We start from the raw sequence: 57,671 nt of genomic DNA on the forward strand, positions 1-57,671 counted from the left end.
GGTTTTGATGGATATCTGACAAGTTAGCGTCTTGCAAGCAAGATAAGCTTTTGAATACGGCTTTGAGTAAAGAGACAATCGACAAACATCGATGGCGGACTTGAAACCCTGAGGTTTTTGCAAGCGCTATTAGGTGCTTTTCTGAGATGAGGGCTTTTAATTGATTTGAAACTTGGTTAATCTGCATGTGAACTCTGTTTTTAGTCATTTTTTATTGGCGTAACTATTTGATCATTAACAGAGTTCAACTTCAAGTTTCTTAAGATCCAACCTATGAATAAATGTTAACCCTACCTATTACGTTATTGATAATAGTGGTTTTCTTGGTCGAGTGGCTAGAGCAATACGAAATATAGATGCACAAATTAAAGCAGCTGTAGAAAAATAAGGTGTTAATTAATCATGATTAAAAATATTAGCAAGCAAACTTTATTCTTTATTTTATTGTTTAATTTTATAACTTTTGTTTCAGCTTGCGAATCGGAACTGATAGCTCAAAAGTGTGAAGTAAATGCTATTTACTCATTTGAAGTTTATAGAAAATTGCTTAAAGAAGGTGGTATTACTATTAACTCTTTCAATTTAAAATATCTTAAAACTGAATTGAAAGAAAATGATATACCTGACGATAAAATTATCAATAATTTAAGTAAATATACTTATATATTAGACCAGCGACAGTCTTTGATTACAGAAATTCATAGTTATTATGTTACTTGTGAAAAAAGTAATGCCCGAATTATAATTAGGTATCTGTCGGAGTTAGATCAAACGCTGAAGTTTTTTTCTGTCAGTATGATCGATAACAAAATTACAAATATTAGTGAAGTTGAAGGTTTAAACTTTAAAGGTAAAGAATTTACTAAGTGGAAATGATATTTTGATAATTAGAAAAATAAGTAAAGATAATAAATGGGGTCATAGCGTTTGTAAAAGCGCTTTGATATTGATTTTATAAACAAAAATGACACCCATTCTAAAGTTTGTATTTTTTATATTTTGCACTAACTTTGAATCAAAAAAATAAAGATGACACCCTTCTTAAAGGTTTCATTCGCAGCCTGTACAAAAACGATTAGAAAGCGCAACAGAAGGCAAGCAACCAAAAAAACTATTGCGTTTTGCCGGTATGCCACGTCAAATCATGCCAAAAGGGTTGCCGTTTGAACTTAAATCCTACCTTGAATTGGTTGAATTAACAGGGCGTGCATACGAGAAGGCAAGCGCGGGTATATTGAAAGCACACATTTACATTTACTAGGAAGGGTCAATATTTCCCTGAACACTGGTTAAAACTGACCACGCAATTTACGCGCGTATGTCATGGCGCAGTAGGTAGAGTGTCATCGCACACACGTTACTGCGAAAATTTAAACAGAAAACGGCGAACGAACATCAGCAATTGCGAAAAGTTACTAGCGTTGTGTTCACACACTTTTAAATCTTAAAATTGCTCTTCAAGAGAAAAGCGTATGTGCCTGTAATGTGGGAGCCTAAATTTTTGAATTTAGCCAAATTCAGAACTTAAGTTTTGAAACTATGTTTAAATCGTGATTATGTCGAAAATGTTTACTTACTAATGATGTCAAGCGGTGTGTTTGTTGTTTTTTTTCAATAAATAATTAAGATGGGTGTCAACTTAAGTTTTCCAGCACCAGGCAAATTTCTGCCGATTTCAGTTAAAGTAAGCTTATTACCCGAAATTAATGCACTGCTACAGCTTAGTAATGTTTTTACTCTGTCGTTATTGAATGACGCTAATGAATTTTTAAAATACTTATGGCAAACTGATGTTTCAGGCATAGCAATTGAGACTTATGTGGGTTGTGGTGATTTACATAAGATCATAAATTGCTGTGCCTGTCACGTTTTGGGGATTCGTCAGCCTAATGGGAGTCCAGAAGTCTTATTGATCATGCGAGTTATAATTATGATGCTTGGAGAAACTTATGAAAAGTAAAAGTACTTTAGGACTAGGTTTAGTGGCACTAGTCTTAATTTTGCTCACTTCATGCATGTCGTTTTCCGATGAAGACCGAATGAAAGAAATTGCGCTTATTAAGTTAGAGTTAAATTCGACTGATAAACACACAACAATTATCATGTTGGGGGCTGATTGTTTTTGTGCTAGTGAGTCAATTACTTACGATATTCGGGTGAACGAACGCGTTTACACTGTTAGGCCACGTTACGCCACACTTGTAGATGAACACTTACCAAAAAGGGTCTCTTTCTTCATTGATTGGAAGGAAGATCCCGGTGCCCGAAATTTCAATGCGAAATGGGTATCATTTGAAGTTAAAACCGACTCAAAGCCTATAGTGTTTTTATATTTTTCAGATGGTAAGATTGAGCAGTTGGAATTTGAAGATGGCTTCAATGAGTTTGCAAAAATTAGATTAATCCGTCGAGCACTTGATAAAGATTAAAAAAGGAACATCCCTAAATTGGATTAATTTATAAAAACAAAGAAAAAATAAAGATGACACCGAAAACTTTAAGATGATACCCATCTTAAAGGTTTCATTGGCAGCCTGTACAAAAACGATTAGAAAGCGCAACAGAAGGCAAGCAACCAAAAAAACTATTGCGTTTTGCCGGTATGCCACGTCAAATCATGCCAAAAGGGTTACCGTTTGAACTTAAATCCTACCTTGAATTGGTTGAATTAACAGGGAGTTGTATTCGAGAAGGAAGACGCGGGTATATTCAAAGCACACATTTACCTTTACTAGAAAGAGTAAATATCTCCCCAGAAAACTGGTTAAAACTGACCACGCAATTTTCGCGCGTATGTCATGGCGCAGTAGGTAGAGTGTCATCGCACACACGTTATTGCAAAAATTTAAACAGAAAACGGCGAACGAACATCAGCAACTGCAAAAAGTTACTAGGGTAGTGTTCACACACTTTTAAATCTTAAAATTGCTCTTCAAGAGAAAAGCATATGTGCCTATAATGTAGGAGCCTAAATTTTTGAATTTAGCCAAATTCAGCACTTAAGTTTTTAACTTAAGTTTTAAGTTAATAGTGAAGGAAGAACATTATGGAAAATGAATGGGGAAGCATTTAAGAGCCCAGAAAAACATAATCAAAGTACTTTATGCATCAACATAACAATAATAGAAGGAGGTGGTTCATGCAATTGGTAACGAATAAACTAAATTTGACGATCTTTATAGGGTTACTCCTTTTCTCCAAACCAGGAGAAACTAACAGTTTGGTCAATGAATCGAAAATACAAGAGGATGTACCGCATGTGCCTTTTATGAAATTAGTTGTTTTCCCTGAAATGTATGACAAAAAAAAAATAAAAATAACGGGTTTACTTTTACGTAGTCATAGAGAAAATCCAGTTTTTTTAAAGTATGGTGAAGATGCAGCTCGCTCAGGCCGAGCTGAAGAAACTATTCTTCTCTTCAATTTACCCAAAGAAATAACACTCAATGATATAGATGGAGTATATTATACAGTTAAAGGCATCTTTGATAGTGGTTGCATAAAAGATAAACCACCAAACACTCGTTGGAGGATTGAATACTTAGGTTGTATTCATAAGGTGGAGCAGTTAAAGGCCTCAACTAATGGAGATTATAAATACCAGCGTGAGCTGCCTTTATTTCCAATTCCACCACCTAAGAAATAACAGGGGTCACCCATTATAAATTTCCGGTTAAGTAGATAGCTGTTTTTTCTTGATTTTTTATTAAAAAACAAAGTGTTGTTATTTTTAAGCTCACTTTAAATATGACTTCGCATCTAGTTATGACGTCGATTGGTGTGAATATACTCCATGGCTTTAATAAAAAAATAATATTAATTTGAGCGGTTTAATTAAGTGTTATTGATGCTTAATATTTTGCTTTGTGAAAATAGTTTTTAATCGAAATCCTTTATATAATAAATGTTTGCAATTGAGAATATAAAACCATCCACTTTATAAAAACCAGCTTTTAAAGGTCTCAAAGACGCTTTTATCTGGCGTCTCTAGGTTTTTAAAAAGTGCCTGTACGGCATTATTACGGACTTTACAGATCCCTGAACGCGTGCTCGTTTGTGCGGCAACAGGCCAATTTTTAATGCAAATAGCTTGATAAAAATCAGGGTAAGCGTGTTTTATTGGTTGTTCGGTTAAATCGTACGCCACATCGAGCACTGCCAATTGCACTTTTGCAGGCAGTTGTGCAAAATTTAATTCAGCATGTTGTTCTTTAAATTCAATGATAAGTTGCTTGATTTTATTTTTCAACAAGATGATTGATTCATTATGGGATAAATAACATTCGCCGAAGGGCTCGTAAAAATTCACGGCATAGCCCTTTGGTAAACGAATTATACGTGCAAACTCGGTGGCCTTATCGATATTGCTTACTGCTTTTTTAGTGCGTTTGTCTTTAAGGGGAAGCCTAATATAGTCAGATTTTGAGCTGATATGAAAACCTATACCTATATAAGCTCGGCCATTTTTATCGAGATATAAGTATGAGATGTCTGGTAGATAACGGATAAAGTGTTGCTCAACACGTTCCATTTCTAAGGTTTGTTGCTTTTTCATGGATGCTCACATAAACCATAAAGTAAGTGTAATTATAGGAAAGTTAAAAAATAATTGTTAATAGATGAATTAGAATTGTGACTTCATACGTTATATTTCTTAGGTAGCGTGTATTTTAGGGTAAGGCATCAATAATCCTAATTGTGTACGGCCTTATGATTTTCATAACTTTTTCGGCGAAATAATGTGATAACAGGTGACCACCAAGGTCGCAATTTCTTATTTACTTTTTAATTATTGCTTTAGGCATATGTTGTGATTTGTCTTTGTATCTATGCATGGGCTAAAGCAGGACATTTATCCTGTGCCAATATTTTAACCCTGCTAGACTTACTCGGTTTGCTGTTTCAATGATTGAAAACAACCCTCCCCATGGATTGGGCCAGTAGTGTGGGTAATTTGAATGGATAAGGGAACACGCACGTGATTGCACTTTTATTTGATATTGTAGGTATGACTGGGACTTTTTTAGTAGTTGGTGCATTTTTTATGTTGCAACTAGGTAAAGCGGTGCCAACAGGCTTGTTGTACAATATGATGAATTTAACGGGGGCTATATTATTATTGATAAGTCTTTGTTATAACTTTAATTTAGCAAGTTTTGTGATAGAAATATTTTGGATTGCAGCATCATTAATCGGTTTATATAAATATTTAAAAGCGAAACGTAATACTGCAACAGCTTAAATCTACGAAAATTTATAGAAATAATTATCGCGCCGTCGCGCATTTGTATTAATATTGTAAATACTACATTTTTACAGTGTAGTTAATTTATTATGAAATATAGGTGTAAAGCGGCGTAATGACTTTAAAGCAATCAGCATGTATTTTTTTGTGTATTTACACAATTCCATTATCAGCAACTGAGTCAGACGATTTATTTGCACTTAGCTTTGAAGATCTACTTGAAGTTCAAGTCGATATTGCCTCAAAAACTTCCGAAACACTTACCTCAGCCCCATCAACTATTACCGTTTTTAATCGTCAAAAAATCGCTTTATTAGGCATACATAATGCTTTTGAGCTGATGAATTTTGTACCGGGTATGCAATCGACTCGTGGAGATTGGGTTGGAGCTGTGCCTAAAGATCATGCCCGTGGTGTATATTTAGATAGTGGTAATATATTGGTAATGATCAATGGCGAGCGCTTGAATGAGTCATCGTTTGGTAAAGCTTCAGTTTATATGCCCTATATTCCTGTTGAAATCATTGATAAAGTTGAATTTATCCGAGGACCTGGATCTGCATTATATGGCAGTAATGCATTTTTGGGTGTGATGAATATTGTTACTAAAACGCATCACAATGAAATGTCTATCGCTATAGGTAATGCGGGGCAAGTAGGTGCTACTTCGTCGCTTAATCATCAATTTAATGCCAATACCCATGTTTATGCAAATATGGCTTACTACCATAAAGAAGGCGAGCGTTATGAGCAAGGTGTTAAAGACCCTCTTGAGTCTGCCTATCTTGAGGTAGGTATAAACATCGATAAGTTGTCACTAAGTGGGCGTTATAATTTTACTGAATTAAATAAGTTTCTTAATTTAGGTGGCTATTCTAACGATAATCAACACCGTAGCGAAAATCACTTTCTATCTTTAGGGTATGATTGGCTAGATTCTGATTCGAGCTCTGTATCTTCAAAGGTGTCGTATACTCATCACGAAATTCAAAGTGCAGGGCTAATAGCATCAGCCAACGCGTTACTTAATGCTAATCATGATTTTTTTATTGGCCCTGATTGGCACACAACTGATTTGAAAATAAATATAGACGCAAGCCATACATTTTATAACGGCTGGTCATTGAATTCAGGTGTTGAATATAGCCATGCAGAGCAGCTTAAAGCTGATGTGCGTACAAATTATTTTGATTCAAGCCGTGGTGAAATTATTGTCGAAGATCCGTTCTATCAAGGTGGAATAATAACAGTCAATGACTTTGCTCCTTTTACTGATCTCAAATCCAGCTTTGAGACAAAAAGCGTTTATGGGCAGCTTAAAATTCCTTATTCAGAACAACTAACCTTGTTTGTAGGTACTAGGTATGATGATGTTAAAGATTTAGACAGTAAATTATCACCACGTATATCAGTTATTTATCAACCGGCTTTAGCGCATACTTTAAAGTTGCAATACGGCGAGTCATTTCGTACTCCTGTGACTAATGAGCTATATTCGAATGATGACGTTACTATGGGTAATCCAAACTTACAGTCTGAGTATGTTAAAACGACAGAGTTAGTATGGCGTTATAAACATCTGGATTGGCATTTAAACTCAGTACTGTTTTATAACCAGTTACATGATTTTATTAATATAGTGCCACATACAATTCACGACAACATGTTTACTTTTGAAAACCAATTAGATGACATTAACCGAGGCATAGAACTTGATAGCCGTGTGCAGATAAACAGTGATTTTTCTGTTGAAGCTACTTATACCCATTATTTTGATGTACCAATGAGGCCAACATTTAAACGCTTTGCAAGTGTGATTGCGAATTACCAATATGATCAATGGATGTTAAGTTTAAATAGTGTTTGGCGTGACCAAGTTCAGGCACACACTACAGATCATATCTTTGATCAATCAGCGTATTTTCTCATTGGTGGGGCTGTAAGTTGGCAGCTTAGTGCAAAAACTCAAATCAGCTTAAAAGCGCATAATCTCTTAGATAAACACTACGATGTATATGATCCGCGAGTGAGTAATGGTGCAGTTGCTGGTGTCGGCAGTGAATACTCGTTACACTATCAAGTCAAATTTTAAGTTTTTGAGGCGCTAAGCTGCGCATTATGGTTGCTCATGTTGTACTTTTCCAGAAAGATTACGCTTGCTATTGTTGTGCTCATTATAGTGTTATTACTAAGTTTTTTATTTGGGCGTCAATATGATTTAGGCAATGCAAAGCGCCAAGCCGAAGTGCAAGTTGGGCAACTCAGTCACTACCTTGATACTGAGCTGTCTCGGTTTGCAACAATTCCTTATCTAGCCACAGACAATCAATTATTAACCACGTTTATTAGTAATGAAAATCAATCCGCACAACAGGTTAATAACTATTTAGCAGATATACAACAAGCCAGTGGCGCATCTGATGTGTATGTACTCAATCGTGAAGGAGATGTGATCGCATCAAGTAATTGGCAACTTGATTACACGTATATAGGTAATAATTTTGCGTTCAGGCCTTACTTTTATCGAGCGTTAGCGGGTGATAAAATTGCCTATTTTGCTTTGGGCTTACGTTCAAATGAGCGGGGTATATATTTTTCAGAGCCTATTTACCTTAATCAGCAAGTTATTGGTGTTGTAACACTTAAGGTAAACGTCTCTAAATTTGAGACTGATCGTCAATTACTCAATACATCGCATGCGAGTCATTTTTATTTAACACTGGATGATAAAATTATCGCTATGTCGGATAAACAATCATGGCGACTTAATACCTTTGATTCTTTATCTAATATACAGCTGCAACAGTTACAGACAAGTAGACGTTATTTGGCTCACACTCCCACAGCCATTGATTTAGCGCAAACAACAAGCCAAGGCATCACATTATTGTCTATTGGGCAGCGCCAAACACGTCGTCAGTTTGTACCAGCAAGTGCCTCAATCGATCGGATCAAAGCAGATATGACGGTGTTAGTGGATGTTTCATCGGTCAATCTTGATCAACTCCCGCGGTTATTTTGGCTGGCGGTTATTTACATCAGTACCTTGCTTATTTTTTATAGTCTAATGGCGAGGTTTGCCGGTTATAAAAAGTTACTTTATTCGCGGCACAGTCTTGAGCAAGAAGTGATAGAGCGTACACATGCTTTAGAAAATGCTCAAACAGCATTACTGCAAGCGGCTAAGCTTGCCACTATTGGCCAGCTTAGCGCGGGTATTAACCATGAAATTAATCAACCATTGAGTGCTATGAGCACATACCTTGTTAGTGCTAAACGTTTAATTACCAAGGGGGATATAGAGCAAGCGGCAAAGAATATTGTCATCGTACAATCTTTGATAGATCGCGTGCATAAAATAGTAGGCCAATTAAAGCATTTTAGTAAGCCAGCCCAAACCCAGTTACGAGCACAAAGCTTAAATCAATTACTCCGAAATGCGATGGTTATTGCTTCCGCACAGTTAAAACACGATGATGTAACGGTTCAAGAAATCGTTATAACTGATGATATTAAAGTATGGGTTGATGAAATTAAATTTGAGCAAGTATTAGTTAATGTTATCACTAATGCAAGCCAAGCAATGCTACAAAGTCTAAAGCGTGAGTTAAGCTTTGAGATTGAACAATTTGACGATCGCGTTAAATTATCAATTTTAGATACGGGGCCGGGCATAGAGTTACATGCGTTAGGCACTATTTTTGAACCGTTTTATAGCACTAAATCGACAAACGGCTTGGGTTTAGGTTTATCTATTTCTAAGCAGATCATTAATTCATTTAATGGCTGTTTAAGTGCGCACAATCGTCCTACCGGCGGTGCCCAATTTATAATTACATTAACAAGTACCCAAGGAGAGCAATGAATACTTTAGCTATTGACTGCAAGCAAATCATTGTAATAGATGATGAAGCGATGATCCGTGACTCATTAAATCAACTGCTAACACTCGAAGGGTATCAGGTACAATGTTTTAGTGAACCTGTGAGTGCATTATCAAAATTAAGCCGTCGTTTTAATGGCATTGTGCTCAGTGATATTAATATGCCAAAAATGGATGGCTTGGCTTTTTTAGAGCAAGTTAAGGCATTCGATAGCGAACTGCCCGTTATATTCCTAACAGGATTTGCTGATGTGTCTGTAGCTGTTAAAGCAATGCAGTTGGGGGCTTACGATTTATTTGAAAAACCACTGACAGAGCAATTGTTAGACTGTATCGCAAGAGCAAGTGATAAACGTGCGCTGGTAATGGAAAACCGTGCATTAAAATTAGCAGTAGAAAAAACATCTGCTCCGGGTGTACGTATTTTGGGTGAAACCGTGCAGATGCAGCAAATGATGCATTTACTCAATACCGTTATTGATACGCCAGCGGATGTGATGATTGAAGGCGAAACGGGTACGGGGAAAGAGTTAGTAGCGCGATATTTACACGATCAAAGCAACCGTTCTCGCTGTAATTTTGTTGCTATAAATTGCGGTGCAGTACCAGAGCAACTTATTGAAAGCGAATTATTTGGCGCGGCCAGTGGTGCTTACACTGGCGCAACGCAAAGCCGCCAAGGAAAATTCGAGTTTGCACAAGGTGGTACTGTTTTTTTAGATGAAATTGAAAGTACGCCAACGTCACTGCAAATAAAATTACTACGCGTGCTCGAAGAGCGAAAAGTAACACCTGTTGGCAGTAATAGCGCTATTGATTTAGATGTACGTATTGTGGCAGCGACGAAGGTTGATTTATTGTCACTGGTAGATAAAGGGGAGTTTCGCGCTGATTTATACTACCGCCTTAATTTAGTTAAAGTGAGCATCCCAGCACTGCGTGATAGAAAAGCCGATATTCCCTTGTTATTTAAACATTTTAGCTCTATTGCCGCTACGCGCTTTCATAAGCCACCTGCGCCGCTAAGTAGCGATATGCAGCAAAAGCTAATGAATTACCCATGGCCTGGAAATGTACGAGAGCTGAGAAACCAAGCTGAACGTGCTGTGCTACTTGGGGTAGAGCTTGCCTTTGCAAATACAAATAATAATAACCCAGAGCAATTATCTCAAGATTTGAGTTTAGCTGAGAAAGTCAGTTTTTATGAGCAATCATTAATAGAAGAAGCCCTTGAACGTCATCAAGGAAGCATAAAAGAGACCATGCAGACTTTGCAAATTGCGCGTAAAACCTTATACGACAAAATGAACAAATATGCACTTAATCGAGATATGTTTACTGATTAATGTGTGGAAACAGTGACAAATATGTTTTTGGAGTGTGCGGTTTTCCACACTAATAATTGATTTTAAAATTCGCTTTTCACTTTAAGTTTTTGATTATGTTTATTTATTTAAAATTTAGACTGATTGGCAGTAAACTTGCCTTTATTGTTAGGAACAACAAATGATCCTAACAATAAGGGCACATAATGATAATAATAGATAAAAAATCAATCCCTGTATTTGCAGCCACAGGGCTTGTTTTAGCTTGCTGTGGACAACCTGTAAATGCTGCGCAGTACTCTATTTATGGCAAAGCTGAAGTGCAAATTGCTAACACAGACAAAGGTACAATGCGTTATGCAAAGGAAGGGACACATATTGATGCCCCGTTTTCGCGTATTGGTGTCAAAGGTGAACATGGCTTAACAGATTCTCTTAAAGTTATATTTAAGTATGAAGTACAAGTTAAAGGTTTTGAGCATGACGATACAAGTGATCCATTTACAGCTCGTAATACTTACTTAGGCCTTGCAGGGGACTTTGGTGAGATAGTCATTGGACGTAATGACACTCGGTTTAAGTACTCTGAAGGTAAAGTTGATAACTTTAATGAAACACAAGCTGATATTGCACAGTTATTACCAGGCCAAGATCGATTAGGCGATACAATCACTTACAGCTCAAAATCATTTGCAGGTGCGCAATTATCACTGACTTATGCACCACAAGATGACAGTTCAAACAACGAAGCTGGCTTTGCAGCGACATTGATTTACGGTGATCGAGGTTTAAAAAATAAAAACTATTATGTAGCAATCAGTCATGTTGACTCATTAAATAACATAAATGCGAGCCGGCTAGTGGCTGCGTGGAAACAAAGCGATTTGCAACTTGGTGCTATTTATCAGCGAAGTGAATCTGTTGATGGTACTAAATCGGGCAATGGTTACGTTTTAAGTGCGAGTTATAAATTAGATAAATGGCAACCCAAAGTGCAATTTGCCAGTGATGACTCAACCATTCGTCATAGTACAAAGGGCACACAGTGGACCGCTGGGGTTGACTATTTATTTGATAAACAGACCACAGCTTATTTATTGTATACCGATCTGGATTTACAGCAGCAAACAGACAATAGCTTAGCCCTTGGCTTAAAGTATAAATTTTAAAGGGGTCATTTATGAGTACACAAATTATTGAGAGTAAATCTGAAAAAAGCCCGATGCTACAAATGGTGATGCTTTTATTAGGCCCTGCGGTTATGTTATTTACCTGTTTAATGGATCCGCCATCAGGCATGAGCACAGCGGCTTTTCGTACAGCAGGATTAGCATTTTGGATGGCATCGTGGTGGGTGAGTGAGGTTGTGCCAATTCCTGCTACAGCGTTATTGCCGCTGGTTTTTTCACCGCTTGCGGACATTGCCGCAATAAAAACTGTGGCAGCACCTTATGCGCACCCATTGATATTTTTATTCTTAGGGGGATTTTTAATCTCAATTGCGATGGAACGTTGGGGTCTACATAAGCGCATTGCTCTGCGTACAATGTTGTATGCTGGCTCAAAACCCAGTTTACAGATCTTGGCTATGATGCTAGTAACTGCTTTTTTATCAATGTGGATGTCTAATACCGCAACAGCAGTGATGATGTTACCAATTGCACTTTCCATTACACATTTAGTTCAAAAATCGAACCCAAATAATAATGGCTTTGGTAAAGCACTGCTTTTAGCAATTGCTTACGGCGCAAGTATCGGCGGGATTGCAACACTAATTGGTACACCACCGAACGCATTAATGGCCGCTTATTTATCTGATAGTTACCAAATTGAAATTGGCTTTGCACAATGGATGATAGTGGGCGTGCCTTTATCGTTAACTATGCTGATCATTTGTTGGGTATGGTTAACTAAATTTGCATATAAAGTAGATAAAACAGATGAGAAAAAGATAAAAGTTGATACTAAGTCACTCTTTAGTGCGCAGTTGAAAGATTTAGGTCTTATGCAACGAGCTGAAAAAGGCGTGTTATGTGTATTTGCTTTTGCGGCGATATGCTGGATATTTAGACCGTTAATTGCGGATTTTTCTGGCTTAAAAATATCTGACACAGGCATCGCAATTGCAGCTGCTTTATTGTTGTTTGTATTACCTGCAAATAAAGGCAGTAACGAGCGCATTTTAGATTGGCCAAGTGCCGCAGGCGTTCCATGGGGAGTGTTATTATTGTTCGGGGGTGGATTAACCCTTGCGGCGCAAATAAAGTCATCAGGTTTAGCTGAATACATAGCACACATGATTGAAGGCGCAAGTGCAATCCCACTTGTATTGAGCGTCTTAGCAATTGCGACATTAATTACCTTTTTAACTGAGATCACTAGTAATACAGCAACAGCCGCTGGATTCTTACCTTTACTTGGTCCTGTTGCTGAATCAGTTACAGGCACACCTTTAGTATGGGTGATCCCTGCAGCAATTGCGTGCAGTTGCGCATTTATGATGCCGGTTGCAACACCGCCAAACGCGATAGTGTTTGGCTCAGGGCAAATACAAATAGGGGATATGATTAAAGCCGGTTTTGTACTAAACCTTATTGCTATTATCTTGATCACTTTAGTGACGATGACTATTGCGGCCTCCGTCTTTAACTTTTAATAACTAAACGAGTTACCCAACTCAAGAGTGCTGTTAAAATTTTAATAGCACTCTTTTTACGTGGTAAAACATTAAGCCATATAATTCTAGTGCGAAACACGTATCTTGAGGTTGCTTGGGTATAGGTATATATTAGTTATACTTTTATCACATACTCAGAGTACGCTTTTGTCTGCTAATACCCAAATTCCTTGTATTGATGTTGTACTATCAGCCCAACTTAATGATATGCAGCAACGTTTTAACGCTACCCCTTATTTACCAATTGCCAAAAGAATCGTGTTACTTAAGCAGTTAAAACGAGTGTTAATTACCTGCGAAAATGAATTGATAGCGGCTACGTCAAAAGATTTTGGTTATCGAACTGAGTTTGATACCGTGTTGGGGGATATTTTACCTACTGTTAAAACCATCTCGCACACTATCTCGCATTTACCAAAGTGGGCGAAAGACTCCCCTCGTAAAGCTGGGCTGAGCTTAGCACCTTCAAAAATTGCAGTAAGCTATCAGGCCAAAGGAGTTGTAGGAATAATATCGCCATGGAATTACCCGATTCAACTTGCAATCGTGCCGGTGATCACTGCGATTGCTGCGGGTAATCGTGTGCTGTTAAAAGTGAGTGAATTTACCCCGCATACAAACCAAGTACTCAAACAAATTTTTACTGATGAACTTGCAGAGCATTGTGCTGTTATAGAGGGGGATACAACTCTTAGCCAGCAATTTTCGGGGCTACCATTCGCACATTTATTTTTTACTGGTTCAACAGCCGTTGGTCGTCATGTTATGACTGCGGCGAGTAAAAACCTCACGCCCGTTACGTTAGAGTTGGGTGGAAAATCGCCTGTTATCATTACCGAAAATGTTGATATTTTAAAAGCTGCGAAAGCTATTTTATTTGGTAAAATGGCCAATGCTGGGCAGATCTGTGTTGCTCCAGACTACATTTTAGTTCCTGAAAAACTTGAGGAGCAGCTGGTACAAACTTTATGTTCTTTATATAAAAAACATTTTCCGCTGGGTGTTGAGGGCAAAAATTTAACGTCAATTATCAGTGAACAGCATTTTTCTCGATTAACTAACCTGCTCGATGATGCACAACAACGCGGTGCGCAAGTTGTTATGCCGCTTGATGATAATCAATCGGATGAGCAAAAACACCGCCTTGGTCTGCATATAGTGACACACGTTAATGATGATATGTTATTGATGCAAGAAGAGCTTTTTGGTCCAGTATTACCAATTATGAGTTATCAAAGTTTACCTCAAGCACTCAATTATGTTAATCAGCATCCACATCCACTGGCATTGTATGTTATGGGGCAAGATCAGCAGGTAAATCAGCTCGTTCAGGATTCAACACACAGTGGCACTTTTGCTGTTAATGATACACTAATGCAAGTTACTGCGGACGATGCACCTTTTGGTGGTTTGGGGCCTTCAGGAATGGGTAACTATCATGGTGTTGAAGGGTTTTTAACATTTAGCCATGCGCGAAACACATTAAAAACGGGTAGTTTCAACCCAAAGTTAAGTCTATTATTGTCTCAAAATAAGGCATTAATTAAAGTGCTAAAATGGTTGTATTTACGCCCATAAAGAGCGTAAATATAACCATGACTAAGTTATTAGGCGTTTAATATATCTTTTATTAAAACTTGCTAATCTAGGGCGTGTTGACCTTTGTGGATTGAAATTTGTTCAACCTAGGGGCAATTTAATCGCGGCGCGAGGTTTGTAACCTAGCGGGCTAAGTAAAAACCGAGCAAAGCTTCCGCGTCCTGCTCACGCCCCTTACCTACATCCGTGTAGGTAACAAAGAGTCAATCGCCCCTAGAAAGAACCCTTTGGGCAGCGCATGTTTGGCATTTATACTGCGTTATCGCCTATTTATGGGGAACAACCACACTACATAGGCGCTGCCTTGCCTAAATACCAAACAGACTGCTGCAAAATCAATCACGAAAGGTCAACACGCCCTAGGGGCTATACCGTTTTCTACTCTTGCAACTTACTTACCCGATGCAGTAATAAAGGGCTAAAACCACCTAGCTAAAACTTAAAACATACGTCCTTCGCCAGCATAGAGTCCAGCCAGAATTCGCTCGTAAAGTACATCGGCTTTCTCTTTTGCCTCGGTAACTTCAGCGGGGAGCATTTTACGCTCATCAAGTTTTCGGCTATGGCTTGCATTTAAATTACCATTATACTCAGCAATGGTATTCCAAATATACGATTTTTCAATGTTCTTTTGTACGCCTAGGCCTTCAAAATACATTAGCGCCATATTAAATTGCGCAAGTGTGTAGTTGTTTCCAGCTGCTTTCTCATACCATCGCATGGCTTGTTTATAATCTTGGCTTACGCCTTCGCCATTAGCATACATTACACCAAGGTTAAATTGAGCTGCAGGCATATTTTTTGCTGCTGCTTGTTTAAAAAGAGTCACAGACATTTGCTTATCAAGTTTTACACCTTTACCTTCTTGGTAAAGAACCGCAAGAGCAAACATTGAATCTACATGTTGCTTTTTGACTCCTTCTTGATAAAGCGCAGCCGCTTTATGGTAGTTACGAACGACGCCGTGACCGTTTTCGTAGAGCTTACCTAATTCGTATATACCAGGTGCAAAGCCTTTATCAGCAAGATAGTTAAACTCTTTTAGCGCTTCTTCAAATTGCCCTTCGTTGGCCGCGCGTATCCCATCTTCAAGTCCTGCATGGGCAACACCATTAAAGCCAAGTGCAGCGACCATTAACAATACATTAAACTTAGGTTGCCACATGGCAATATCTCCATTGAGTTTATAACTCTTTAATTTTAGTCCTAACAATAGCAATTGCCTAGCTTGGTTCTAAAAATGATAACGAATAGATATAAGATACAGATATTACAGAAAATTTAAAGAAATAAAAAAAGCCCCTTAGGGGCTTTTTGGGTTCATATCAACCGTCACCGATATGAGCAATGTAGCAAGTAAGTGTGATCTTAAAGTTGTATTACTTGGGTCGAGTAAGCAATACTGCTGAAGCGTCACTATCTTCATCAACAAAGTTGTACTAAAGGGGTCCAGCATCCTTACTGGATATTCTTCCCTAGGGCACTGAGGTCGGTACATTCCATTCACACTAAGCGAAGTATTAATGTGTGGGTTACTCTGTGTTGATGCGAACGATTATTACTTAGTTTAACGTGTCAGTCAACAGTTAAATGATAACTATTTACATTTAATTTGTTTTATTTTGAATTGCTCCATTTACACCGGCGAATAAGTTGATTACCGTAGGGTTATTCGTACTCTAATAAAAACTAAAATGTTTATAAAAAATATACGTTTAAACTATAAGCTTGGATTGATTGGGTTAATGCTGCTTAGTTTAGCTGGGTGTTCAGCATCTTTTACCTATAACAATATTGGTTGGTTATCCACATTTTGGATTGATGATTATGTTGATTTAGACAAGCAGCAAAGTAAAACGGTTAAATCGTTAATCAAAGAAATGCGAGATTGGCACCGAAAAACACAGCTACCGTTATACAAAAAAGATCTTATTACATTACAAGAGATACTGTCAGGAACACCATCGCAGAAAATACTTGTTGCGCACTTTCAAAATACTAAACAACACTGGCAAATTTTAGTAGAGCATATAAGCATGCCTTTAATTGAAGTTGCCAAAACACTTGATAGTAAACAACGTGCACAGTTTATAGCTGCAATTAGCGACAAAATGAATGAAGAGCAGCAAGAATTTGCAGATCAAACAGCAAAGGAGCGTTCTGAAGAGCGTTTAAAAGATCAATTAGCAACTTATGCTGATTGGCTGGGAAAGTTATCGGCAGAACAAACGCAGCTAATTACAGTGGCTAATAGTGAATTTCAATCAACATTTATATTATGGCAACGCTATAAACAAACGCGGTTAGATGCTTTGAGCAGTGCATTTAACTCCGATAAACTCGATAATGATGATTTTACGCGAGAGCTTGGCCGTATTATTAAAAACAGGCACGCATTTATGAGTGAAGAGTTAATTATGCACGATCAACAAAATTTAGCGCGTTATGCGGCATTATTAGTTGATTTAAGGCAAACCTTGTCGGATAAACAGATTAAGCATGCACGTAAGGAGTTTACACAAATGGTTGATGAAATAGACGATTTGATAAATGATTGATATTTTAAGGGATCCAGCCAGATGAAAATACGTAGAATTTCATGGCAGCAAACAATCCCTCTTCGCCACCGTGTTTTATGGCCAAATAAACCTTTAGAGTATTGTCATATACCAGAGGATGACGATGGTTTACATTTTGGGGTATTCGTTGATGATTTATTAGTGTGTGTAGCATCCGTATATTTAACATTAAATAAAGCACGTTTACGCAAGTTTGCCACTGATCCGCAATATCAAAATCAGGGGATAGGATCACAATTGCTTACATTTATCATTACGTTTTTAAAAGGTGGCACTGTTGATTACTTTTGGTGTGATGCCAGAGAGTCTGCTTTAGAGTTTTATAAACGGTTTGATATGCATGTGTGCAGTGAGCGCTTTTTCAAAGGGGAGGTAGCCTACTATAAAATGGAAGTTGCACTTTAGTAACTTTTAGTTCGTCTGAGCGTTATTAGTAGAGGTTAAATGCAGTGATTGGCCTTCTACACTTGAGATATAACCATTTATGTTTAAAATAATAGCCAGTCTCTTCTTAAATTAAGTTTATAAATGGATATTGCGGCTCTTAATAGCACGCTTGCTTTACGTAGTAGAGTTCTTAAGTGGATGTGCCTGTGTCTAGGTGTTCTGTCAGGGATATTTGCGGTATTTAATCTATTAATAAATGACTTTTTAATATTAGGCGCTTTGGAAGTTGTTTTTTCTGTGTATTGTTTTGGTATTTATTTTTATATAACTAAACATGTATTTAAACTTTGGCAGCCTGTCAGTATTTGCACTTTTGTGTCGTTATTAGTTGTGCTGGGTAGTTACTTATCAAGTGTATATAACGCACTTTTTGTTTGGACCCTCGTTTTACCCGTTCTGTATTACTTATTATTGGGAAAGTTGTGGGGCTTTGGTTTGTCAATGTCACTGGCTCTGTTGCAAGCCATCGCATTAATAACAAAAGAAAGTGTGGCTCCATATTCCCCATCGAATCTAGGTTTAAATCTCGCATTTAGCTATGTTACTATTTGGGTTATTGCGCATGTATTTGAAACAAGCCGAGCTAGTTTTTCTAAGCGTTTGGAAGATTTAGCAATGTTAGATCCACTTACAGGCGCTGGGAACCGCTTAGCAATGAATCAATATTTTGAGATTGAACTTAGTGATAAAGAAAATCTTTATACGATGGTAATGGATTTAGATTTTTTTAAGAAAGTAAACGACGAGTTTGGCCATGCAATTGGTGACAGTGTGCTGATTGAAGTAACTAAAATTATCAAATCTCAGTTAACTAAAGAAGGTGCTGTTTTTCGTATTGGTGGTGAAGAGTTTGCCATCTTTGTTGCCCACTCATCGGCGTCTGAGGCGGCAAACATTGCAGAAAATATTAGACATACTATAGAGAATAATAAGCTTATTATTGCAGAGCAATTAGTGTCAATTACAGCAAGTATTGGCGTTATCGCTTACAGTGGCAATGAAACCTTAAAGCAAACAATAAAAGCAGCAGATGATAGGCTCTATCAAGCTAAAAATAACGGACGTAACCAAGTTGTTTTTAATGACCCACCACAGGGAAAGCAACTAAATCAAGCCTCTTAATGACGCGACTATTTAATTTCCTTGATACATTAACTCAAACTCTGGAATATTTTGTTCCCACAGAGGCAAGTCTTTTCCTAAATGCTCACGTATTGCATCAAAAAATAGCCGAGTACGAACTGGTAAATCGCGATGTGGATAAACGGCATACATTGCACTGTATTCGGCAAGTTTTAAATGTGTAAGCATAGGCACTAATCGTCCTTCCTTAATTTCATTGCCGATAATAAACGCGGGTGCAAGAACATAAGTTGTTCCAGAAAGGGTTTTATCTAAAAGTACTTCTGCATCATTCGCTCTAAATACGCTTTTAATTTTTTGCTCTTGTGGCAAACCAAACTCATCAACATACTTCACGCCCTCAACGCGCAATGAAGTGCTTGAATAGCTGGCTGCGGGTAAATCAATTAAATCTTCAATTTTTTCAGGCAATCCATACGTTCTAATAAACTCTGGTGATGCCAAAAGTAGTAATCGATTACGGGCAATTTTACGAGCAATTAAGGATGAATCTTTGGGCTCTCCCACCCTAAATGCTAAATCAAACCCTTCAGAGACAATATCGACAAGCCTATCATCTAAGCGTAACTCAACCTCAACCTGCGGAAAGCGTTTTTGAAAATCATTGATCACTGGTTGTAAATAACGCCTTCCAATAATGGTTGAGGATGTGATTTTTAACACGCCGCGCGGTTCTTGGTGATAGTTCTCAGCAAGGCGTACGGTTTCACCTAATAGTTCGCGTAGCTCACTGGCTTTTTTGACCATTTCAGCGCCAGCTGCAGTAAGTGAAAATGAACGAGTGGTTCGATTTAATAAACGAACACCTAAGTCATCCTCAAGACGGCTAATTTGTTTTGAGATCACAGAACGATCAATATTACGGGTTTCAGCTGCTTTAGCAAAAGAGCCACGCTCAACCACTTCTAACAACATTAATAAACGACTCGTAGTATCCATATTTTGCTCATTCAAATTTAATTGGTGCCATATTGGCATTAATGAGTTTTGAAATCTATAGTTTTTGTCCGCAGGTTTGTTCCGTACCATGGATAAATATACTAAAAGGAGCGTCGTCATGAACAAACACTTAATAGCTACTGCAATTTTAGGGGCATCACTTGCTCTGAGCGGATGTGCGGAAGAACCAAGCCAACAAACCAGTCAACAACAGCACTTACAGCCAATTGATGTTGCACAAGTAATTATCAAACCAGTACAAAATTGGCACACTTTCACGACACGACTTGAAGCACCTGAAGAGGTTGCTCTTATGCCACGAGTTGCAGGGGTTATTGATCACATTGCGTTTAAAGAAGGCGATAACGTTAAACAAGGCGATTTACTGTTTAAATTAGATGCTCGTCCATATGCGGCAGTTGTTACCAGCCTTGAAGCACAAGTACAAAGTGCAAAAGCGGCTTTATCTCAAGCTCAAAGCGAAGCAAAAAGAGCGGTAAGGTTAACGCAGCGAAAAGCTATTTCTACCGAGCAAGCTGAATCTCGTACTTCGATGTTACATCAACGAGAAGCTCAGTTAGCAGCATTAAAGGCGCAGCTAGTTTCAGCCAAACTGGATTTAGAATTTACAGATATACGCTCACCGATTGATGGCGTTATCTCCTTAGCAAATATTACCAAAGGTAATAACGTACTGGCTGGGCAAACGGTTTTAACGTCAATCGTGTCAAATCAAACGATGTACGCGTACTTTGATGTAGACGAGCGTACATGGAATAGCGCTTTTAATGATGTAACAGCCAATGATAAACAACAAGTTGTAATGCAAAAGGTCGGTCAACGTGCATTTGCTCACATTGGGTATATTGATTTTATTGATAATCAAATAAACGCAGCAACGGGTACATTACGTGTACGTGCACGCTTTGATGAAAACGAAGCGCTACGCGCGGGGTCATTTGCGCGTATTAAATTAGCCGCCAGCGATGTCACAGAGCAGGTAATCGTGCCAGATAGAGCGATAGGTACCGATTTGAAAAATCGTTTTGTATTGACTGTTGGTGACAATAATATTCTTGAATATAAGCTTGTTACGGTTGGTGAGCGCTACGGTCGTTTTCGCACTATCACATCAGGCTTAAAAACAGGCGATGTGATAGCTGTTAATGGGCCTGCACGTGTGGGACCAGGTATGCCCATTGCGCCAAATCAAATAACGTTAGATACCGAAGGTGTGGCGTTTACGCTCTCGCCAACAGCGCAGCATATTTTAATGGCTAAGAAGTAGGGTAATTTATGAAATTTTCACACTTTTTTATCCAACGGCCAATCTTTGCGGCCATGCTGTCATTAATTATTTTAATTGCTGGTGGTATTTCGTTATTTCAATTACCAGTGAGTGAATACCCTGAAGTTGTGCCTCCAACGGTTGTTGTTACAGCTAACTACCCGGGTGCAAATCCAACGGTAATCGCACAAACTGTTGCCACGCCATTAGAGCAAGAAATTAATGGCGCTGAAAACATGCTGTATATGTTTTCACAAGCGACCAGTGATGGCCGCATGACGTTAACTGTTACGTTTGCGCTCGGTACTGATTTAGATCGTGCTCAAGTGCAAGTGCAAAACCGCGTTAACAGTGCATTGCCACGTTTACCGCAAGAAGTGCAACGCTTAGGCGTTGTGGCTGAAAAGTCATCCCCAGATCTAACCATGGTGGTACATTTGTATTCACCTGAAAAAACCCACGACACCGCTTACCTATCTAATTATGCGGATTTGTATATAAAAGACCAAATTGCACGTTTAAGTGGAGTGGGAGATGTACAGCTTTTTGGTGCTGGGCAATACTCTATGCGCGTATGGTTAAACCCTGATGCACTTGCAGCACGCGAATTAACGGCAATGGATGTGGTAAGCGCACTTCGCGCACAAAATCAACAAGTTGCTGCGGGTAGTTTAGGTGCACAGCCAACCTCAAACGACAGCCAATTTCAGGTGCTACTTAATGTTAAAGGACGTTTAAACAGCATTGAAGAGTTTGAACAGGTGATTATCAAAGTCGGTGAACAAGGCCAACTTACACGCTTAAATGATGTTGCCCGTATTGATTTAGGCCAAAATACGTACTCGTTGCGTGCGGAGCTCAATAATCAACCCGCTTTAGCAATGCCGATATTTCAGCGCCCGGGTTCGAACGCGATAGAGCTTTCAGATCAGGTGCGTGAAACGATGGCACGTTTATCAAACGATTTTCCAAGTGGGGTTGAGTACGACATCGTTTATGATCCTACTGTATTTGTACGTGGATCAATTGATGCTGTAATTACCACGTTACTAGAGGCAATTGCACTTGTTGTTATTGTGGTGGTGTTATTTTTACAAACATGGCGCGCTTCGATAATACCTCTAATTGCTGTGCCAGTATCTTTAATTGGTACGTTTGCTGTGATGCAATGGTTAGGTGTTTCGATAAATACCTTATCGTTATTTGGTTTAGTATTAGCAATCGGTATTGTTGTTGATGATGCCATCGTTGTGGTCGAAAACGTTGAGCGAAACATTGAGCAAGGTCTATCCCCTTTAGAGGCTACCCGTGTAGCAATGAGTGAAGTGACAGGGCCAATTATCGCGATTGCGTTAGTGCTGTGTGCAGTGTTTATTCCAACGGCATTTATTTCTGGGCTTTCAGGTCAATTTTATAAACAGTTTGCGCTAACAATTACGATTTCTACGGTTATATCTGCATTTAACTCACTAACACTGTCGCCAGCATTAGCAGCGTTATTGTTAAAAAGTCACGACGCAAAGCCAGATGCATTGACACGTTTACTTAATCGTTTATTTGGCCGCTGGTTGTTTGCCCCGTTCAATCGAGTGTTCGATCGCGGTGCTAAAGGGTATCAAAAGCTTGTTAAAAAAATGATGCGAATGAGTATGGTGGTAATGGTTGTTTATGTTGCTCTACTCGGCGGTACGTTCAAACTTTTTGATGCTGTCCCGGGTGGCTTTATTCCTGCACAGGATAAACAGTACCTAGTAGCAATTGCTCAATTACCTGACGCAGCAAGCTTAGATCGTACGCAAGATGTAGTAAGACAAATGCAAGAAATAGCGCTGCAAGTCCCCGGTGTTGCTGACACAGTTGCGTTTCCAGGCTTGTCAGTTAATGGCTTTACCAATAGTCCTAACAGCGCCATTGTCTTTACTCCATTAGATGCGTTTAGTGAGCGTACTGATCCAAGTCAGTCTGCGATGGCTATTGCCGCGCAACTTAATCAGCGCTTTAGTGCTATTGATGAGGCCTTTGTTGCTGTTTTCCCGCCGCCGCCAATTCAAGGTTTAGGCACTACAGGTGGTTTTAAACTGCAAATTGAAGATCGTGGTAATAAAGGGTTCGAAACCTTATTTAATAGCTTGCAAACAGTAATTGGAAAGGCACAACAAGATCCTGCTTTAATGGGGTTGTACTCAAGCTTTAGGATTCAGGTTCCGCAAATGGATATTGATATCGACCGTGAACAAGCGCTGATCCAAGGCATCCCATTAGATGAAGTATTTAATGCACTACAAGTATATCTTGGCTCTATGTATGTTAATGACTTTAATATGTTTGGCCGTACTTACCAAGTTAATGCCCAAGCTGATATAGATTATCGCCTTGATCCAGAACAGGTATTAAACCTTAAAGTACGAAATAACCGAGGTAACATGGTACCGCTTGGTTCAGTATTAACGGTAACGCCAACCACAGGTCCTGATCGCGTTATGCATTATAATGGTTACCCAAGTGCAGAGCTTAACGGCAGTCCAGCACCGGGTTATAGCTCAGATCAAGCACAACAGGCTATTGAACTCATTCTGGCTGATAATTTACCCAGTGGCATAGAGTATGAGTGGACAGAAGTGACTTTTCAGCAGATTTTGGCGGGTAATACCATGGTGTATGTCTTCCCATTGGTGGTGTTATTAGTGTTTATGGTATTAGCAGCGCAATATGAAAGCTTACGTTTACCGCTGGCGATTATCTTAATTGTGCCTATGACAATATTCTCAGCATTAATGGGTGTATGGCTAGTGGGCTCTGATAATAATATTTTCACGCAAATTGCATTAATCGTCTTGGTCGCACTCGCGTCTAAAAATGCGATATTGATGGTGGAGTTTGCGCGCGATAAAAATAACCATGGATTAAGTCATTTTGATGCGATTTTAGAAGCGTGTCGGATGCGATTAAGACCAATCCTCATGACTTCGATTGCCTTTACTGCTGGTGTAATCCCGCTGGTATTAGCAACAGGGGCCGGTGCAGAAATGCGTCATGCGATGGGGAATGCAGTATTTTCAGGCATGATTGGTGTGACGGTATTTGGTTTGTTATTCACGCCAGTATTTTATATTTTGGTCACAAAAAGCAAAGAACACGCGACAGTGGAGCAAGTAAATGAACAGTAATAAGTTGCGTATAACCGCTGTATTGGTTGCGGGGTTGTTAGCCGGTTGTGCTAGTAAAATAGATGAACAGCAACATCAGAGTCAGCTTCAAGAGTTTGTTGCGCAAACACAAATTGCATCTCAGTTAGTAGGTCAAGATGAACTGAATTGGTGGCAACAATTAGATTCGTCACAGCTTAATAACTTGGTTGCAAATGCGCGTGCTAATAATCACGATTTACGAACCAGCCAATTAAAACTAAAAAGTGCACTTGCCCGCTTAGGGGGACAAAAAGCACAATACTTGCCCCAAGGTGGGGTAGGTATTGAAGCAACGCGTAGTAGTTTGGGCGAACTAAATACTCGCCAGTCAGCTGCCAATGCCAATTTTGATTGGCAACTGGATTTATTTGGGAAAGTGACTGCATTAGTTAATGCCAGTAATGCAGGGGCAATGAGTCAAGCAGAGCAAGTACGTGCGCTACATATTGAAGTTGTTGCGTCGGTGGTTAAAGGGTTTGTAAGTTATCAAGGAAATAAGCAAAAACAGCATATAATTGAACTGCAAATTGAGGCGCTTAAACAAAGTATAGGTGTATTGCGTGCTCAGGTTGAAGAAGGGATTGCTAATGAGCTTGATTTAAACCGTACTTTAGCGCAGCTAAAGCGCCAGCAAGCATTATTACCGGATATTAAATATGCACAGTTTCGCGACTTAGCAACACTTGCAATGTTATCAGGGCAATTACCGAGTGATATTACATTGATAGATGAGCGTAGTGTACTTGAACGTGGATTTACGGTTAGTTTAGCAAAACCAAGTGATGCTATCGCGCTTCGTCCTGATATTAGCCAAGCGTTATTTGAGTTTAGCCAAGCTTACTCATTAAGCGTAGCGGCAAGTAAAGCGTTGTTACCAGATATTAGTTTAAGTGCATTTGCAGGTGTATTGAGTTTAGATAACAATCGATTGTCAGATACACAGCAGCAATGGCAAGTTGCACCACAAATAAAGTGGTCATTATTAAGTTACCCGGCTTTATTAGCCCAGCGTGATGCACAACAATACTTGAGTGAAGCCGCTTACAGTCAATATCAACACGTTGTGTTAAATGCAATGAGTGAAAGTGAACTATCATTGCAATTATTAGTAAAGCAAAGTCAGCAGCAAGACTATGCAAAACAACGCTTTGATTTTGCCAATAGTGCCTTTTTACAAGCGCAGGCTATGTATCAAGAAGGGCAAATACCATACTTAGAGTTGTTAGATGCGCGACAGGATGTTTTAATAGCGCAAGAAAATGCAATTGACTCAACGATTTCATCATTACTTGCCAAGGTAGATACCTATCAAGTATTTAATGGTCGTTGGAGTTATGTGTTAGTTAATTAGCCAATGTAGAGTTATTGATGCCACATACTGATTTTTTATCGCCAATTCCCGCAACTATGCGCGCGATTGCGCTACTTGAGCCCAACGAGCAGATCGATTTATCTGAGTTGGAATTGCCTGTGCCAGAAATTGTAGACAATGAACTGCTGATCAAAGTTGAGTATGTTGGCTTAAATCCCGTTGATGCATACTTTGCTAAACAGGGCTTTTGCAAATGGCAATACCCCCACACTCTTGGCTTAGATGCTGTGGGGGTGGTTGTTAAAGCACGTAAGGGGATATTCCCTGAGATAGGCTCGCGGGTAATGTGGCATGGTAATATTGGTGAGCAAGGCGTGCTGTCTGAATACGCCAAAGTCCCTAATTACGCTGTGTCACTAATACCAGATGAAGTCACATTTAGCGATGCTGCGGTGTTACCTTGTGCGGGGATGTCAGCGTTAATTGCGCTTGATAAATTGCAATTGACAGAGGGCGATTCAATCCTGATTGAAGCCGGCGCAGGTGCTGTTGGTCAATTTGCAATTCAGTTTGCCAAGCAACGTGGTGCCACTGTTTTTACAACGGCAAGTAAGCGAAATCATAAACTTGTTAAAAAACTGGGTGCTGATGCTGTGTTTGATTATACCGATAAAAAACTCAGTGAAAAAATCAAGAAAGAGTTAGGCCCACAAGGTTTTGATGCGGTACTGGATTCAATTGGTGGTGAAACAACAGTGCGTAATGTTGAATTAATGCGATTTTGTGGTCGTATAGCCTGTTTAAATCCACTGCCTAAATTTGAGCAAGAGTTGATGTTTAGGCGAGCGCCTAATATTGGTATTGTTTCATTAGGAGGGGCATGGCTGGCTAATAGCTTGTGCGCTCAACAGCGAATGAGTTTTATGGGAAATTTATTGCTCGAAAATATGGCGCAAGGCACACTCATGATCCCTGCTATTACTGCAGTTAAATTTGATGCAATAAGTATTTCCAATGCACTCAATATGCAAGTTAATGGGGGGTTTACCGGTAAGCAAATAGTGCAGGTTAACCATACTTAACTATCCTTGTTCGCGAGAAATAAAAACGAAGAAGCCCCGAATATCAACGGGGCTTTTTTAGTTAAAGGTAAATAGCCCTGATCTCGGTTATGCACTATTATCCGAATATGTGGGGAAAGGGTATAAACACAGGGATGTAATGCGCTACTGCAAGCTGCGAGTCAACAGTTTGATGTAATAAGTGCAATTACTTTACAAGACAATACAGCTTCCAAACGAGTCTTTAAAAAGCTGGACTTTAGTGATTATACTAAGGTGATCATAAGCCCCGATGCACTCGCTATTAATGTATTTTTGAAGACCTTTTAATGGTGTGCAACTGAGCTGCTACTTGTAAATTAATGGTATGCCAGGTTTTTTCTAGGCTAGCAACAAGCCCTTCATAGTCATTCTCAACTAAGGGGGTTAGCTCACTAAAATAGTGAACCGCTTGTAAAGAACGACCTTGCTCAAATGAGGTATAGTAAAGACGCCAAAGCCCAGCTATATCTGCATTACCTTGTTTATCACCATAAAAGTGGTGTAGCTCATATTCTAATTCATAATAGCTTTGTTGATCTTTATCAGTGATCACAGGCAAGCCTTTGACAACCATCCAATCATCAAGCGCGGTAAACAAAGTCTGATGACTGCTTGCTGTAAGCATTTGATCAGGTGCTTCACTCCATAAATGATAATTAGCCGCATTGATTTGATTATTATCTATTTTCATTGCAATTCCACGATTGTTTAACGCGCCGCGTAAAGTAACAGTATTAATACGTAACTGTGTTGAGGTATCAATACTATTTCGTTGAATTGGCTTGATAGCCTGCTCGAATTGATAATATTCAATAGATGAATTAAGTGACTGACTGCATCCGGTTAATAATGTCAGACTTATTGCTATTAGCACTTTAGCGATGAAAGTATATGGCATTATTGTTTCCTCGGCGTTGGATCTGCGGGTAATGATTTGTCAAAAATAAACATGTTAGGTTGTTCGTTTAAACCACGAGTTAATGGCTGTAATTCTTCACTCAAACGCTTAAACTCAGACAGTGTTTGTTGTAACTGATGATGAAATTGTGAACCTTGCTGATAACTCGCCATGGTTTTTTCAAATTGTTTCATAGTAATATCAAATTGCTGCATGCTTTTAGTCATTTCAGCAAAATTGCGGTTAAAGTCACCGGGTAAATTTTGTGTATCTTGTTTGCTTAACAACGCACGCATTTCATTAGCCAGTGCTTGGTAATCGGCAAATGTAGACTGCATTTGCGCTAAGCTATCTTCAATTTTTAAACTGTTTACTTTATTGAGTACATCAGAGACTTGATCTGCAAGCACCGTAATACCACTGGAAACACTGGGAAACACTTGGTATTGAGCAATAGATGTGAGTTGAGCTTCAGGTGTATCGTGATAAATATCAAAATCAACATACACAGCACCCGTAAGTAAATTCCCCGGCTTTAATGACGCACGCAGACCGTTTTTAATCCAACCATCAACACTGCTTTTCCAAAACTCTTTAGCCGAAGCACTGTCGTGATACATACGGCCGTACTCTATTTTTATAAGTGCAGGAACTGCGGTGTTATCTGTTTTAAAATGAGCGGGTTTACCGTCAATAATAACATTTGCTGGCGCCTCTACTACAGTGCCAACACGCATGCCTCTGTATTCAACAGGTGCACCCGCACGTAGACCACGTATTGATTGTTCAAATTCAATTAAGTAATAATCAAAATCATAAAAACGTTCTTCAAGAGCATCTTGATAGCTGTTACTTAAAGAAAAACCATGGCCGTCTTGGGCAAAGTCACCCGGCGCTTGTTGTTCTGGTAAACCGACCGAAATTCCCCCTTTTAATAACTTACTCAATGAGCCTGTTTTGAAGTTAATTCCATCAGCTGATAAATCAATTTCAATACCCGAGTTGACCCAAAAAATAGAATTCAGAGTGATCAAATTTTGATAAGGTTCATTGATAAAAATACCATACTTCATGGCTTGATTTTTCCAATCAAAAGTCGCCGTTTCAATTTGGCCAATTTTATAGTTTTTAAAGAAAATTCCGGTGCTGACCTCCATGACTTCTGCATTAAAGCTTTGTAATGTGAAACGACCCCCTTTAACATCTTTACCTATTAGTGCAGGTTCATCTTGTAAATCAAAACGGTCGGTGATGTTTTTACTTTCTCCTGGGGCGAATTCCAAGTAAACACCGGATAATAATGTACTCATACCACTGATCCCCGTTTCATCAATACGCGGCTTGACAACCCATATAGTGGCGTCATCAGTAAGTAAGCTATCATAATGTTTATCTATTTGTGCACGTGCAATAACACTGTTTTTGTCACTAGAGAGACGAACATGATCAATATGGCCAATTTTTACGCTGCGTACTTTTATTTCTGTTTTACCCGCAACAATACCCTCAGCTTGAGGCATCGAGATGTAGATCGTGGCACCTTTACTTGCTTGATACTGATATAGCATCCATGCGCCAACCAATAAAGCAATAATAGGAATTATCCAAATACCTGAAATAGTTGGCTCTTTTTTGATGTTAGCTATTTCACTCATGTTTTTTCTCTAATTGTTTGTGTTTATTATCATTGCTTGGAGAATCCCATAATAGTCGAGGATCAAATGCGTGCGCTGCCAACATTTGGCAAATTACCATAACTGTAAAAAATATTGTGCCTATACCGGGGGTTACCGACATTAAGTTCCCAAGTTGGACTAAGGCTACTAAAATTGCCACAACAAATACATCAATCATAGACCAGCGTCCTATAAACTCAGTTAATAAGTATACCTTGGTATAGCCTTTTGTTTGGCTATTTGCCGGTTTACTAACTAATAAACATAAAAGCGTAAGGATTAATGCTTTTGCTAAAGGCACGACTACACTGGCTAAAAAGATTATTAGCGCAATAGGATAAGAGCCCGCTTGCCACAATACTATTACGCCACCAATTAAGGTAGAGGGGGATTCATCTCCTAAGCTGGTGGTGTACATTATAGGGAAAATATTGGCTGGGATATAACACGCAACGGAAGTAATAAGCCATGCAGCAGCTTTTTGTACACTATGGGGATTACGTATATGTGTTTTTGTGTTGCACCGAGTACAGTATTGAGAGTCACTCAGTTGATGGCAAACATGGCATGAACGTACGTTATTATCTATTGCTCGGTGACTATGATGAACGTATTTAATCGCTTTTATTGGTTGAACTTGATCCCACAGTCGCCTGTGATTGAGTTGCGTAAGCGTAGCAATATAAAAAATAACAAATGCCACATAAGCCCAAAAACTCACCCCAAAACTAATATCAGCCATGGACATAATTTTAACCATACTGACTAACACACCAATTAAAAATATTTCAGACATGACCCAAGGTTCAATGGCTAATGTATATTTAAGCAATCGTTTGGCAAAACCATAAGGAAGTACTTTCAATAAACCTAAATGCAATGGGATTAATGTTACCAATAACGCCATAGGCAAACCGATAATACTCAGATCAATAAAAATGCCAAGTAAATCACTGTCGTAGTTAAAAAGTATGCGAGCCGCGTCGGGAAGGGTTATAGTTTGGGTAATACCACTACTGCTAAATGAGATAAAAGGGTAGAACATACTACTGAGTAGCATGATAAGCGAGCTAAGACTTAAGGCTACTATTCGTGCATCGTTATTTAGGTTTGCAGAGCAAAGCTTAGTGTGGCAGTGTGGACAAACAGCCACTTGCTTAGCAGCTATCCGAGGAACTTCGATAATTAAATCACAGTTAGGGCAAGCTGTTTGCAAATTAATATCCACTGACAAGTAATATAAGACAAGTTTGCATCAATTATATTGTAAATACAATTACCTGATAAATTTACTTGGCAAATATCTCTTAACACTGTAAGCGTCGGTGTTTGATTTTATAAGGTTTAATATGAAATATTTATTAGCAATATTGTTTGTTTTATTTAGTATTGATTCACTTGCTTTAAGTGCCCCAAAGCTAACTGATCGAATTACAATTGCTGCGAGCGCATCACTGCCTCCATATGTTTTTAGTGATGATAGTACGGGTTTACAACTAGAAATTCTTAAATCAGCCTTTAAAAGTCAAGGTATAACCAATTTAGAAATCGTCTATATGTCTAATAAGCGTGCAGAGCAGCTGCTTGAGCAAAGAAAAATTGATGTTGCTCTAAATTACGCTGGTGGATACTCGCGGGGGATTTATTCAAGTGATAGCTTACTTGCGTATCAAAATGTTGCGGTTAGTCTCAAAAAGAACGATTACATAATAAATACAATTTATGACTTAACAGGGAAGAGCGTATTAGCATTTCAAAATGCAACGGCATTTTTACCAGCTCCATTTAAAACTATTACCACAAGATTACAATTTTATGATGAAGTGGTAAATCAGGCTGCGCAGGTTGATAACTTATTAAAAGAATGGGTTGATGTGATTGTGCTTGAAAAACGGGTTTTCTTGTATTATTTCCAGCAATACCAGAAAAAGCACGCACTGGCGCAGGTGATTACTATCCATCCTATTTTTAAAGAAGCTCCTCGTCCGGCATACTTCAATAGCCAAGTATTACAAGAAGTCTTTGATATGGGGCTTACCCATATCAAAGAAAATGGTGAGTACCGTGCAATTATGGCTTTTGAAGGCAGTGATTATGCGCAAGTAGTCAATCCAGAATTAATCAAATAACGCAACGGTTTGACGAGTAAGCGCGATTAATTCTCCTGACTGTGACCAGATACAGCCATCCTCTAAGCCATAACCATGTTTACAATGCTGTGTTATTGCCTCAAAGCCAAGCCATTGCTGCGCACCTAACTGCGGCATTTGTACAAACTCCAAATACCAAGACATACTACTTGCAGGAGCAGGTTGCTTAAACATTTGTAGTAATGTTGGCGGCCATGCATCCGTCAAAGCAATAATATGGGCTTCGGTTATTTCATTCGGCGATTCTTTTAATCGCATCCAGCCACCTAAGTGCGATGTATCTGCACCAGCAAACGGCATAGCGCCTTGTTGTGGGCACAAATCAACATGCTGAAAAAATTCCGGCATCGCGCCTGACTTAAAAGGCAAAGTGTAACGTGGATCAACAGGTTTCAAGTCCATCGTTTTAGTAACAGGCACATTAATTGCTGAATCACGGGGTTTAGCGAAGCATGCTTGTACTACTACACTCACTTGATTATTTTGCACTGCCTTTGCTAATACTTGCGTACTGCTTTTACCTTCTCTTAAAACCTCTACTATTAACGAAAACTCAGTATCAGCTAATAAAGGACCGACAAAGTTCGTACTTATTGATAGTAATCGACGACTTGCTTCAACTTGTTGGCGCATTGCTTGATAAAGTAAAGACGCTGAAAGCCCCCCAAACGCTGTTCTGCCTTGGCACCAATTAGCCGGAAATTGCATTGTTGCTTTGGCTTGTTCGTGGGCTGGCATAAGGCCAATATGTGCGGCGCTTTGAAGGAGTTGATCGAAATGCATAGCAGTTCCTTGTGTAATGATTATTTATTATTGCAATTTTATAGCACGGAAAAACTCATCAGACCAGTTTGTGTGTGGGTTGATTGACGCAAAAAACATCAATCCATACAATTATCAGGGTTATTTGCAAAATAAATGATAAAAAATCACTTTTTTTTCATTTTTACAGTTGAATTCAGTTCTGTGCATCCCTATTTACTAGTCATCGAACGTATTAATGAATTTTGAAGTTGGAGATGTTTCATGGGTAAAATTATTGGAATCGATTTAGGTACTACAAACTCTTGTGTTGCAGTACTAGACGGCGGTAAAGCACGCGTAATTGAAAACGCGGAAGGCGATCGCACAACACCATCAATTATTGCTTACACGCAAGATGGTGAAACACTTGTTGGTCAACCTGCAAAACGCCAAGCAGTGACAAACCCAACCAACACATTATTTGCGATTAAGCGTCTAATCGGTCGTCGTTTTGAAGACGAAGAAGTACAACGCGATATCGGCATCATGCCTTTTAAAATCATCAAAGCAGATAACGGTGATGCATGGGTTGAAGCAGGCGGTGAAAAACGCGCAGCACCACAAATTTCAGCTGAAGTTTTGAAAAAAATGAAAAAAACCGCTGAAGATTTCCTTGGCGAAGAAGTAACAGAAGCCGTTATTACTGTTCCTGCATACTTTAACGATTCACAGCGCCAAGCAACAAAAGATGCTGGCCGTATTGCGGGTCTTGAAGTTAAGCGTATTATCAATGAGCCTACAGCCGCAGCACTTGCTTACGGTATGGATAAAAATAAAGGCGAAAACATTGTTGCAGTGTATGACTTAGGTGGTGGTACTTTCGATTTATCAATCATTGAGATTGATGAAGTTGAAGGCGAGCACACATTTGAAGTACTTGCTACCAATGGTGACACTCACTTAGGTGGTGAAGATTTCGATAACCGTGTTATTAACTACTTAGTAGCTGAATTCAAGAAAGATCAAGGTCTAGATTTAAAGACTGACCCACTTGCAATGCAACGTGTTAAAGAAGCTGCTGAAAAAGCAAAAATTGAGCTTTCATCTGCACAATCTACAGAAGTAAATCTTCCGTATGTAACTGCTGATGCATCAGGTCCTAAGCATATGAACGTGAAATTAACACGTGCTAAGCTTGAGTCACTGGTTGAAGACTTAGTACTTAAATCAATTGAACCACTTAAGCGTGCTCTAGCGGATGCTGATTTAACTGTTAGCGACATCAACGACATTATTCTTGTTGGTGGCCAAACACGTATGCCACTAGTACAAAAAACAGTAACTGAGTTCTTTGGTAAAGAGCCACGTAAAGATGTTAACCCTGATGAAGCAGTTGCAGTAGGCGCAGCGATTCAAGGTGGCGTGCTAGCTGGTGACGTTAAAGATGTACTATTACTAGACGTTTCTCCACTGTCTCTAGGTATCGAGACAATGGGTTCAGTAATGACTGCGTTAATTGAGAAAAACACGACGATTCCTACTAAGAAATCGCAAACTTTCTCAACAGCTGAAGATAACCAAGCAGCGGTAACGATTCACGTACTACAAGGTGAGCGTAAACGTTCAAGTGACAATAAGTCTTTAGGTCAATTTAACCTAGAAGGTATTCGTCCAGCACAACGTGGTACACCACAAATCGAAGTAACATTCGATGTAGATGCTGATGGTATCTTACATGTATCTGCAAAAGATAAAGATACAGGTAAAGAGCAAAAAATTACGATTCAAGCGTCTTCAGGTTTAAGTGATGAAGAAGTTGAAAAAATGGTTCGTGATGCTGAAGTTAATGCCGAAGAAGATAAAAAATTCGAAGAGCTTGTAGCAGCACGTAACCAAGCTGATGCAATGGTTCACGGTACACGTAAGCAAATTGAAGAAGCGGGCGATGCACTTCCAGCCGAAGATAAAGACGCTATCGAAGCCGCTGTAGTAGATTTAGAAGCCGCTATTAAGAGTGACAAAAAAGACGAGATTGAAGCAAAAACTCAAGCTCTAGCTGAAAAGTCACAAAAATTAATGGAAATTGCACAAGCTAAAGCCCAACAAGGCAGCGCTGATGCAGGCGAGCAACAGCAACAACAGTCAGCTAAACAAGATGACGACGTAGTTGATGCTGAGTTCGAAGAAGTAAAAGACGACAAGTAATTGTTGTTAGCGCTTCGCCTAACTAAAAACACGATGAATAGTGTCATGATTTAAGTTAGGATGAACACCTTAGGCGCGCAGGCAAAAGCTTGACGCGCCTTTTGCATGTAAATTAGATGGTAAATCGATGTGATTTATCGGTTTATCCGCAGCCAAGCTGCAGTAAGAAAAGAGTAGTGTGATAGATATGTCAAAACGCGATTATTATGAAGTCCTTGGAGTGGCAAAAGATGCCAGCGAAAGAGACGTTAAAAAAGCGTATAAACGCTTAGCGATGAAATATCATCCAGACCGTACCGCAGGCGATAAAGAACTTGAAACTAAGTTCAAGGAAGTTAAAGAAGCCTACGAGATTTTAACCGATGCTCAAAAACGTCAAATGTATGATCAATACGGTCATGCTGCATTTGAACAAGGTGGCGGCGGCGGTGGTCATGGTGGCCACGGTCAAGGTGATTTTGGTGACATCTTCGGTGATGTATTTGGTGATATTTTTGGTGGCGGCGGTGGTCGACGTCAATCACGTCAACAACGCGGTTCCGATTTACGTTACAACATGGACTTAAGCTTAGAAGAAGCGGTTCGTGGTAAAGAAGTTGAAATTAAAGTACCCACTTGGGTAAGCTGCTCGCCATGTGACGGCAGTGGTGCAAAAGCGGGATCTAAACCTAAAACATGTACAACGTGTCATGGTGCAGGCCAAGTGCAAATGCGCCAAGGTTTCTTTGCTGTACAGCAAACATGCCCGACATGTCAGGGGACTGGTCAGATTATTTCTGATCCATGTAACAGCTGCCATGGCCAAGGTCGTGTAGAAAAAACTAAAACATTATCAGTTAAAATTCCTGCGGGCGTTGATACTGGCGACCGTATCCGTTTATCGGGTGAAGGTGAAGCAGGTGTGCACGGTGCACCAGCTGGGGACTTATATGTTCAAGTATCAGTGCGTGAACACCGCATATTTGAACGTGATGGCAATAACCTTTATTGCGAAGTACCCATTGGCTTTACAACAGCGGCATTGGGCGGTGAAATTGAAGTACCTACCTTAGATGGTCGTGCTAAATTAAAAATCCCAACAGAAAGTCAAACAGGCAAAATGTTCCGCATGCGCGGTAAAGGTGTTAAGTCTGTACGCAGCGGCGCTATAGGCGATTTAATTTGTAAGGTAGTAATTGAAACGCCGGTGAACTTAAATGAGCGCCAACGTGAATTACTCCAAGAGCTTGAGCAAAGTATGGGTAAGGATGGTTCAAAAAATCGTCCAAAAGAAAAAGGCTTTTTTGATGGTGTAAAAAAGTTCTTTGATGACCTGACGAAGTAATAACTCATTACTCATAAAATGGCGCTAATTAGCGCCATTTTTTGTTTGAAAACTTTATTATTAATTTACAAATTACCCCACCTAAAAGTAACTTGCTTGATAAAAAGTTAAATTTAAAAAAAACAGTTAATTAACATCTATGAAATATGCAAAGAACGAATACCTCATCTAAGCAGTCAATAACGGTTAACTCATTAACTCTAGCTACTAAAAAACATACCTATAACAGGTAATTACATCTCGTTTTTGCTTTATTTTGTATACTTATCGATATGATAATCAGTCTCACTTGCATGATTGGATAATCGGCGTAAAATCAGCCCATTGATGTAATTAATAGAATAAGACGGCATGTTAACATTAGATAAATTAACTATCGGCCAACATGGCTCTGTGGTAAGCATTGATCCCAATGCAAGTTTGCTGCGTCAAAAATTACTCGCGATGGGGCTTACCCCTGGTGCGCCTGTCCATGTGCTACGTTTTTCTCCGTTTGGTGACCCTATGATTATCAAAGTGCGTGGTACTGTTTTAAGTCTTCGTAAAGCTGAGGCTCAATCGATTAATTTGGAACTTGCTGTATGAATCCAAACATAGCTGTTATTGGTAACCCTAACTGTGGTAAAACCACGCTTTTTAATGCACTAACAGGCAGTAAGCAAAAAGTTGGAAATTGGTCAGGCGTGACGATCGATAAAAAAATTGGTCAGTTCAAGGTTGCTGATCAGCGCGTTGATTTGGTTGATTTACCGGGCACATACTCACTTGATGTAAACTCGCAAACACCACTTGACGAAAAAATAGCACGAGATTATGCGCTAAGTGGCGAGGCTGAGCTGATCATTAATATATTAGATGCATCAAACCTGGAACGAAATTTATACCTGACCGCACAGCTACTTGAAATGAAAGTACCTTTGGTTATCGTGTTAAATATGGTTGATGTTGCTAAGCGAAATGGCTTAGTGATAGATACTAAAGCCCTAGAAGAAAAGTTAGGTTGCCCTGTAATTGCGTTAAGTGCCAATAATAAAAAAGGGATTACAGGATTAAAGTTATGCATTGCTAAAGGCTTAGAGCTTAAGCAGGTGTCGTCGCATGTGCCGCATTATGATCAAAAAGTAATGCATGCGACAAAAAAAATTGTTAAAAGCCTACAAGCAAGTGATAAAAAAATAGACAATGTAGATACTCAATGGCTTGCACTGCGTTTATTAGAGCAAGATGAAAGCTGTTTTAGTTACGCTGATCAAGATACACAGGCATTGGCTAAAACACAGTTTGCACAATTTGCTGATCATCATGAACTTGATGTGCTATTTGCTAACGGGCGATATGAATTTGCACATCAGCTTGCTGATCAAGTTCAAAATACCAAGGGTGTAGCATCAGATACGATTAGTGATAAAATTGATGCAATAGTGATCAACCGATTTTTAGGGATCCCAATCTTCCTAGCTATTATGTACGTAATGTTTACAGTTGCGGTGAATGTTGGCGGTGCATTTATAGATTTTTTTGATATTGCCGTTGGCGCTATTTTGGTTGATGGCTTTGGGCAAATACTTACTTCAGTCGGTGCGCCTGATTGGTTACGTGCATTATTAGCCGATGGTATCGGTGGCGGTATTCAGTTAGTTGCGACCTTTATTCCTGTTATTGGCTTTTTATATTTCTGCTTAGCTTTTATTGAGGATTCAGGCTACATGGCTCGCGCTGCATTTATTATGGATAGATTAATGCGGGCCATAGGTTTACCTGGTAAAGCGTTTGTACCCTTAATTGTTGGTTTTGGTTGTAACGTGCCATCGGTTATGGCCACACGGACATTAGAAACTCATAAAGATCGTTTATTGACGATTGCCATGTCGCCGTTTATGTCATGTGGTGCTCGGTTAAGTGTTTATGCATTATTTGTTGCCGCATTTTTTACAACCAATGGTCAAAACCTTGTGTTTGCACTGTATATACTGGGCATAGTAATGGCGGTATTGACAGGGTTAGTACTTAAAAATACCTTATTTAGTCCAACCCTTACACCGTTTATTTTAGAGTTGCCTGCGTATCATATGCCTACGGCAAAAGGGGTACTTTATAAAGCATGGGAGCGTTTAAAAAGCTTTTGTATGCGCGCTGGTAAAACGATTATCGTCGTTTTTGTTATTCTTAAAATACTAAGTTCATTTGGTACCGATTACACCTTTGGTAACGACAACACTGATAAATCAATGCTGAGTGAAATATCAAAATTCGCAACGCCAATATTTTCTCCAATTGGTGTTGAGCAAGATAATTGGCCTGCTACAGTGGGTATATTTACAGGCGTGTTTGCTAAAGAAGCGGTGGTTGGTACGCTAGATAGCTTATATTCAAACTTAGAAGGTGCAAATACGACAAGCGATGAACCGGTTAAAGTTCTTGATAAAGTAGGTGAAGCTTTTTCCAGCGTGCCTGCCAATTTACGGGATGTTTTTGGTAATTTACTCGATCCGTTAGGACTAAATGTCGCGAATGTGAGTGACCAAACGAGTGCTGCGGTAGATCAAGATGTTAATGTGTCAACGTACGCGACTATGGAAAATTTATTTAGTAGTCAATTAGCCGCATTTAGTTACTTGGTGTTTGTACTGTTATATACCCCATGTGTTGCTGTTATGGGCGCCATGTATAGAGAAGCTGGAATGAAGTGGATGCTATTTGTAGCGACTTGGTCAACAGGTCTCGCCTACATTACCGCCTCAGTAGTTTATCAAGTGGGTAATTTTAAACACTCACCTATGTTCTCAGCTTTTTGGTTGTTGGGTTGTGCTGTGGTGGTTGCGTTAGCGGTAAGCTCAATGCGTATTTATGGAAAACGCATGGCAGCTAAAAGCCGCTTGATCCCGGTGGTGAATATTATTTAATCTAGGAGCCATATTTATCAACTATTCGCATGTAGTTGTTTATGAGCAGCGTAGATACACTACTGTGTCGCGTATCTACGCTTATGTACTCAAACAACTTTAAAATTAATGTGTTAATTTGCAGCAATGACATTCGCTTTTTATTACAGCTGAAACACGTATTTAAAGTTGTTTGGTATAACTAATTCTAAATTATAAATACCTTAATCTGAGCTTGAACAATTAAAATTGGTAACTAAGCGTCACCTTGTAGTTTCTCCCTAACTCACTTGGATCGTTTGCTTCGCTGGCAGGTGCGCGTAAATAACGCTTATTGGTTAGGTTGTTTACGCCAAAGCGAACACTGAGATTACTGAGGCTATCACTACCTTGATACTGTGCATTTAAGTTGTAAATACTGTATGTACTTGTGCCATAGCCATATTTTTTGTATGTGTCACTAAGGCGTTGCTGCGCCCTGTAATGGAGTAATTGTATACCCACATTAAAGTTATCGTTTAATTGATAATTGGTATTCCACGTTAACTTATTTGCTGGGGCTTCAGCATAAGGCTGTTTATTGTAATCAATTGTTCCTAAAAAGAAGTTAGGCAGGCCTATAATGTCCATGTTTAGTTTTGCATACCCTAGGTACATATCGAGATTTTTGTATTGATACTTTGCCTCTATTTCAAAGCCTTCACTTTTTAGCTGACCAATATTTTTAGCACTATAATCTCGATGTGTTGCAACAGGGATTCCATTGGCAGGATCAGGACCAGGTGAACCGAGCTGCTTATTACCGTCGGCGTCGATGTAGTACATATACGGTACGTTATCTATGTAATCATCAATGTTACTTTTAAAATATATGGCTTTAATGCTGAGCTGATCAATGTATGCAGTATCTTGCCATGCGAAGCCGATACCTCCTTCATAATTTAAAGCACTCTCAGCTTTTAAATTAGGCTGGGGTTCTGAATAGCATAACTTACCGCCGATATGACAGCGCCATTCATCTTTTTTATACAGCTCTTGTAACGAAGGGGCTCTGAATGCCTCAGCCGCTTTCATATAAAAATTTATATTCTCAGTGGCCTTAAATGTTACTCCTAATTCTTTTGATAATGCATTATTTTTATTATCAGCAAAACTAATAAAGGTGTCGCTGCTACGATCATAATTGTCGTAACGAAGCCCCGCAGTTAAAAGAATACGTTTATTAAAGAATTCACTTTGGTCGATTACTGACAGCGATACATTATCGCCTTGGCTTTGTCCGTAGTAACTTGAGAGGGTCTTTTTTTCATATTGTTGCTGGTCAAATAGTTCGCGATCAAAACTAAACTCGATAGCCAATTTATGGTCAATTAAGCCCGTGAATGTTGCGAGGTTGGCAACTCTCAATCCATAGCGTTTGTTTTCACCATTACTGACTTTATCAAAGTCTATTTTATTTTCACCTCGCATAATGTAGCCATTCGTAGTCTCATCGTAGGTTTTTTTGCTATAAAAAGCCTGTACGTCAAGGTCGATAAACATATTTTGAGGTTGGTATGTGTAATTAAGCATACCTTCAATGTAGTCATTTTTGTAATCTTCACTGAGTGTCGGGTAGGTGATCCCCAAATCGAGTCTTTGCCCGTAAGGCTGATCGAGTGACTCTGTTTCACTAAAGTCTAGTTTACTTTGGAGGCTATGCTCAGGCATAAAATACCATGTGTTTTTTAGAGTTAAATTTGTTCTTTGAGACTCATTTTTTATTTTATCGAGTTGTGCAATAGCTTCATCTTCTTGTGCGTGATCTTTTTTAACTATGTCTATATCACTGTAATTTACTTGGCTAATGTACGCTACGGTATCAAGCGTATCCGTTAGATGAAAAGCCGATGCTGAATAAAAAACAGCATCAGAAACAGATTGATAGTTTGCAGCAACATTAACACCAACACCATTTTCAGCGGCTAAATAATCAGCTGCATTCTTGGTGACTAAACGAATACTTCCACCAAGTGCGCCCGAACCTACGGTTAAAGAATCAGCACCTCTTAATACTTGGACTTGTTTTAACTGGTTAGGATCAACTCCTAAACTGTTTATTACAGCGATGTTCTGGCTGCCATCAGACTCGCTTTTTCGTTTCACATTATCGACAGATACATGAATTCGCTCACCATATAAACCACGAATTGAAGGTTGACCTGATAAAGGATTAACACTGCCAGATACGTCAACCCCCGGTAATGTTCTAAGTAATTGTGTGAGATCTGCAACTTGCTGGCGTTCAATTTCTTTTGCGTTTAGTGAAGAAACTGATGCGGCAACATCTTGATTATCGAGTGTTAATTTATGGCCAAAAACTTCAATTTTTTCAATATTTGCAGGGGAGTCAGAGTGTGTATTTTGGCTATATACGCCCATTGAACAAGTGGCCGTACTAATACATACAAACAGATGAGAGAGTTTCAAAGTAACAAATACTTTTAAATGATAATTATTTGCATTTGATCGTAATGTAATACGTAATAACTTATTTTTCAATAAATTATTACTAAAAAATACTAATTTTTGATTAACTATAATTATTAGTGGGCGTTATTTTGTTTTTTGTAAACCTATAATAATTAATGTTTTTATTTTATTTTGTTAATTTAAAATAAAAGAGCATTTACTTTAATGGAATAGTTTGGTGCATTTTTATATTTTTATTACAAGCTTGCTACAAGCTTGTATTGAGCGCAGTAGTCTCTCAAATTATCAATTTGAAGGGCAATTAACCTGCAAAGTTAGTTTGGGTTTATAAACAGAAAATGAGTATAAAGTTGTTAATTAAAGAGTCACAAATTGGGATACTTATAGTAAACGTTGCGTATAATCGTAGGCCTAGTTTTAAAATAACTGAACTGGTAAAAAATAATGACACCAGCGACTAAATTACTAAAAAAACACCGCATAAATTTTGATCTGCTTAGTTATGAGCATAATCCCAAAGACCAAAACTTTGGTTTAGAAGCCGTTGAAAAGCTAAATTTGCCTGCTGAGAAGGTGTTTAAAACGCTTGTGCTTGAAACTTCTGAGCAAACGTTAATCGTCGCGATTACACCCGTTAGCCAACAAATTAATTTAAAGCAGCTGGCAAAAGCCTGTAAGGCTAAAAAAGTATATATGGCTGCACCGCAAAAAGTAGAAAACAGCACGGGTTATATACTCGGTGGTGTGAGCCCTTTAGGGCAAAAGAAACGTTTAGCAACCTATTTACACGCCAGTGCTGAAAAGTTCGAGACAATCTATGTGAGTGCAGGCAAGCGAGGGCTTGAAATAGCAGTGTCTCCTAATTGTTTACTTAACTTATGTAACGGCCAATATGCCAATTTTTAGCGTAAATTAACCAAATAAAAAAGTATGAGGATACGAGCTCCATTCGATGTCAGTTGGCGTTAAAAACAATGAAATTAGGCTGATTGTTGAGGGTTACGTGATAACGACTAAAGGCTTCACCGGCCTTTCTCCTTAGGTTGCTCTATACAAAAAAGAGCTGCTACTTGTGTAAAGTAACCCCTAATATTACCTCCTGTGAAACGCACAACTTTTTATTTTGGGATACCTTGATTATGATTTTGATCACCTTATTTGTCCTTATTCTCTGTGCTTGGTTAATTAAAAACTCTATTTAGTGTTGTTTTTGATTAAATCGGTGCAAAATAAATACATTTCAGCGTACACGTGTAAGCCCTTTTTATTCAATAGCTTACACATCTAAAGATAAATAAATTGAAAAAACTGTTAAAAAGTTGGTTAGAGCAATTGATCTAAAGCAATTTTTATGACGTAATAGAGATATAAATTATCTGGTCGGATGAGTTAATCATGAGTTTACGCACAAAATTAAAAAAAGTATTACCAAGTATTTCAATAACTGAACAAGAAGCCCTTGATGCGGGTGATGTTTGGTTAGAAGGCTCTATCTACCAAGGTAAGCCAGATTTCGACGCATTACGCGCAGTGCCAGCAGCAGTGCTAAGCGCTGACGAACAAGCATTTATAGACGGCCCATTACAAGAGTTACTGGGCATGATCGACGACACACAAATTCAAAATGGTATTCATTTACCTGAGTACATTTTAGACTTTCTAAAAAAGGAACGTTTCTTTTCATTGATCATTCCTAAGTCATTTGGTGGTTTAGAATTTAGTCCTTATGCAAACTCTACCATTGTAGGCACAATTGCAACTAAAAGCTCCGCAGTCGCTGTAACAGTAATGGTTCCGAACTCATTAGGTCCGGGCGAATTATTACTGCATTTTGGTACTAAAGAGCAACAAGCGCATTATTTACCGCGTCTTGCAAATGGCCGTGACATCCCTTGCTTTGCACTAACTAGCCCAGAAGCTGGCTCTGATGCAGGTGGTATTCCAGATTTAGGTACTGTCACTAAAGGTATGTATAACGGCGAAGAAGTACTTGGCCTTGAGATCACGTGGGACAAACGTTATATCACACTCGCACCGATTGCGACTGTACTTGGTTTAGCATTTAAAGTGGTTGATCCTAATGGTTTGCTAGGTGGCAAAGAAAACCTCGGCATTACCTGTGCACTTATTCCAAAAGAGCACCCAGGTGTAGAGCTTGGCAATCGCCACGATCCAATGGGCATTCGTTTTTACAACGGTACTACGCGTGGTAACAAAGTATTTGTACCAATGGACTTTATTATCGGTGGTCAAAAGAACATCGGTCGTGGTTGGCAAATGCTGGTTAGCTGCTTAGGCGCTGGCCGTGGTATTTCATTACCAGCACTAGGCGTGAGTACTGCGCAAGTAGCATTTAAAGGTGCCTCTGAATACGCTGCAGTACGTGAGCAATTTGGTCTAGCCATTGGTCAATTTGAAGGTATTCAAGAAAAGCTGGCTGATATTGCTGGTAAAACATACCTACAAGAAGCAATGCGTGTTTTAACCACCGAAGGCTTAGGCATGGGCTTAAAGCCATCTGTCGTGACGGCGATAGCTAAATACCACATGACTGAAATTGGCCGTGATGTGCTTGATTCAGCAATGGATATTCAAGCTGGTAAAGCGATTCAAAATGGCCCGCAAAATACTTTAGCAAGTGGTTATGTTGCACAACCAATTGCAATAACGGTAGAAGGCGCAAACATTCTTACGCGTAACCTAATGATATTTGGTCAAGGTGTTATGCGTTGTCACCCATATTTACAGTCAATGGTTGAATCAATTCACAGTGAAGATAAAGGCGCTGATAAAGAGTTTAACCGCATTTTACGTAAAACTGTGGGTTACAGCGTAGCAAACAGCTTACGTGCGTTCCGTTTAGGTGTTTTACCGTTCACAGCGGGTGCCAATTCACCATTACCTGAAGTACGCGAATATGAAAAAGCAGCGCAAAAATTATCAGCAAAACTTGCGGTATACGCTGATTTCTCGTTATTAGTATTAGGCGGGAAACTTAAACAAGCTGAAATGCTTTCAGCACGCTTAGGTGACGTAATGAGCTTTTTGTATGCAGCAATGGCATCAATTAAGTATTACGAGCAAAAAGTAGCGAGCAGTGAGCGCGAGCAAGCTGCGCCGTACTTCCACTACGCAACGCGTTTTGCACTACAAAGTGCTGAAGAAGCACTGCATAAATTTTTAGATAACTTCCCAGCAAGTGGCACACGTAAGTTTATGCGTTTTATCACTATGAACTACTCAACTAAAATGCCAAAAATCAGTGACGATTTAATTCGTGAATTATCTAAGCAAGCGCAATTAGATACCGCTTTTAAAAAGCAAATCACGCATTTAGTTAAGCCAGTTGAAGGTGATGGGCATCACATCAATGAGCAAGCGTATAAAGCGAAAATGGGGTGTTTAGATTTACTCGCAAAAGTGAAGAAAGCGCTACGTGCTAAAGCAATTAAACCTGGTATTCGTTTTGCACTAACACTTGATAATGCACTTGTTGCAAATGTAATCACTGAAGAAGAGTACGCTAAACTGATTGATTACAATAAAAAACGTGAACGCGCTATCCGCGTTGATGAGTTTGATTTTGATATGAACTTATTGGACGAAAACGCGAAGCCAATAAATCCACTAAAAAGTGTAGTAAATCAGTAACATTTTGAGTTAAATTAATTCAACAATGTAAGCGCCCAGCAGTTCGGGCGCTTTTTTTGTGCGTGTAGAAATGCTGTTATGATTATGCCAATAATAATCCGTAGGCGTAGTAGGCAAGCGACCTCAAAAGAGAGTTAATGTGAAAATCAAAACAGAAAATGACGAGCGAATATCAGTAACTGCAAAAGCTACTAGCATAGAGCTTGAACGACTTCTTAAAAATGAAAGCTGTAATCATGCCGTTATTTTCATGCATGTAATTTGGGTTTAACGCGATAAATGCCCGCTTAATGAACGATATGCGGGAAATGATATAAAAAGAGATAAGTTTTTAGTCCAAAAGAGTAAACTTAGTAGCACAGTTTTACTTGCTCAATTAAAGTGGCTGTCTAGTTTGTTTGTAAATCAAGGAAAGTCAGGTGCAACAGTGCCGGTTAGCGTTGATTGGCCTTGCCCATCATGTAAGCAAGGGCTGTTGATAATGAAAAGCCTCTGTGCAAAAGATATAAAAACCGACGGTTTAACAACGCAAGGCAGAACAATGAATAGTGGTTAATAGTAAGTCGAACCGTTAAAAATAACTCGTTAACTAAGTTGGTGTAACAGTGAATCAGCTTAGATGTGGTGCTGACTAAAATAAGCAAAAAAGATAACAGCAGGCAAGAAACGATATAAAAAAGCGTAAAAATGAAATAAATAAACAGTAATTAACACGTTTAGTAGTAAAAAGATGTCCAATAAACTGCAATCAACAACTTCCCTAAAAAAGAGAATTCCTATAGCATTAAGCATACCAATAAAATGTTGAATGGGGTGTATGCTTCGTTCAACAAGATATGTATACGATACAAACAATGTAACGTATAAATACTAAGACGTTAGGTGCATCGGAGGCATAATTGAATATTCAGATAAGTAAGATATCGTCACATCAAACAAGTAAAGCTATCGCATTAACATTTTTTGTTCTTACTTTACCATTTGGCTTTATAGGGCTAGCGCTATTCTTTTTCGGACCTGATTTTGAGAGTCATAATGGTCAAGGTTTCCCTTATTTATTATTTGTTTTTGCACCAGTGATTTACGGTGTAATGTTTTATTTTATGCAGCGCTTCTTTTGTTTTGCTTATAATCTTGTCGCTAAAAGGTTTGGTGGCATAGAATTCGAAACAAAGGAGTAATCTGCACCTAATCGGGTAGCCGGAGGTCTCTAACCTCGAGCCCCCACATCACCCATCATGCGCTTTTTATTAACTGGAAGTGCAATGGGCGGTTCATCTTCCGTAATGAATATTGATCCAAATATCTTTCAATGACACTAAACCTTGTGATGCTAAGTAGTCATTGCCTAGCGCAATGTTAATTCCTTTTGTTTTTGAGCTTCTACAAGGGCCTTTGCTTCCAAGCGCCTACTTTTGGTACTGGTGATACCGCATGCTATGGCCAGTCGTTTACTAACCCCTAATTTCATTAAACAGCGTACTTTAGTGCGCGCGAACACGAACAAAGATGACACCCATTCTAAAGTTTTCTATCACTCTTGTTATAGGCAGCGTAAAAATTAGTTTGCCACCCACAATGACTGAAGCTTGTTTTAGTCACAACAATATGGAAGATTCTAATTTATCTCACTAGAAAGAATAAATATCTCCCCTGAAAATTGGTTAATACTCACCTTATATTGGTTACTGCGAAGATTTAAACAGAAATCGAAGCAGCAACCTTAGCAAATACAAAAAACTATTGGCGTAGTTCTAACACTCTAATCAAACGTTAAATATTGGCTCAAAACGAGAATATGCATGCTTGTAATTTTAAAAACGGGCGATGTTTTGTACTGGTGTAATAAGTTGTAATGAGTCTTTTCTTCGTTAGCTGTTAACTTAAATCTAGTTAAAACTATCAATGTAAAAAACGTTTAAGTTAATAAGCATAAGGAGAAATATAATGTGTACAGACTTTTCAATTAAAGCTATAAATTCAGGTGTTTCGAATAGTATCCCTGTGATAGGCCGTTCAATGGAGTTGGGCCCAGATTTGAAATCAGAGCTGTTTTTCAGGGCTGATGGGCATGAATATAAGCAAAGTGCTTTGAAAAAGCTGACCCAGTCAGATTTTCAGGATGATTCAGGACTATTTGTTCTTCGTGATGATATTGAATTGATTAATCAACGCCTCTTGTCTTGGACTGGTAGCTATAGTTTTGTTGCAATGAATGGCTTTAACCTTGATATTGCCAAGTCCTTAGGTGTGTCAGAAACATTTGCAAATATAATGACTAATGGGTTAAATACTGAAGGCTTAACTACGGGGGCTATGGTACTGGCGCAAAGTGAGTATCAGTCTCCTTTTGATGAAAATAAAGAAATTATCCATAATAACATTGTCTATTACCCTAGTATTACAACGTGGATATTATCAAACTGTGCGACCTGCCAAGACGTTATTGATGGATTGCAATATGATTATCTCGTGTTGAATAAAGGTGGGTCTAATTTAAAAGAGGCTGTATCGGATAACGGAAGAAAGATTTTGGTTGTTAGTCCTTTCTCTAAAGTTCCAAATGCAATGAAATTTCACTTTCCTGTGCATGATGCCAAAGGGAATAGCATTGTTTTAGAATATACGCAGGGAAAATTAACGATTACAGATCTGAACCCTATTGGTGTGCTTACTAATGATCCTTTGATTGCTTGGCAGCAAGAGAATGTTCGTTATAACTACGTAAATGTAATGCCATTTAATTTTCAGAACGAAAGTGGTGAGCCAACGATGCCGAGTGTGGAAGCATATAAAAGTGCTGCATCTAACTTTCAATGTAACTCTTATGCGCAAGGAACTGGTTTTTCTGGTGTTCCAGGAAGTTCAACACCCGTTGATCGCTTTGTGAGAGCTGCAATGATGACGAACTTTTCATTCCCAGTTTCACAATTTACCAGTCAGTATGAAGTAGATAAAGCAAATAGTGTGGAGCATAGCTTCATAACAGGAGTGTCAGCGATACAGAACGATATTAAAGTAGGACGAGTAGATGCAACTACGTTGGCTTTTCATATATTAAATACGGTTGACATTCCATTGGGGACTAGTCGAGATTCTGAAGGCGAAAATGTTCACGATTTTACACAATGGGTAACGGTGTCTGATTTGAAAAATAAAACTTTCTCCGTAAGAATGTACCAATCTCCTCAGGTATTTAGCATTAATTTGATGGAATTAGATTTCAAGCATTTGCAAAAATATATCCATAAGCTAGACACGAATATTAAGTCGATAGATATAACCACTCAATTAAATAAAAAATCTTAATCACATGATTTAAAGTTAAGCTGTGAAGAGGTTTTTAATTTACTTTTCACTGCTTAGACTTTTTATTGTTCAAAGGAATAAAAATGCAGAGCTTGCTTATCGAAAAAAATTTAATTCAAATTATGCCTGATGCAAAAGCGGAGCACATAGCACTATTTATACCGGCCTTACAGTCTCAAGTGACTAAATTTGATATTAATTCAGCATTGAGGTTAGCGCACTTTATTGCACAAGTCGCGCATGAAAGTGGATGCTTTAGATACAGAGTCGAAAATCTGAACTATAGCGCAAGAGCACTACGTGCTGTGTTTGGTAAGTATTTTACATCGGATGAAATGGCACTGCAATATGCACGAAAACAAGAAGCCATAGCAAATATTGTTTATGCTAACAAAATGGGGAACGGGGATGAGCGCTCAGGAGATGGTTGGCATTATAGAGGACGTGGGCTTATTCATCTAACAGGCAAAGATAGCTATGCTGGATGTGCAGACTATCTTGATATAGATATTGTATCTGAACCTGAACTACTCCAACGTGACCCGCAAATTATGGTGGGCAGCGCATGTTATTTATGGCAAGTGCTAAAGCTGAATGAATTGGCGGATAAAGATGATTTAAATAGTATTACTTGCAAAATAAATGGCGGTTATCATGGTTTAGAAAGCCGCGGTGACTTTTTAGAACGTGCTAAACAATGTTTTGAAATAGATTAAAAACCAGTTAAATTAGGTTTAAGCGTGAAGGTATTTAATGACATACTACCTGCCTATTATTTATAAGGGGTATGTTGTTGATGTATAAACAGCTATTAGCAAATCATTATAAAGAAATACACATTAATAGCACGATTACATCCTTATGGAGTGGGTGTGGGGAAATAGTACGCTGCAATTTAGATGGCATTGATTGTGTAATTAAAGCGATTGCAGTGCCCGATCATATAAATCATCCACGGATCTCACAAACGCAGTTTGCTATTAATCGCAAGCGCCGCTCTTATGATGTTGAATACTATTGGTATCAACATTATGCGCAATCGTTACCTGCCCAATCACCCGCGCTTAGTTGTTTTAATACACTAAAAAATGAGCATCAACGTGTACTTGTATTTTCTGATTTTGAGTGTGATGGCTTTGCTGCAGCTGAAAAAATACCATCGCATATAAACGCGATTATTAAATGGTTGGCTTACTTTCATGCTGTTAATTTTCAGCAACGTCCACTGGGATTGTGGCCTCAAGGAAATTATTGGCATTTAGATACTCGGCCAGATGAATATGAAAAAATTTCAGATGCTGTAATAAAACAAAAAGCACAGTGCTTTGACAGAGAAATACGCAATTGCGAGTATCAAACACTCATTCATGGCGATGCTAAATTAGCAAACTTTGCTGTTGGAATAACTACAGAGCAGGCGCTTGGGTATGATTTCCAATATGTAGGTGGTGGAATTGGCGTTACCGACTTAATGTATTTTTTAGGTAGTTGTCTTACTAACACAGAATTAGAACAGGCTAGTGATGATTATTTAGCAAAGTACTTTGATTATTTTACGCAGGCAATGCATGAATATCATCGTGGAGTTGATGCTTCTATAATCGTTGATAAGTGGCGTGCATTATGGCCTGTGGTATGGGCTGACTTTTATCGCTTTTTGTTAGGATGGAGCCCAAACCATGTAAAAATAAACAATTATATGCAAGAGCAATATCAAGCGCTAGATACATATTGAAAATATAATAGCTAAAGTAATACAGTAGGAATAGATTAAAGATGAATAAAGTTATACGTTGGGGAATGGTTGGCTGTGGTGCAGTGACCGAGGTGAAAAGTGGACCTGCTTATCAGAGTACGGCTCAGTTTGAATTGCATGGTGTAACACGAAGGGATCTGGTTTTAGCCAAAGATTATGCTGCACGTCATGGCGTGCCTAATGTTTATTCAAGCGCGAGTGAATTAATAGCATGTCCTGAAATAGATGCGATATACATAGCGACACCACCAGATAGTCACATGGAACTTGCTTTGCAAGTTGCAGCAGCAGGTAAGCCTTGTTGCATTGAAAAGCCATTGGCACCAACTTATCACGAATGTGAAATTATTCATGATGCATTTGCGCAGCAAGGTCTGCCTTTATATGTTGCCTATTATCGTCGTTCATTACCTCGATTTAATAAAGTGAAGGCTTTGATTGAAAGCAATGTAATTGGTGACATCCGACATGTTAATTGGCATTTAAATAAAGCACCAAATCAACTTGATTTATCTGGGAAATATAACTGGCGTACAGATAAAAGTATTGCTCTTGGAGGCTATTTTGATGATTTAGCGAGCCATGGTTTAGATCTATTTAGCTATTTATTTGGAGAGTTTGAGCAAGTTAAAGGATTGGCCAGCAATCAGCAAAAACTATATGGTGCATTTGATGCTATTACAGCATGTTGGCAGCATAAAAGTGGCGTTACGGGATCGGGTAGTTGGAACTTTGGTGGCTTTTCGCGTTACGACACCGTTACGTTATATGGCCAAAGAGGTGAAATAACTTTCAGTGTATTTGATGAGCAAGTAATCAAAGTTACAACGCTTAACGGTATAGAGGAATACACAATTGCTAATCCGGCACATATTCATCAATATCACGTACAGAACATAGCGCTGGATCTTCTTTCCCAATCAGGTCACCCATCGACAGGTACAACCGCTATGCATACGAGCTGGGTTATGGAACAAATAATAATGCCAACGTAGACAATCGTGTCAGAGTAAAACACACGCTACCCGAAGTGATTGGTCTAGGGGCGATTAAATAGCCCCAACATTGAACAAATTTCAATCCACAAAGGCCAACACGCCCTAGCTTAAAAAAGCTCGAATAAAAGAGTGAGGGTACAGCTTACTGTTTATAGGCTTTCTCAAGTGCACGGATCAACACGGCTTGTTCTGTATGTGGGAACGCTGCTTTATGTAGATCGATAATATCCTTAAAAATTGACGGTTCTTGTAAGGCTGTATCAAATAAGTTGATTGCTTTTTTACCTTCTTTTGATGGTGAGCATGCAATGTAACCAAAAATAGCTTGTTCAACTTTATTTATAGTTAAATAACGAATATTACTCATTCGTGGATCTTTGCTGTGCCGCGAAATGAAAACAGCACTGTACTCGATGATTGCATCAATTTTGTTTTGAAATAGCATATGGCTTAACCGAAGTGCACTGGTAGTGCCGGGTAAAGGCATAAACGCATCACTATTTGCAGCTATAAATGCATCAATTTTTTCCCCGTATGAACGGCCTTTGGTTATTCCAATAGTAAGTTTATGCTTATTGATAGCGTCGCTTAGGGTGATATCTTTAGGTAGCTCAGGGTGATTAAGTACAACTAAGCGGTTTGATGGGAATGCCATTATTGGATAACGGTTAAAAAGCGCATTCTTTTCTCGTTCTGGGTTTTTTACTTTGTTGTATAAGCATACATCAGTAAATTTATGCAGCTGTTGCCATTCACGTAATCTACTTGCAGGAATAAATGTTAGCGATACAGCACCATTTAGTTGTTGTTCTAATTTTAGCATCATACCCGTAGCAATGTTTTGGGGAGAATTATCAAGCTGAGGTGCAAAATCAGTCATAATTTTAATGTGTAAAGTTGTATTTTTAGCAGCATTGGCGTGGGCCGTAAACATCATGATGAACGTGAGTAAGCTCAGTATTACTTTAGGCATTGGGCAAACATATAGATACGCTTAATTATTACGTAAGTATAGGGTATGAAATATCATAAAGCTCTATTATTGTGTTAAATGGTACTAATTGAGTGCGTTGATATCATGGGTTGAGGCTATTTACTTAGTTTATATGGTATAGATTGTAAGTTAAGTATAACCCGAATAACTGCTGTGATTTAATCTGAGCATGTTTAATCATTTAGCACATTCTAATGACTCAATAATTTGGATGAATAAAGAGCAATAAAGTGTGCTTTTTCGATACTGGGTATGTTTTTTCGCATGATTTTGCTTTTTTAAAAGTCTCTCAAGATTTTTTAAGCTAAAATAATCGCAGTTTATTTTCCTTTTAGGCGCTATTATGACAATCCATGTAATTAATCACCCACTTGTTCAACACAAACTTGGCCTTATGCGAGAGCATGGCATCAGTACCAAGAGTTTTCGTGAGCTTTCATCTGAAGTTGGTACGTTATTAACTTACGAAGCGACTAAAAATCTCCCCCTTGAAAAAGTAGAAATCACCAGCTGGGATGGCAATCAACTCGATGTAGAGCATATCAAAGGTAAAAAAATAACGGTTGTACCAATTTTACGTGCCGGCCTTGGCATGATGGATGGTGTAATGCAGTTATTGCCAGCCGCTAAAGTGAGTGTTGTTGGCTTACAGCGTAATGAAGAAACCCTTGAGCCAATCCCGTATTTTGAAAAGCTCGTAGGTAAAATTGATGAGCGTTTAAGCCTTGTGATTGACCCTATGTTAGCAACGGGTGGTTCCATGATTGCTACTATCGATATGCTTAAAAAAGCAGGTTGTAAAGAAATTAAAGTTATTGTGCTAGTTGCAGCGCCAGAAGGCGTAGAAAAAACACTTGCAGTACACCCTGATGTAGAAATATTTACCGCAGCGCTAGATAGTCACCTGAACGAAAAAGGCTATATCATTCCAGGTCTTGGTGATGCAGGTGATAAAATATTTGGCACCGTGTAGGTGTGATGGTGAATAACGCTACTTTTTCAATCAAAACTATTTTAACTGGGGCGCAAATGCTATTTGTAGCCTTTGGTGCCTTGGTATTAGTGCCATTGCTTACGGGGCTTGACCCTAACGTCGCACTATTTACCGCGGGCATTGGCACACTGCTATTTCATGTTGTGACTAAAGGCCAAGTGCCTATATTTTTAGCCTCATCTTTTGCTTTTATCGCCCCTATAATCGCATGTGTACAGCTGTGGGGTGTGCCTGCAACTATGGGGGGCTTAATGGCGGCGGGCTTTGCTTATATGGCGCTGAGCTTACTTGTTAAGCTCAAAGGTGTTGCGACATTGCATAAAATATTGCCACCTGTTGTTGTGGGCCCTGTGATCATGGTGATTGGCTTAGCGCTTGCACCCGTGGCAGTAAATATGGCGATGGGTAAAAGTGGTGATGGGTCAGTGCAGTTAATTGCTTATGATCAAGCCATTTGGATTGCCGCTTTCTCGTTGTTAGTGACGTTAGTTTTTGCTGTTTGGGGTAAGGGGGTATTTAAGCTTATTCCTATTTTAGCGGGTGTCATTGCAGGCTATAGTTTATCGCTTTATTTAGGCATAGTGCAGTTTGATGCTGTGACGAATGCACAGTGGATAGCCATGCCTGCTTTTACGTGGCCAGAGTTTAAATGGCAAGCTGTGTTATTTATGGTACCAGTGGCAATAGCACCTGCCATTGAACATATTGGCGATATGATGGCCATTAGCCAAGTAACCAATAAAGATTATTTGAAAAAACCGGGATTACATCGGACTTTGTTTGGCGATGGGTTGGCTACAACTGCGGCATCTTTATTCGGAGGCCCGCCCAATACCACCTATTCAGAAGTAACAGGTGCAGTGATGCTTACGCGAAACTTTAACCCTAAAGTTATGATGTGGACTGCAATCATTGCCATTATTTTAGCTTTTGTGGCAAAAATGGGCGCTGGGTTACAAACCATTCCTGTGCCTGTTATGGGTGGGATCATGATTTTATTGTTTGGCTCAATTGCCGTGGTTGGTTTAAATTCATTAGTAAAATGTGGTGAAGACCTCACTGCGCCGCGTAATTTGAGTATTGTGGCGTTAATTTTAGTGTGCGGAATTGGTGGCATGCACATTGGCGGCAGTGAGTTTAGTTTACAAGGCGTTAGTTTATGCGCAATTTTAGGTATTGTGTTGAATTTAGTATTACCAAAGGCCGATGAAGCAACGTAATTGCTAACAACGAATGTTTATTTTGTCTCAAAATAGCGCATTTATATGCGCTATTTTTTACTTACTAAAAATAAAATAGGTATTATTGTGAGCATTATATACAAGAGGTCAATAGTGTGGATATAGCCTCTTTTTTAGCAAAGCATCAGCTGCCGCATTAATATCAATATTTGAGTGAGCAGTTGTTTACCCCGTTAGCGCAGGATACTATTGCGGCTAAAAAACGAGGGCAACCGATGGTCGTGGCAATTAATGGTTGCCAAGGTTCAGGAAAAACGACCCTCGCTGACTTTTTAGTTACGTGGATCAACTTCAATACTGCATTTAATAGTATTTCCCTATAGATTGATGATTTTTACCACAATCAGGCAAGCCGCCAACAGCTAGCTAAAGACATACACCCATTATTTGCAACGCGTGGCGTACCAGGTACACATGACATAATGCTCATGAAACAGACATTTAGCGCATTACTCGCGGGTAAGGTGGCTGTGCCAATCCCTAAGTTTGATAAGCAAAGTGATAACCCTATTCAAAAATCATTATGGTCTGCAAACAATCATGCCATTGATATAATTATCTTTGAAGGATGGTGTGTAGGCAGTGAAGCACAGCAACCAATAGCAGTTCAATAAAATAAGTAATTTAAACTCTCCAAATCACTATGCCTTAATCCCATCTATTACAAAGCTGAATCTGACAGATGTTTGTCCCTAAACGGTTAACGCTTAACTGTTAAGAATACTAATTAAATAAATTAATAGTGTATTAATGTTAATTTATTTAATAATGCTATTTACATCAAAAATAACAACCATTATCATTGCGCTTTACTTATGGGGGCTGTAATGACACGAAAAATCATTTCTACTGCGATTTACCTCGCACTTTTACCAACATCAGTTTTTGCAACAGATGTTGATGTTGAAACACAGTTAGCACAATTGCAGCAGCAATTAGCTCTGCAACAAAAAGCGATTACACGATTAACTGCTCAGTTAGCAGAACAACAGCAACAAAAAACGCAGCTTAATGATATTAACGTAGTAACGACTGATAAAAAAAAGCAATCGTTCATTCGTGATAAAAGCGATACACCCTCTCTTACATTTAAGAGCTACGGCACTTTAGCTTATCGTAATGATGAAATATTCGACAATATTCAAGATATATCGCCAGATCGTCGAGCCACAACCGACTTAGAGCGAGTAGTGACTGAATTTGAATATCAAATAAACAAAAATTGGCAAATAGAATTTGAAATTGAGTATGAGCACGGTGGCACAGGCACAACGCTTGAATACGATGGTTTTGAAGAGTTTGGTGAGTTTGAAAGTGAAGTAGAAGCAGGTGGTGAAGTCATTGTTGAAAAACTGCAGGTAAAATATGAGTTTAACCCGAATGTGCAGGTTAAATTTGGCCATATATACGTACCTGTAGGTTTAGGCACTGATTTAAATAAACCAGATCAATACTTTACTACGTCACGCCACTGGAGTGAAGCGAGTATGATCCCGCAAGTATGGCATGAAACTGGGGTTAACCTGATCACCAATTGGCAAGATTTTACGTTGCAGACGATGATCAGTACTGGTTTAAACTCAGAATATTTTCGCACCACAAACTGGATTGCTGGTGGCGCGCAACAACGTTTTGAAACTAACACTGCAGATGATTTAGCGCTTACTTTACGTCTTGATTATGGAGATGTTAAAAAAGGTAAAGGCGTAGGTATCAGTTATTACAACAGCGATACAAGTGGAAACCGCCGCAACCAAGGCAAGTTAGATGTTGACGGGAATGTCTCTATTTTAGGTGTTCATGGCGCGTGGGAATATCAAGATTTCACACTACGCGGGCAATACTTATACGGTGAACTTGAAGATTCTGTTGCCATTACCAATGCGAATAAAACCACGCCAGGTCTTCGCCCTGGCAGTTTTTCTCAACTGGGTAGTAAGTCAGAGTCTGCATTTTTTGAAGCAGCGTATAACACACAACATATGTTTAACTTATCCAGTCCGCTTTATGTATTTACCTCATTTGATTATGCAAACCCATTATTAGAAGTTGCTAAAGGCACGCCGATTGATCGTTTTGACATTAGCGAATTTAGTATGGGTATTAACTACTTACCAAATAAAAATTTAATTTTAAAATTCCAAGGTGGGCAACGTCAGTATGCGCAAAGCAATATTGATAACACCACTCATTTTAGCGCGTCAATCGGCTATATATTCTCAACTACTTTATAGGATTTAAAGGATGAAAACGGTACTTAATAGCATCACAGCAATAATTTTAGCATCTACACTCGTAGCATGTGGTTCATCATCATCTGATGATTCAGGTTCTACTACGCCGCCGCCAGTTGCATCAACGAAGTTTACATATGATGCGACTGATTTAATTGCCAATGTAACGACAGACGTGATTGTTGATGGCTACGAAATACTTGATACAAAAGCAGATGCACTTTACGTTGCAGCGCAAAATTTACTCAATAACCAAAATCAAGAATCTTTAGCTAAAGCACAAGATGCTTGGAAAGACGCGCGTATATTTTGGGAGCAGGGCGAGTCACACATTTTTGGTCCAGTTGATAGCTTATCAATTGATCCGCATTTAGATACATGGCCACTAAACACGACAGATTTAAACACGTTGCTTGCCAGCGATACTGTATTTACTGCAGACACCATTAAAGGCTTAGATGATGGCGTGCAAGGTTTTCATACTATGGAGTTTTTATTGTTTGGTGATGGTGTTGCCGACAACGAAAAAGCCATTGCTGAAATGACAGTACGTGAAATTGAATATTTAATTGCCTGCGCTGAAGTATTTGCATTTTACACAGATAGCCTATCAAGTGCATGGACGGTATCTGCTGATGGTGATAAAGAGCCAGCTTATAAAGATTACCTTTTAACTCCGGGTAACGACAAATATGCCTCAAATTTAGGTGTGGTTGAAGAATTAGTGAATGGTTTAATTGGTATTGTAGATGAGGTAGGCAATGGCAAAATTGCAGAACCATTCAACACCACAAAAGATAATGCGGATACATCTAAAGTAGAGTCGCAGTATAGCTGGAATTCATTAACAGACTTTAGCGATAACATTAAAGGCGTTCAAAACGTTTATTTAGGTACGTTTGCAAACGAAAACGATAGCCCAGGCCTTAAAGCATTAATTGAAGCAGGGGATGCGACACTTGCAGCTAAAGTTGAAACGCAGATCAGCGCAGCAATTACAGCTATTGAAGCAATCGCGGGTGAAAATAACATGCCATTTCGTCAAGCAATTAAAGATGACGATGCGCGCGTAAGAGTTCAAGCTGCCATTGATAGCTTAGGTGAGTTACAAAAATCACTTGAAGAAGAAGTTGTTCCATTACTTAAAAAATGGGACGTATAACCGTGTATACCCAAGCCATCTCAAGATGCAGAATTCAGCGTTTCACCGAGGCTTAATATCAAGGCGTTACTTTGTAGGAATGGCCGTCCCTTTTAAGAAGGAACAACGATGAGAGTAAGTCTCTGTGAAACGCCCAACGGGTTGGTTTAAAAGCGATTTATACTGCGTTACTTTTATAAGGGATTGATTTTAATAATAGAACCACTATTACTTGCAATCAATGCCTTGCCTAAATCGCTTTTAATTCCAACGA

At 38.9% G+C, this 57,671-nt stretch carries 48 protein-coding genes and 2 pseudogenes; 40 read left to right on the forward strand and 10 right to left on the reverse strand.

Going from position 1 to position 57,671, the window contains the following annotated elements:
- A partial coding sequence (locus HJP15_RS21670; protein WP_212760590.1) for a hypothetical protein occupies positions 1–187 on the reverse strand: 187 nt, incomplete at its 3' end.
- A gap of 215 nt (positions 188–402) precedes the next feature.
- On the opposite strand from HJP15_RS21670, the gene HJP15_RS00005 reads away from it, so the two are divergent.
- The 6 genes and pseudogenes from HJP15_RS00005 (at position 403) to HJP15_RS00020 (ending at position 3,646) form a co-directional block, all read left to right on the forward strand.
- Complete coding sequence (locus HJP15_RS00005; protein WP_170172774.1) at positions 403–876, forward strand: hypothetical protein; 474 nt, start codon at positions 403–405, stop codon at positions 874–876.
- Positions 877–1,063: 187 nt separating this feature from the next.
- A pseudogene (locus tag HJP15_RS21765) lies at positions 1,064–1,448 on the forward strand (hypothetical protein); the annotation flags it as partial.
- A 179-nt stretch (positions 1,449–1,627) separates the two neighbouring features.
- Positions 1,628–1,960 (forward strand): hypothetical protein, encoded by a 333-nt coding sequence (locus tag HJP15_RS00010; RefSeq protein ID WP_170172775.1) that lies wholly within the window; start codon positions 1,628–1,630, stop codon positions 1,958–1,960.
- A gap of 22 nt (positions 1,961–1,982) precedes the next feature.
- Positions 1,983–2,429, forward strand: coding sequence for a hypothetical protein (locus tag HJP15_RS00015; RefSeq protein WP_170172776.1), 447 nt, complete (start codon positions 1,983–1,985; stop codon positions 2,427–2,429).
- A 107-nt stretch (positions 2,430–2,536) separates the two neighbouring features.
- Positions 2,537–2,899, forward strand: a pseudogene (locus HJP15_RS21770) (hypothetical protein); the annotation flags it as partial.
- 240 nt (positions 2,900–3,139) lie between these two features.
- Entirely contained in the window at positions 3,140–3,646 is a 507-nt protein-coding gene (locus HJP15_RS00020) for a hypothetical protein (RefSeq protein ID WP_170172777.1), read from the forward strand.
- Positions 3,647–3,937: 291 nt separating this feature from the next.
- On the opposite strand, the gene HJP15_RS00025 is transcribed toward HJP15_RS00020, so the two are convergent.
- The gene (locus HJP15_RS00025) at positions 3,938–4,555 is read right to left on the reverse strand and encodes a lysozyme family protein (RefSeq protein WP_170172778.1); all 618 of its coding nucleotides are present in this window, start codon (positions 4,553–4,555) and stop codon (positions 3,938–3,940) included.
- 423 nt (positions 4,556–4,978) lie between these two features.
- Here HJP15_RS00025 and HJP15_RS00030 point away from each other — a divergent pair, with 423 nt between their 5' ends.
- The 7 genes from HJP15_RS00030 (at position 4,979) to HJP15_RS00060 (ending at position 14,708) form a co-directional block, all read left to right on the forward strand.
- The gene (locus HJP15_RS00030; protein ID WP_054204975.1) at positions 4,979–5,242 is read left to right on the forward strand and encodes a CBU_0592 family membrane protein; all 264 of its coding nucleotides are present in this window, start codon (positions 4,979–4,981) and stop codon (positions 5,240–5,242) included.
- Between the two features lie 118 nt (positions 5,243–5,360).
- On the forward strand, positions 5,361–7,337 hold the full coding sequence (locus tag HJP15_RS00035) for a TonB-dependent receptor (RefSeq protein ID WP_170172779.1): 1,977 nt from the start codon (positions 5,361–5,363) through the stop codon (positions 7,335–7,337).
- A gap of 36 nt (positions 7,338–7,373) precedes the next feature.
- Positions 7,374–9,110, forward strand: coding sequence for a sensor histidine kinase (locus HJP15_RS00040; RefSeq protein ID WP_170172780.1), 1,737 nt, complete (start codon positions 7,374–7,376; stop codon positions 9,108–9,110).
- The gene (locus HJP15_RS00045) at positions 9,107–10,474 is read left to right on the forward strand and encodes a sigma-54-dependent transcriptional regulator (RefSeq protein WP_054204972.1); all 1,368 of its coding nucleotides are present in this window, start codon (positions 9,107–9,109) and stop codon (positions 10,472–10,474) included. The genes HJP15_RS00040 and HJP15_RS00045 overlap by 4 nt, the downstream gene beginning before the upstream one ends.
- 185 nt (positions 10,475–10,659) lie before the next feature.
- Positions 10,660–11,622, forward strand: a complete 963-nt coding sequence (locus tag HJP15_RS00050) for a porin (protein WP_169328360.1) — start codon at positions 10,660–10,662, stop codon at positions 11,620–11,622.
- An 11-nt stretch (positions 11,623–11,633) separates the two neighbouring features.
- Positions 11,634–13,109, forward strand: a complete 1,476-nt coding sequence (locus HJP15_RS00055; RefSeq protein WP_054454049.1) for an SLC13 family permease — start codon at positions 11,634–11,636, stop codon at positions 13,107–13,109.
- A 228-nt stretch (positions 13,110–13,337) separates the two neighbouring features.
- Positions 13,338–14,708, forward strand: coding sequence for a coniferyl aldehyde dehydrogenase (locus HJP15_RS00060; RefSeq protein WP_170172972.1), 1,371 nt, complete (start codon positions 13,338–13,340; stop codon positions 14,706–14,708).
- Between the two features lie 460 nt (positions 14,709–15,168).
- Here the strand turns inward: HJP15_RS00060 and HJP15_RS00065 are convergent, their stop codons facing one another.
- Positions 15,169–15,894, reverse strand: coding sequence for a tetratricopeptide repeat protein (locus tag HJP15_RS00065; protein ID WP_054454052.1), 726 nt, complete (start codon positions 15,892–15,894; stop codon positions 15,169–15,171).
- A gap of 580 nt (positions 15,895–16,474) precedes the next feature.
- Between HJP15_RS00065 and HJP15_RS00070 the strand changes: the two genes are divergently transcribed.
- The 3 genes from HJP15_RS00070 (at position 16,475) to HJP15_RS00080 (ending at position 18,877) form a co-directional block, all read left to right on the forward strand.
- Positions 16,475–17,287, forward strand: a complete 813-nt coding sequence (locus HJP15_RS00070) for a DUF6279 family lipoprotein (RefSeq protein ID WP_235575748.1) — start codon at positions 16,475–16,477, stop codon at positions 17,285–17,287.
- Positions 17,288–17,308: 21 nt separating this feature from the next.
- On the forward strand, positions 17,309–17,713 hold the full coding sequence (locus tag HJP15_RS00075) for a GNAT family N-acetyltransferase (RefSeq protein ID WP_054204968.1): 405 nt from the start codon (positions 17,309–17,311) through the stop codon (positions 17,711–17,713).
- Between the two features lie 123 nt (positions 17,714–17,836).
- Positions 17,837–18,877: a GGDEF domain-containing protein gene (locus HJP15_RS00080; protein ID WP_054204967.1), complete on the forward strand. Its 1,041-nt coding sequence runs from the start codon at positions 17,837–17,839 to the stop codon at positions 18,875–18,877.
- Positions 18,878–18,889: 12 nt separating this feature from the next.
- Here HJP15_RS00080 and HJP15_RS00085 read toward each other — a convergent pair whose 3' ends face one another.
- Complete coding sequence (locus HJP15_RS00085; RefSeq protein WP_054205064.1) at positions 18,890–19,837, reverse strand: LysR family transcriptional regulator; 948 nt, start codon at positions 19,835–19,837, stop codon at positions 18,890–18,892.
- Between the two features lie 118 nt (positions 19,838–19,955).
- Here HJP15_RS00085 and HJP15_RS00090 point away from each other — a divergent pair, with 118 nt between their 5' ends.
- The 4 genes from HJP15_RS00090 to HJP15_RS00105 are packed head-to-tail and all read left to right on the forward strand — an operon-like array spanning position 19,956 to position 26,707.
- A complete protein-coding gene (locus HJP15_RS00090) occupies positions 19,956–21,125 on the forward strand; it encodes an efflux RND transporter periplasmic adaptor subunit (protein ID WP_054454056.1) in 1,170 nt (389 codons plus the stop codon).
- A gap of 8 nt (positions 21,126–21,133) precedes the next feature.
- The gene (locus HJP15_RS00095; RefSeq protein ID WP_054204965.1) at positions 21,134–24,292 is read left to right on the forward strand and encodes an efflux RND transporter permease subunit; all 3,159 of its coding nucleotides are present in this window, start codon (positions 21,134–21,136) and stop codon (positions 24,290–24,292) included.
- Positions 24,282–25,664 carry a TolC family protein gene (locus tag HJP15_RS00100; protein WP_170172781.1) on the forward strand — a complete coding sequence of 461 codons (1,383 nt, stop codon included), beginning with the start codon at positions 24,282–24,284 and terminating at the stop codon, positions 25,662–25,664. Before HJP15_RS00095 ends, HJP15_RS00100 begins: the two co-directional genes overlap by 11 nt.
- Positions 25,665–25,681: 17 nt before the next feature.
- Positions 25,682–26,707, forward strand: coding sequence for a zinc-binding dehydrogenase (locus tag HJP15_RS00105; RefSeq protein WP_170172782.1), 1,026 nt, complete (start codon positions 25,682–25,684; stop codon positions 26,705–26,707).
- Positions 26,708–26,990: 283 nt separating this feature from the next.
- Here the strand turns inward: HJP15_RS00105 and HJP15_RS00110 are convergent, their stop codons facing one another.
- Genes HJP15_RS00110 through HJP15_RS00120 form a run of 3 tightly spaced genes read right to left on the reverse strand, consistent with a single transcriptional unit; the run spans position 26,991 to position 30,518 of the window.
- Complete coding sequence (locus HJP15_RS00110; RefSeq protein ID WP_054204962.1) at positions 26,991–27,626, reverse strand: PqiC family protein; 636 nt, start codon at positions 27,624–27,626, stop codon at positions 26,991–26,993.
- Complete coding sequence (gene pqiB, locus HJP15_RS00115) at positions 27,626–29,281, reverse strand: intermembrane transport protein PqiB (protein WP_054204961.1); 1,656 nt, start codon at positions 29,279–29,281, stop codon at positions 27,626–27,628. The genes HJP15_RS00110 and pqiB overlap by 1 nt, the downstream gene beginning before the upstream one ends.
- Positions 29,274–30,518, reverse strand: a complete 1,245-nt coding sequence (locus HJP15_RS00120) for a paraquat-inducible protein A (protein ID WP_170172783.1) — start codon at positions 30,516–30,518, stop codon at positions 29,274–29,276. Before HJP15_RS00120 ends, pqiB begins: the two co-directional genes overlap by 8 nt.
- Positions 30,519–30,651: 133 nt before the next feature.
- On the opposite strand from HJP15_RS00120, the gene HJP15_RS00125 reads away from it, so the two are divergent.
- The gene (locus HJP15_RS00125; RefSeq protein WP_082355649.1) at positions 30,652–31,431 is read left to right on the forward strand and encodes a substrate-binding periplasmic protein; all 780 of its coding nucleotides are present in this window, start codon (positions 30,652–30,654) and stop codon (positions 31,429–31,431) included.
- Here the strand turns inward: HJP15_RS00125 and HJP15_RS00130 are convergent.
- Positions 31,420–32,235: a thioesterase family protein gene (locus HJP15_RS00130; RefSeq protein ID WP_054204960.1), complete on the reverse strand. Its 816-nt coding sequence runs from the start codon at positions 32,233–32,235 to the stop codon at positions 31,420–31,422. The genes HJP15_RS00125 and HJP15_RS00130 overlap by 12 nt on opposite strands.
- Positions 32,236–32,478: 243 nt before the next feature.
- On the opposite strand from HJP15_RS00130, the gene dnaK reads away from it, so the two are divergent.
- The 4 genes from dnaK (at position 32,479) to feoB (ending at position 38,628) form a co-directional block, all read left to right on the forward strand.
- Positions 32,479–34,401, forward strand: a complete 1,923-nt coding sequence (gene dnaK / locus HJP15_RS00135) for a molecular chaperone DnaK (protein WP_064435617.1) — start codon at positions 32,479–32,481, stop codon at positions 34,399–34,401.
- Positions 34,402–34,588: 187 nt separating this feature from the next.
- Positions 34,589–35,725, forward strand: a complete 1,137-nt coding sequence (dnaJ, locus tag HJP15_RS00140; protein ID WP_054204958.1) for a molecular chaperone DnaJ — start codon at positions 34,589–34,591, stop codon at positions 35,723–35,725.
- A 351-nt stretch (positions 35,726–36,076) separates the two neighbouring features.
- Entirely contained in the window at positions 36,077–36,310 is a 234-nt protein-coding gene (locus HJP15_RS00145) for a FeoA family protein (RefSeq protein WP_054204957.1), read from the forward strand.
- Positions 36,307–38,628: a Fe(2+) transporter permease subunit FeoB gene (feoB, locus tag HJP15_RS00150; RefSeq protein ID WP_170172784.1), complete on the forward strand. Its 2,322-nt coding sequence runs from the start codon at positions 36,307–36,309 to the stop codon at positions 38,626–38,628. The genes HJP15_RS00145 and feoB overlap by 4 nt, the downstream gene beginning before the upstream one ends.
- Positions 38,629–38,850: 222 nt before the next feature.
- On the opposite strand, the gene HJP15_RS00155 is transcribed toward feoB, so the two are convergent.
- Complete coding sequence (locus HJP15_RS00155; protein ID WP_249365767.1) at positions 38,851–41,148, reverse strand: TonB-dependent receptor domain-containing protein; 2,298 nt, start codon at positions 41,146–41,148, stop codon at positions 38,851–38,853.
- Positions 41,149–41,523: 375 nt separating this feature from the next.
- Here HJP15_RS00155 and ybaK point away from each other — a divergent pair, with 375 nt between their 5' ends.
- The 9 genes from ybaK to HJP15_RS00195 all read left to right on the forward strand — a co-directional run bounded on the left by ybaK (position 41,524) and on the right by HJP15_RS00195 (position 50,790).
- Entirely contained in the window at positions 41,524–41,985 is a 462-nt protein-coding gene (gene ybaK / locus HJP15_RS00160; RefSeq protein ID WP_170172785.1) for a Cys-tRNA(Pro) deacylase, read from the forward strand.
- A 489-nt stretch (positions 41,986–42,474) separates the two neighbouring features.
- The gene (locus tag HJP15_RS00165) at positions 42,475–44,730 is read left to right on the forward strand and encodes an acyl-CoA dehydrogenase (protein ID WP_170172786.1); all 2,256 of its coding nucleotides are present in this window, start codon (positions 42,475–42,477) and stop codon (positions 44,728–44,730) included.
- A gap of 139 nt (positions 44,731–44,869) precedes the next feature.
- Positions 44,870–45,001 carry a hypothetical protein gene (locus tag HJP15_RS22135; RefSeq protein WP_283242261.1) on the forward strand — a complete coding sequence of 44 codons (132 nt, stop codon included), beginning with the start codon at positions 44,870–44,872 and terminating at the stop codon, positions 44,999–45,001.
- A 123-nt stretch (positions 45,002–45,124) separates the two neighbouring features.
- Positions 45,125–45,286: a hypothetical protein gene (locus HJP15_RS00170; protein ID WP_170172787.1), complete on the forward strand. Its 162-nt coding sequence runs from the start codon at positions 45,125–45,127 to the stop codon at positions 45,284–45,286.
- 343 nt (positions 45,287–45,629) lie between these two features.
- Positions 45,630–45,911 (forward strand): hypothetical protein, encoded by a 282-nt coding sequence (locus tag HJP15_RS00175; RefSeq protein ID WP_054203888.1) that lies wholly within the window; start codon positions 45,630–45,632, stop codon positions 45,909–45,911.
- 766 nt (positions 45,912–46,677) lie between these two features.
- On the forward strand, positions 46,678–48,039 hold the full coding sequence (locus HJP15_RS00180; RefSeq protein WP_170172788.1) for a linear amide C-N hydrolase: 1,362 nt from the start codon (positions 46,678–46,680) through the stop codon (positions 48,037–48,039).
- A gap of 83 nt (positions 48,040–48,122) precedes the next feature.
- Complete coding sequence (locus HJP15_RS00185; RefSeq protein ID WP_054203885.1) at positions 48,123–48,755, forward strand: glycoside hydrolase family 19 protein; 633 nt, start codon at positions 48,123–48,125, stop codon at positions 48,753–48,755.
- A 74-nt stretch (positions 48,756–48,829) separates the two neighbouring features.
- The gene (locus HJP15_RS00190) at positions 48,830–49,774 is read left to right on the forward strand and encodes a phosphotransferase (protein ID WP_502706956.1); all 945 of its coding nucleotides are present in this window, start codon (positions 48,830–48,832) and stop codon (positions 49,772–49,774) included.
- Between the two features lie 41 nt (positions 49,775–49,815).
- Entirely contained in the window at positions 49,816–50,790 is a 975-nt protein-coding gene (locus HJP15_RS00195; protein WP_170172790.1) for a Gfo/Idh/MocA family protein, read from the forward strand.
- A gap of 145 nt (positions 50,791–50,935) precedes the next feature.
- On the opposite strand, the gene HJP15_RS00200 is transcribed toward HJP15_RS00195, so the two are convergent.
- Positions 50,936–51,766 carry an ABC transporter substrate-binding protein gene (locus HJP15_RS00200; RefSeq protein ID WP_170172791.1) on the reverse strand — a complete coding sequence of 277 codons (831 nt, stop codon included), beginning with the start codon at positions 51,764–51,766 and terminating at the stop codon, positions 50,936–50,938.
- Positions 51,767–52,130: 364 nt separating this feature from the next.
- Here HJP15_RS00200 and upp point away from each other — a divergent pair, with 364 nt between their 5' ends.
- The 6 genes from upp (at position 52,131) to HJP15_RS00225 (ending at position 57,418) form a co-directional block, all read left to right on the forward strand.
- On the forward strand, positions 52,131–52,760 hold the full coding sequence (upp, locus tag HJP15_RS00205; protein WP_054203881.1) for a uracil phosphoribosyltransferase: 630 nt from the start codon (positions 52,131–52,133) through the stop codon (positions 52,758–52,760).
- A gap of 5 nt (positions 52,761–52,765) precedes the next feature.
- The gene (locus HJP15_RS00210) at positions 52,766–54,001 is read left to right on the forward strand and encodes a uracil-xanthine permease family protein (RefSeq protein WP_054203880.1); all 1,236 of its coding nucleotides are present in this window, start codon (positions 52,766–52,768) and stop codon (positions 53,999–54,001) included.
- Positions 54,002–54,183: 182 nt separating this feature from the next.
- On the forward strand, positions 54,184–54,345 hold the full coding sequence (locus HJP15_RS22370) for a hypothetical protein (protein ID WP_212760591.1): 162 nt from the start codon (positions 54,184–54,186) through the stop codon (positions 54,343–54,345).
- A 105-nt stretch (positions 54,346–54,450) separates the two neighbouring features.
- A complete protein-coding gene (locus HJP15_RS22375) occupies positions 54,451–54,636 on the forward strand; it encodes a hypothetical protein (RefSeq protein ID WP_212760592.1) in 186 nt (61 codons plus the stop codon).
- A 213-nt stretch (positions 54,637–54,849) separates the two neighbouring features.
- The gene (locus HJP15_RS00220) at positions 54,850–56,256 is read left to right on the forward strand and encodes a hypothetical protein (RefSeq protein WP_099458978.1); all 1,407 of its coding nucleotides are present in this window, start codon (positions 54,850–54,852) and stop codon (positions 56,254–56,256) included.
- Positions 56,257–56,266: 10 nt separating this feature from the next.
- Positions 56,267–57,418 carry an imelysin family protein gene (locus HJP15_RS00225; RefSeq protein WP_054203877.1) on the forward strand — a complete coding sequence of 384 codons (1,152 nt, stop codon included), beginning with the start codon at positions 56,267–56,269 and terminating at the stop codon, positions 57,416–57,418.
- The last annotated feature ends 253 nt before the right edge of the window (positions 57,419–57,671 follow it).

The sequence above is a fragment of the Pseudoalteromonas sp. NEC-BIFX-2020_002 genome, from assembly GCF_013002825.1.
Lineage (GTDB): Bacteria > Pseudomonadota > Gammaproteobacteria > Enterobacterales > Alteromonadaceae > Pseudoalteromonas > Pseudoalteromonas neustonica.

Coding starts and splice junctions, on each gene's coding strand:
- HJP15_RS00005 (WP_170172774.1), top strand. CDS start 403: ATGATTAAAAATATTAGCAAGCAAACTTTATTCTTTATTTTATTGTTT.
- HJP15_RS00010 (WP_170172775.1), top strand. CDS start 1,628: ATGGGTGTCAACTTAAGTTTTCCAGCACCAGGCAAATTTCTGCCGATT.
- HJP15_RS00020 (WP_170172777.1), top strand. CDS start 3,140: ATGCAATTGGTAACGAATAAACTAAATTTGACGATCTTTATAGGGTTA.
- HJP15_RS00025 (WP_170172778.1), bottom strand. CDS start 4,555: ATGAAAAAGCAACAAACCTTAGAAATGGAACGTGTTGAGCAACACTTT.
- HJP15_RS00035 (WP_170172779.1), top strand. CDS start 5,361: ATGACTTTAAAGCAATCAGCATGTATTTTTTTGTGTATTTACACAATT.
- HJP15_RS00040 (WP_170172780.1), top strand. CDS start 7,374: ATGTTGTACTTTTCCAGAAAGATTACGCTTGCTATTGTTGTGCTCATT.
- HJP15_RS00045 (WP_054204972.1), top strand. CDS start 9,107: ATGAATACTTTAGCTATTGACTGCAAGCAAATCATTGTAATAGATGAT.
- HJP15_RS00050 (WP_169328360.1), top strand. CDS start 10,660: ATGATAATAATAGATAAAAAATCAATCCCTGTATTTGCAGCCACAGGG.
- HJP15_RS00055 (WP_054454049.1), top strand. CDS start 11,634: ATGAGTACACAAATTATTGAGAGTAAATCTGAAAAAAGCCCGATGCTA.
- HJP15_RS00060 (WP_170172972.1), top strand. CDS start 13,338: ATGCAGCAACGTTTTAACGCTACCCCTTATTTACCAATTGCCAAAAGA.
- HJP15_RS00065 (WP_054454052.1), bottom strand. CDS start 15,894: ATGTGGCAACCTAAGTTTAATGTATTGTTAATGGTCGCTGCACTTGGC.
- HJP15_RS00070 (WP_235575748.1), top strand. CDS start 16,475: ATGCTGCTTAGTTTAGCTGGGTGTTCAGCATCTTTTACCTATAACAAT.
- HJP15_RS00075 (WP_054204968.1), top strand. CDS start 17,309: ATGAAAATACGTAGAATTTCATGGCAGCAAACAATCCCTCTTCGCCAC.
- HJP15_RS00080 (WP_054204967.1), top strand. CDS start 17,837: ATGGATATTGCGGCTCTTAATAGCACGCTTGCTTTACGTAGTAGAGTT.
- HJP15_RS00085 (WP_054205064.1), bottom strand. CDS start 19,837: ATGGATACTACGAGTCGTTTATTAATGTTGTTAGAAGTGGTTGAGCGT.
- HJP15_RS00090 (WP_054454056.1), top strand. CDS start 19,956: ATGAACAAACACTTAATAGCTACTGCAATTTTAGGGGCATCACTTGCT.
- HJP15_RS00095 (WP_054204965.1), top strand. CDS start 21,134: ATGAAATTTTCACACTTTTTTATCCAACGGCCAATCTTTGCGGCCATG.
- HJP15_RS00100 (WP_170172781.1), top strand. CDS start 24,282: ATGAACAGTAATAAGTTGCGTATAACCGCTGTATTGGTTGCGGGGTTG.
- HJP15_RS00105 (WP_170172782.1), top strand. CDS start 25,682: ATGCCACATACTGATTTTTTATCGCCAATTCCCGCAACTATGCGCGCG.
- HJP15_RS00110 (WP_054204962.1), bottom strand. CDS start 27,626: ATGCCATATACTTTCATCGCTAAAGTGCTAATAGCAATAAGTCTGACA.
- pqiB (WP_054204961.1), bottom strand. CDS start 29,281: ATGAGTGAAATAGCTAACATCAAAAAAGAGCCAACTATTTCAGGTATT.
- HJP15_RS00125 (WP_082355649.1), top strand. CDS start 30,652: ATGAAATATTTATTAGCAATATTGTTTGTTTTATTTAGTATTGATTCA.
- HJP15_RS00130 (WP_054204960.1), bottom strand. CDS start 32,235: ATGCATTTCGATCAACTCCTTCAAAGCGCCGCACATATTGGCCTTATG.
- dnaK (WP_064435617.1), top strand. CDS start 32,479: ATGGGTAAAATTATTGGAATCGATTTAGGTACTACAAACTCTTGTGTT.
- dnaJ (WP_054204958.1), top strand. CDS start 34,589: ATGTCAAAACGCGATTATTATGAAGTCCTTGGAGTGGCAAAAGATGCC.
- HJP15_RS00145 (WP_054204957.1), top strand. CDS start 36,077: ATGTTAACATTAGATAAATTAACTATCGGCCAACATGGCTCTGTGGTA.
- feoB (WP_170172784.1), top strand. CDS start 36,307: ATGAATCCAAACATAGCTGTTATTGGTAACCCTAACTGTGGTAAAACC.
- ybaK (WP_170172785.1), top strand. CDS start 41,524: ATGACACCAGCGACTAAATTACTAAAAAAACACCGCATAAATTTTGAT.
- HJP15_RS00165 (WP_170172786.1), top strand. CDS start 42,475: ATGAGTTTACGCACAAAATTAAAAAAAGTATTACCAAGTATTTCAATA.
- HJP15_RS00180 (WP_170172788.1), top strand. CDS start 46,678: ATGTGTACAGACTTTTCAATTAAAGCTATAAATTCAGGTGTTTCGAAT.
- HJP15_RS00185 (WP_054203885.1), top strand. CDS start 48,123: ATGCAGAGCTTGCTTATCGAAAAAAATTTAATTCAAATTATGCCTGAT.
- HJP15_RS00195 (WP_170172790.1), top strand. CDS start 49,816: ATGAATAAAGTTATACGTTGGGGAATGGTTGGCTGTGGTGCAGTGACC.
- HJP15_RS00200 (WP_170172791.1), bottom strand. CDS start 51,766: ATGCCTAAAGTAATACTGAGCTTACTCACGTTCATCATGATGTTTACG.
- upp (WP_054203881.1), top strand. CDS start 52,131: ATGACAATCCATGTAATTAATCACCCACTTGTTCAACACAAACTTGGC.
- HJP15_RS00210 (WP_054203880.1), top strand. CDS start 52,766: ATGGTGAATAACGCTACTTTTTCAATCAAAACTATTTTAACTGGGGCG.
- HJP15_RS22375 (WP_212760592.1), top strand. CDS start 54,451: ATGAAACAGACATTTAGCGCATTACTCGCGGGTAAGGTGGCTGTGCCA.
- HJP15_RS00220 (WP_099458978.1), top strand. CDS start 54,850: ATGACACGAAAAATCATTTCTACTGCGATTTACCTCGCACTTTTACCA.
- HJP15_RS00225 (WP_054203877.1), top strand. CDS start 56,267: ATGAAAACGGTACTTAATAGCATCACAGCAATAATTTTAGCATCTACA.